Source organism: Acinetobacter sp. ANC 4204, assembly GCF_002135205.1.
Classification (GTDB): domain Bacteria; phylum Pseudomonadota; class Gammaproteobacteria; order Pseudomonadales; family Moraxellaceae; genus Acinetobacter.
Map to the genome: position 1 here is coordinate 170,681 of NZ_NEFZ01000004.1, position 57,671 is coordinate 228,351.

At 41.6% G+C, this 57,671-nt stretch carries 48 protein-coding genes and 1 pseudogene; 18 read left to right on the forward strand and 31 right to left on the reverse strand.

Annotated features, from left to right (window positions below; genetic code table 11):
- Positions 1-19 precede the first annotated feature (19 nt).
- The 3 genes from dusB to B9T36_RS10060 form a co-directional block, all read right to left on the reverse strand.
- Positions 20-1,045, reverse strand: coding sequence for a tRNA dihydrouridine synthase DusB (gene dusB, locus B9T36_RS10055; protein ID WP_086209352.1), 1,026 nt, complete (start codon positions 1,043-1,045; stop codon positions 20-22).
- A gap of 284 nt (positions 1,046-1,329) precedes the next feature.
- The gene (locus B9T36_RS19330) at positions 1,330-1,464 is read right to left on the reverse strand and encodes a hypothetical protein (protein ID WP_265733400.1); all 135 of its coding nucleotides are present in this window, start codon (positions 1,462-1,464) and stop codon (positions 1,330-1,332) included.
- Positions 1,457-2,317, reverse strand: a complete 861-nt coding sequence (locus B9T36_RS10060; RefSeq protein ID WP_086209353.1) for a DMT family transporter — start codon at positions 2,315-2,317, stop codon at positions 1,457-1,459. The genes B9T36_RS19330 and B9T36_RS10060 overlap by 8 nt, the downstream gene beginning before the upstream one ends.
- 126 nt (positions 2,318-2,443) lie before the next feature.
- On the opposite strand from B9T36_RS10060, the gene B9T36_RS10065 reads away from it, so the two are divergent.
- From B9T36_RS10065 to B9T36_RS10080, 4 genes are all read left to right on the forward strand, one after another.
- Complete coding sequence (locus B9T36_RS10065) at positions 2,444-3,838, forward strand: PLP-dependent aminotransferase family protein (protein WP_086209354.1); 1,395 nt, start codon at positions 2,444-2,446, stop codon at positions 3,836-3,838.
- 217 nt (positions 3,839-4,055) lie between these two features.
- Entirely contained in the window at positions 4,056-5,261 is a 1,206-nt protein-coding gene (locus B9T36_RS10070) for a DUF1615 family protein (RefSeq protein ID WP_086209355.1), read from the forward strand.
- On the forward strand, positions 5,228-5,884 hold the full coding sequence (locus B9T36_RS10075; RefSeq protein WP_086209356.1) for an HAD-IB family hydrolase: 657 nt from the start codon (positions 5,228-5,230) through the stop codon (positions 5,882-5,884). The genes B9T36_RS10070 and B9T36_RS10075 overlap by 34 nt, the downstream gene beginning before the upstream one ends.
- 160 nt (positions 5,885-6,044) lie before the next feature.
- The gene (locus B9T36_RS10080; protein WP_086209357.1) at positions 6,045-6,245 is read left to right on the forward strand and encodes a hypothetical protein; all 201 of its coding nucleotides are present in this window, start codon (positions 6,045-6,047) and stop codon (positions 6,243-6,245) included.
- 37 nt (positions 6,246-6,282) lie between these two features.
- Here B9T36_RS10080 and B9T36_RS10085 read toward each other — a convergent pair whose 3' ends face one another.
- Together B9T36_RS10085 and B9T36_RS10090 are read right to left on the reverse strand one after the other, a co-directional pair.
- Positions 6,283-7,377, reverse strand: a complete 1,095-nt coding sequence (locus tag B9T36_RS10085) for a fatty acid desaturase family protein (RefSeq protein WP_086209358.1) — start codon at positions 7,375-7,377, stop codon at positions 6,283-6,285.
- Positions 7,378-7,391: 14 nt separating this feature from the next.
- Complete coding sequence (locus tag B9T36_RS10090; protein WP_086209359.1) at positions 7,392-8,459, reverse strand: ferredoxin reductase; 1,068 nt, start codon at positions 8,457-8,459, stop codon at positions 7,392-7,394.
- 140 nt (positions 8,460-8,599) lie between these two features.
- Between B9T36_RS10090 and fabR the strand changes: the two genes are divergently transcribed.
- Positions 8,600-9,295, forward strand: a complete 696-nt coding sequence (fabR, locus tag B9T36_RS10095) for an HTH-type transcriptional repressor FabR (RefSeq protein WP_086209360.1) — start codon at positions 8,600-8,602, stop codon at positions 9,293-9,295.
- Positions 9,296-9,326: 31 nt separating this feature from the next.
- Here the strand turns inward: fabR and B9T36_RS10100 are convergent, their stop codons facing one another.
- The 8 genes from B9T36_RS10100 to B9T36_RS10135 form a co-directional block, all read right to left on the reverse strand.
- Positions 9,327-10,142, reverse strand: a complete 816-nt coding sequence (locus B9T36_RS10100) for an alpha/beta fold hydrolase (protein ID WP_086209361.1) — start codon at positions 10,140-10,142, stop codon at positions 9,327-9,329.
- Between the two features lie 144 nt (positions 10,143-10,286).
- Positions 10,287-10,553, reverse strand: coding sequence for a PAAR domain-containing protein (locus tag B9T36_RS10105; RefSeq protein ID WP_086209362.1), 267 nt, complete (start codon positions 10,551-10,553; stop codon positions 10,287-10,289).
- 158 nt (positions 10,554-10,711) lie between these two features.
- A complete protein-coding gene (rapA, locus tag B9T36_RS10110) occupies positions 10,712-13,549 on the reverse strand; it encodes an RNA polymerase-associated protein RapA (protein ID WP_086209363.1) in 2,838 nt (945 codons plus the stop codon).
- A gap of 137 nt (positions 13,550-13,686) precedes the next feature.
- Positions 13,687-14,373 carry an RluA family pseudouridine synthase gene (locus tag B9T36_RS10115; protein WP_228147000.1) on the reverse strand — a complete coding sequence of 229 codons (687 nt, stop codon included), beginning with the start codon at positions 14,371-14,373 and terminating at the stop codon, positions 13,687-13,689.
- A 131-nt stretch (positions 14,374-14,504) separates the two neighbouring features.
- The gene (locus B9T36_RS10120) at positions 14,505-15,620 is read right to left on the reverse strand and encodes an ABC transporter permease (protein ID WP_086209595.1); all 1,116 of its coding nucleotides are present in this window, start codon (positions 15,618-15,620) and stop codon (positions 14,505-14,507) included.
- A 19-nt stretch (positions 15,621-15,639) separates the two neighbouring features.
- A complete protein-coding gene (locus B9T36_RS10125) occupies positions 15,640-16,770 on the reverse strand; it encodes an ABC transporter permease (RefSeq protein WP_086209365.1) in 1,131 nt (376 codons plus the stop codon).
- Positions 16,771-16,795: 25 nt separating this feature from the next.
- Positions 16,796-18,706 (reverse strand): ATP-binding cassette domain-containing protein, encoded by a 1,911-nt coding sequence (locus tag B9T36_RS10130; protein ID WP_086209366.1) that lies wholly within the window; start codon positions 18,704-18,706, stop codon positions 16,796-16,798.
- Positions 18,707-18,710: 4 nt separating this feature from the next.
- Positions 18,711-19,727, reverse strand: coding sequence for an HlyD family efflux transporter periplasmic adaptor subunit (locus tag B9T36_RS10135; RefSeq protein WP_086209367.1), 1,017 nt, complete (start codon positions 19,725-19,727; stop codon positions 18,711-18,713).
- Between the two features lie 116 nt (positions 19,728-19,843).
- Between B9T36_RS10135 and B9T36_RS10140 the strand changes: the two genes are divergently transcribed.
- Positions 19,844-20,479, forward strand: a complete 636-nt coding sequence (locus tag B9T36_RS10140; protein ID WP_086209368.1) for a TetR/AcrR family transcriptional regulator — start codon at positions 19,844-19,846, stop codon at positions 20,477-20,479.
- Here the strand turns inward: B9T36_RS10140 and B9T36_RS10145 are convergent.
- Positions 20,470-22,224, reverse strand: a complete 1,755-nt coding sequence (locus B9T36_RS10145) for an amidohydrolase (protein WP_086209369.1) — start codon at positions 22,222-22,224, stop codon at positions 20,470-20,472. The genes B9T36_RS10140 and B9T36_RS10145 overlap by 10 nt on opposite strands.
- A 153-nt stretch (positions 22,225-22,377) precedes the next feature.
- Positions 22,378-23,262, reverse strand: a complete 885-nt coding sequence (locus B9T36_RS10150) for a LysR family transcriptional regulator (protein WP_086209596.1) — start codon at positions 23,260-23,262, stop codon at positions 22,378-22,380.
- A 108-nt stretch (positions 23,263-23,370) separates the two neighbouring features.
- Here B9T36_RS10150 and B9T36_RS10155 point away from each other — a divergent pair, with 108 nt between their 5' ends.
- A complete protein-coding gene (locus B9T36_RS10155; protein ID WP_086209370.1) occupies positions 23,371-23,946 on the forward strand; it encodes a chromate transporter in 576 nt (191 codons plus the stop codon).
- Positions 23,943-24,458: a chromate transporter gene (locus tag B9T36_RS10160; RefSeq protein ID WP_086209371.1), complete on the forward strand. Its 516-nt coding sequence runs from the start codon at positions 23,943-23,945 to the stop codon at positions 24,456-24,458. Before B9T36_RS10155 ends, B9T36_RS10160 begins: the two co-directional genes overlap by 4 nt.
- A 146-nt stretch (positions 24,459-24,604) precedes the next feature.
- Here B9T36_RS10160 and B9T36_RS10165 read toward each other — a convergent pair whose 3' ends face one another.
- Genes B9T36_RS10165 through B9T36_RS10180 form a run of 4 tightly spaced genes read right to left on the reverse strand, consistent with a single transcriptional unit; the run spans position 24,605 to position 33,453 of the window.
- Positions 24,605-26,002 (reverse strand): efflux transporter outer membrane subunit, encoded by a 1,398-nt coding sequence (locus B9T36_RS10165; RefSeq protein ID WP_086209372.1) that lies wholly within the window; start codon positions 26,000-26,002, stop codon positions 24,605-24,607.
- Positions 26,003-26,023: 21 nt separating this feature from the next.
- Entirely contained in the window at positions 26,024-29,131 is a 3,108-nt protein-coding gene (locus B9T36_RS10170; RefSeq protein ID WP_086209373.1) for an efflux RND transporter permease subunit, read from the reverse strand.
- Positions 29,128-32,241, reverse strand: a complete 3,114-nt coding sequence (locus B9T36_RS10175; protein WP_086209374.1) for a multidrug efflux RND transporter permease subunit — start codon at positions 32,239-32,241, stop codon at positions 29,128-29,130. Before B9T36_RS10175 ends, B9T36_RS10170 begins: the two co-directional genes overlap by 4 nt.
- Before the next feature lie 3 nt (positions 32,242-32,244).
- Complete coding sequence (locus B9T36_RS10180) at positions 32,245-33,453, reverse strand: efflux RND transporter periplasmic adaptor subunit (protein ID WP_086209375.1); 1,209 nt, start codon at positions 33,451-33,453, stop codon at positions 32,245-32,247.
- A 296-nt stretch (positions 33,454-33,749) separates the two neighbouring features.
- On the opposite strand from B9T36_RS10180, the gene B9T36_RS10185 reads away from it, so the two are divergent.
- From B9T36_RS10185 to B9T36_RS10195, 3 genes are all read left to right on the forward strand, one after another.
- A complete protein-coding gene (locus B9T36_RS10185; RefSeq protein ID WP_086209376.1) occupies positions 33,750-34,265 on the forward strand; it encodes a sigma-70 family RNA polymerase sigma factor in 516 nt (171 codons plus the stop codon).
- Between the two features lie 20 nt (positions 34,266-34,285).
- Positions 34,286-35,242 carry a FecR family protein gene (locus tag B9T36_RS10190; RefSeq protein ID WP_086209377.1) on the forward strand — a complete coding sequence of 319 codons (957 nt, stop codon included), beginning with the start codon at positions 34,286-34,288 and terminating at the stop codon, positions 35,240-35,242.
- Positions 35,243-35,308: 66 nt separating this feature from the next.
- Positions 35,309-37,816: a TonB-dependent siderophore receptor gene (locus B9T36_RS10195; protein WP_086209378.1), complete on the forward strand. Its 2,508-nt coding sequence runs from the start codon at positions 35,309-35,311 to the stop codon at positions 37,814-37,816.
- Positions 37,817-37,957: 141 nt separating this feature from the next.
- Here the strand turns inward: B9T36_RS10195 and B9T36_RS10200 are convergent, their stop codons facing one another.
- Positions 37,958-38,548, reverse strand: a complete 591-nt coding sequence (locus B9T36_RS10200) for a GNAT family N-acetyltransferase (RefSeq protein ID WP_086209379.1) — start codon at positions 38,546-38,548, stop codon at positions 37,958-37,960.
- A gap of 46 nt (positions 38,549-38,594) precedes the next feature.
- The gene (locus B9T36_RS10205) at positions 38,595-39,239 is read right to left on the reverse strand and encodes an FMN-binding negative transcriptional regulator (RefSeq protein WP_086209380.1); all 645 of its coding nucleotides are present in this window, start codon (positions 39,237-39,239) and stop codon (positions 38,595-38,597) included.
- 109 nt (positions 39,240-39,348) lie between these two features.
- Here B9T36_RS10205 and B9T36_RS10210 point away from each other — a divergent pair, with 109 nt between their 5' ends.
- Together B9T36_RS10210 and yddG are read left to right on the forward strand one after the other, a co-directional pair.
- Positions 39,349-40,857: a PLP-dependent aminotransferase family protein gene (locus tag B9T36_RS10210; RefSeq protein WP_086209381.1), complete on the forward strand. Its 1,509-nt coding sequence runs from the start codon at positions 39,349-39,351 to the stop codon at positions 40,855-40,857.
- A gap of 151 nt (positions 40,858-41,008) precedes the next feature.
- A complete protein-coding gene (gene yddG / locus B9T36_RS10215; RefSeq protein ID WP_086209382.1) occupies positions 41,009-41,893 on the forward strand; it encodes an aromatic amino acid DMT transporter YddG in 885 nt (294 codons plus the stop codon).
- A 135-nt stretch (positions 41,894-42,028) separates the two neighbouring features.
- On the opposite strand, the pseudogene B9T36_RS18960 reads toward yddG, so the two are convergent.
- From B9T36_RS18960 to B9T36_RS10260, 10 genes and pseudogenes are all read right to left on the reverse strand, one after another.
- A pseudogene (locus B9T36_RS18960) lies at positions 42,029-42,178 on the reverse strand (secretion protein HlyD); the annotation flags it as partial.
- 192 nt (positions 42,179-42,370) lie between these two features.
- Positions 42,371-43,546 carry a cysteine desulfurase family protein gene (locus B9T36_RS10220; protein WP_086209383.1) on the reverse strand — a complete coding sequence of 392 codons (1,176 nt, stop codon included), beginning with the start codon at positions 43,544-43,546 and terminating at the stop codon, positions 42,371-42,373.
- 184 nt (positions 43,547-43,730) lie between these two features.
- Positions 43,731-44,519: an amino acid ABC transporter ATP-binding protein gene (locus B9T36_RS10225; RefSeq protein WP_086209384.1), complete on the reverse strand. Its 789-nt coding sequence runs from the start codon at positions 44,517-44,519 to the stop codon at positions 43,731-43,733.
- Positions 44,509-45,426, reverse strand: a complete 918-nt coding sequence (locus B9T36_RS10230; protein ID WP_086209385.1) for an amino acid ABC transporter permease — start codon at positions 45,424-45,426, stop codon at positions 44,509-44,511. The genes B9T36_RS10225 and B9T36_RS10230 overlap by 11 nt, the downstream gene beginning before the upstream one ends.
- A complete protein-coding gene (locus tag B9T36_RS10235; protein ID WP_086209386.1) occupies positions 45,423-45,971 on the reverse strand; it encodes a GNAT family N-acetyltransferase in 549 nt (182 codons plus the stop codon). The genes B9T36_RS10230 and B9T36_RS10235 overlap by 4 nt, the downstream gene beginning before the upstream one ends.
- A 9-nt stretch (positions 45,972-45,980) precedes the next feature.
- Positions 45,981-46,949, reverse strand: coding sequence for an ABC transporter substrate-binding protein (locus tag B9T36_RS10240; protein WP_086209387.1), 969 nt, complete (start codon positions 46,947-46,949; stop codon positions 45,981-45,983).
- Between the two features lies 1 nt (position 46,950).
- A complete protein-coding gene (locus tag B9T36_RS10245; RefSeq protein WP_086209388.1) occupies positions 46,951-47,952 on the reverse strand; it encodes an ABC transporter substrate-binding protein in 1,002 nt (333 codons plus the stop codon).
- Positions 47,939-49,282 (reverse strand): LLM class flavin-dependent oxidoreductase, encoded by a 1,344-nt coding sequence (locus B9T36_RS10250; protein ID WP_086209389.1) that lies wholly within the window; start codon positions 49,280-49,282, stop codon positions 47,939-47,941. The genes B9T36_RS10245 and B9T36_RS10250 overlap by 14 nt, the downstream gene beginning before the upstream one ends.
- Position 49,283: 1 nt before the next feature.
- Positions 49,284-50,435 carry an amidohydrolase gene (locus B9T36_RS10255; RefSeq protein WP_086209390.1) on the reverse strand — a complete coding sequence of 384 codons (1,152 nt, stop codon included), beginning with the start codon at positions 50,433-50,435 and terminating at the stop codon, positions 49,284-49,286.
- 13 nt (positions 50,436-50,448) lie between these two features.
- Positions 50,449-51,453 (reverse strand): MsnO8 family LLM class oxidoreductase, encoded by a 1,005-nt coding sequence (locus tag B9T36_RS10260; protein WP_086209391.1) that lies wholly within the window; start codon positions 51,451-51,453, stop codon positions 50,449-50,451.
- Between the two features lie 313 nt (positions 51,454-51,766).
- Between B9T36_RS10260 and B9T36_RS10265 the strand changes: the two genes are divergently transcribed.
- The 5 genes from B9T36_RS10265 to B9T36_RS10285 all read left to right on the forward strand — a co-directional run bounded on the left by B9T36_RS10265 (position 51,767) and on the right by B9T36_RS10285 (position 57,516).
- The gene (locus tag B9T36_RS10265) at positions 51,767-54,304 is read left to right on the forward strand and encodes a TonB-dependent receptor plug domain-containing protein (protein ID WP_086209392.1); all 2,538 of its coding nucleotides are present in this window, start codon (positions 51,767-51,769) and stop codon (positions 54,302-54,304) included.
- A 137-nt stretch (positions 54,305-54,441) separates the two neighbouring features.
- Complete coding sequence (locus B9T36_RS10270; RefSeq protein ID WP_086209393.1) at positions 54,442-55,062, forward strand: glutathione S-transferase family protein; 621 nt, start codon at positions 54,442-54,444, stop codon at positions 55,060-55,062.
- A 448-nt stretch (positions 55,063-55,510) separates the two neighbouring features.
- Positions 55,511-56,344, forward strand: a complete 834-nt coding sequence (locus B9T36_RS10275) for an energy transducer TonB (protein ID WP_086209394.1) — start codon at positions 55,511-55,513, stop codon at positions 56,342-56,344.
- 31 nt (positions 56,345-56,375) lie between these two features.
- On the forward strand, positions 56,376-57,110 hold the full coding sequence (locus B9T36_RS10280) for a MotA/TolQ/ExbB proton channel family protein (protein WP_086209395.1): 735 nt from the start codon (positions 56,376-56,378) through the stop codon (positions 57,108-57,110).
- 1 nt (position 57,111) lies between these two features.
- Positions 57,112-57,516 carry an ExbD/TolR family protein gene (locus B9T36_RS10285; RefSeq protein WP_086209396.1) on the forward strand — a complete coding sequence of 135 codons (405 nt, stop codon included), beginning with the start codon at positions 57,112-57,114 and terminating at the stop codon, positions 57,514-57,516.
- Positions 57,517-57,671: the final 155 nt, after the last annotated feature.

A 57,671-nucleotide genomic window follows, 5' to 3' on the forward strand; every position in this document is an offset into this window, starting at 1 on the left:
TCCAATAATGGAGCTTTTTTTATTTGGTTTCCAATAGGTTAACTTGTTCCACCTGCACATCACTCATTGTTTCACCATGCGCAAGCAACTGATCAAAGTAGTCTGCAACCACTTTAAATTGCTCAGTTGTGCTTTCAACTTTATACATGTTTTGGCGGAACTCATTACTTGAGCGTAAGCCTTTGGTGTACCAAGCAATATGTTTACGTGCAATTCGACAGCCAGAGTATTCACCATAAAAACTATACAATTCAGAAAGATGCCCCTGCAACACCTCTTTAACTTCCTGAATATTAGGTGCAGCCAAATGCTCCCCTGTGTCCAAATAATGTGCTATTTCACGGAAGATCCATGGACGCCCTTGCGCTGCACGACCAATCATAATCGCATCTGCGCCAGTATAATCAAGTACATATTTAGCCTTTTCAGGACTATCAATATCTCCGTTGGCAATGACTGGGATTGACAATATTTGTTTGACTTCTTTAATCAGACTGTAACGTGCGGTGTTCAAATACATATCTTCCCGAGTACGACCATGCAGTGCTAATGCTGCAATACCCGCCTCTTCTGCACGCTTCGCCACCCGTAAAATATTTTCATGGCCATTTAAAAAACCTAAACGCGTTTTGAGTGTCACAGGAACATCAACCGCAGCAACAACTTCATCTAAAATACGAGCCACCAAGTCTTCATCTTTTAAAAGTGCAGAGCCTGCCAATTTATTACAGACCTTTTTTGCAGGGCAACCCATATTAATATCTACTATTTGCGCACCATTTGAAACTTGATAGCGCGCGGCTTCAGCAAGCTCTTTGGGATCTGATCCTGCAATTTGTGCAGAAATCGGTGCTAGTTCACCATCAAAATTGGCACGGTATAAACTCTTCTTACTCATGCGAAGTGTCTGATCTGAGGTCATCATTTCGCTGACCGCATGCCCTGCACCAAAATATTTGCATAATGTGCGGAATGGACGATCAGTAACACCTGCCATCGGTGCAACAATCAAATTATTTGAAAGTTGGTATGGGCCAATATACATATAGATTCATCATATTTTCGACCGAAACAGTATACTGCATCTATTCTTTCGGCTCATCTTTTATGATGTGGTCTTCTTTTATGGAAGAAACGGTTTCTTTTGCTATTGAAGTACTAAGGGTTCGTAATCTAAATAATAGTAGAATCAGTTATATCTATTAAAAAATAGACTCTGTCGCACAAGGTCAGCTCTCCCCAAAGAGTCGAATACCACTATTTATAAAAAAGATTTACGAACCATTCGTAAAAATAATTAAGCAACTAACGCCTGAAATGCTTGTAACCCTACCCCTCTAAATCCTGAATCTCAATACATGTCCAAAGCTTTAAAGGAGTTTTATGATCCACGCTTAAACCCAAAACAAAACCCTCACCATGTTGAAAGTCGACTGCTGAGGATAAAAATTTTCCTTTAGGCATAATTTTTTGCCCCAACAGCACAAAGTACAGCAGCCAAAGTTACAACTAACATCGTCCAACTTACTGTTTCGTGTAACAACCATCCTGCCAATGCAAGCCCAATAAAAGGCTGAAATAATTGCAGTTGCCCCACAGCTGCAATTCCACCCTGTGCCAATCCACGATACCAAAAGACAAAACCTAACAACATGCTAAAAAATGAAACATATCCCAATGCAATCCATGCAGATGTACTAATAGCATGAAAAGATGCTGGCATCGTAAATAGTGTTAAAAATAACATCGGCGGCAAAGATAAAACCAAAGACCAACTTATTACTTGCCAACCGCCTAAATTTCGAGATAATTTCGCACCTTCTGCATAACCCAATCCACACAGAATAATTGCTATAAGCATGAGAATATCCCCCTTCCAAGAAACTCCCATATCCCCAGTAGCCGCATAACCTGCGACAAAAGATGCTCCAGCAAGTGCAAATAACCAAAAATATGGTTTGGGACGCTCCCCACCACGTATAACAGCAAATATTGCGGTACAAATAGGTAAAAGACCTAAAAAAACAATTGAATGTGCAGATGTAACAGACTGTAGTGCAAAAGCTGTTAACAATGGAAAACCTATCACTACACCTATTGCAGTGACCACAAGTGAAGGAATCTCCTTTTTCTGTGGATGTGGCTGACGGAATAATAGGAGTAAGGCTAACCCAAATACTCCTGCAATTGTGGCACGGGCACTGGTCAAAAAAATCGGTGTAAAGTCTGCAATCGCTACGCGTGTTGCAGGTAGAGATCCAGCAAAAATTACAACACCAATCAATCCATTGATCCAACCATTTTTCAGTACTTTCATTTAACAGGTCTCAAATATTCAACCACTCAAATTGAACATGAATCCCTCTTTTTAAACCAGAAACAATTCAGTACAATTATTAGAAACTGTTATGTATATAAATCCAATACAGCTTAGAGTGAAGTCATGCGAAGCCATACCCGTATTAATGCAGTCATGCAAGAAATTAAGCTAAAAATTACTTCTCGTACTTATTTACCAGGTCATCGACTCCCTTCTGTCCGGCTCCAAGCTCGAACAATGCATGTGTCAATTTCTACCGTTGTTGAGGCTTATGAACGTTTAATTGCGGAAGGCATGATTATTTCCAAAGCTGGTTCTGGCTTTTATGTCTCAGGACCAATCGCTCCCCTTTCGTTGACTCAAATTGAACCTCAGCTTGATCGGGAGGTCGATCCCTTATGGGTCTCTAGACAAGCTCTTGAAACAGGCGTTAATGTTTTAAAACCAGGATGTGGGTGGCTCCCGCCAGACTGGTTATATGAAACAGGGGTGAGACGTGCACTTCGGACTATGGCAAAAGCAGATTCACTAGAGTTAGTCGAATACGCAACACCACTGGGGCACCCAGAATTAAGACAATTTATTTCTCGTCGCTTAAGTTCAGTTAAAATTGATGCATGTTCCAATCAAATCATGCTCACGGAATCAGGGACTCAAGCAATTGATTTAATATGCCGGCTGTTATTAGAAGCAGGCGATACCGTTATTGTCGATGACCCATGTTATTTTAACTTTCATGCTCTGCTAAAAGCCCATCGTATTAAAATTATCAGTGTGCCTTACACCCCCATAGGCCCTGATCTAAAAGTGTTTGAATCCATTCTAGAAGAACACTCCCCGCGACTGTATATTACAAATTCAGGTATTCATAACCCTACAGGTGCAGTGCTTTCCCCAGTAATCGCTCATCGTTTGTTAAAGCTAATTGATCAGACTAATTTAGTCATTGTTGAAGATGACATCTTCGCAGACTTCGAACAAAGTCCCGCTCCTCGTTTAGCCTCTTTTGATGGGCTAAATCGCGTCATACACATCAGTAGTTTTTCCAAAACAATTTCTGCATCTATACGTTGTGGCTACATCGCAGCTAAAGAATCTTGGATTGAAAATTTGATAGATTTAAAAATTGCCACTTCTTTTGGGGGAGGAAGGCTGGCTGCTGACATGGCGCTAATTGCATTAAAAGACAGCGGTTATCGAAAACATATGGAAAACATTCGCGCACGATTAGCGTATGAAATGCTGCAAGTAGCTACCAAACTTGAAGCATTGAAAATTCAGCCATGGATCATGCCACAATCAGGTATGTTTTTATGGTGTAAACTTCCCGATGGTTTGGATGCAGCCGTTATTGCTAGAGAATGTTTAAAAGATGGGGTGGTATTAGCCCCTGGAAATGCATTTAGCCAATCATTGAGTGCTCAAAACTTTTTAAGATTTAATGTTGCCCAATCTAGGGATGAACACATTTTTTCGACTTTAAAGAAAGTTCTTGCACAGTATTCTGTTGAGTTATAAATAAAACGAGAAAACCTAATCTCTTTATTTCCAACATATAACAAAGAACAGTCTTAATCCTTATTTTGGCTATAGACCTCACATGACAACCATACTCAATCAAATGATTTGACAGTTATCATCAACCAATATACATATAAAATTCATCACTTTTTCGACCAACATAGTATACTGCATCTGCTGTTCTAGCTTGTCTTTTATCATGTGTTCTCTATTTATGAATAAAAAGCTGTTTCTTTCTTCTGGTTTAAAAACATTAAGTGTCTTGGCCATATCTATAGGCTTAACCGCCTGTGGTGATCGCTCATGGTGGACAGATGATGAGCCAAAGCTCAATGCCGAGCAAATTGCCCGTATCATTCCAGGACGTGTCAATGATCGAAGCTCATGGGCAAAAGATATCTACGAAATTTCAGAACAATTAGGTATTCCTCAAAACAAAGAGAATATGTGTTCAATTATTGCTGTAGTCGATCAAGAGTCGAATTTTGTGGCTGACCCAGAGGTCTATGGTCTAGGTGAGAAAGCAGTAAAAGAAGTTCAAGAACGCTTGGATGAAAAATTTAAAGATAAACTGGGTGATGCCATTGGTGGCACCATTGCAGGCTATTTTCAGCAGGTACTAAAAGAACAGCCAAGCCCTGAAGATAACTATTTAAGCCAAATGCGTCGTGTCAAAACAGAACGTCAGTTGGATGAGCTTTACCGTGAAATTTTTGACTATATGTCTAATCATTATCACGTCAGTGCATTGACTGGAGCTGCTAAACTTGTAGGGCAAGACGTTGGTGAAAAAATGAACCCCGTTACAACCCTTGGATCAATGCAAGTACACATTGGCTATGCTAAAGAACATAAACGCGAAGGTGGCAGTATGGCTGACTTGCGTACAGACCTTTATAGCCAGTATGGGGGGCTTTACTATGGTATCCATCGACTCATGATGTATCCTGCTGACTATGACAAACCCCTTTATCGCTTTGCTGACTATAACTCAGGCATGTACTCTAGCCGAAATGCTGCGTTCCAAAGCATGCTAAATGACTTAACTGAAGCAGAACTTGATTTAGATGGTGACTTATTGCTTTATGGCAAAGATGGCTCCCCTAAGTCGGCAAAAAGTCAGTCTGAACGTGAATTGATTACGGTGTTTGCTCAACATAACATTTTGGTTACACCGCGTCAGATTCGCTCAGATTTAAAGAAAGAAAAAGAGAAAAAGTTTGAAGATACTGCAACTTATCGCGCAGTGACCAAACTTTATCAAGAGGTCACAAAAAAGGAACCTTTCTATGCCATGATGCCTGAAGTCGTGATTTCTGGTCCAAAGTTGAGTCGTGATTACAATACAAATTGGTTTGCAACCCGTGTCAATGGACGTTACCAATCATGCATGCAACGCTCAAAGCGCATAAAAATTTAGCTTTATTTGACTTTGATGGCACCCTGTATGGAAAAGACAGTTTTACAGGGTTCATTTTCTATGTGCATTCAAAGCGACATATTGCTTTACAAGGGCTAAAAGTCCTCCCCTATATTCAAAGCTATTATTTAGGTTTCTATCCTGCACATCAAATGCGCCCGAAACTTTTTCAGGCCATGTTTAAACAGGCCGAAATTAAGGAAATTGATATGCATGCAAAGCTCTATGCAGAGCGCCTCATTCAAGGTCTTAATCCTGCGTTGTATAGCCAACTTAAACAACACCAAAACTTAGGCGATGATGTTGTCTTAGTCTCCGCTTCAATTGATATTTATTTAAAATATGTGTGTGAAATACTCTCGATTGATTTGATCTGCACGCAGGTAGAACAAAATCAACAGCGTTATACGGGACGCTATCTAACTCCTGATTGTAGCTGTGAGCAAAAGGCTGTCCGTATCCAAGAAAAATATGAGCTTGATCGCTACCATGCTGTTTATGCTTATGGCAACAGTGTTGAAGATATGCAAATGTTGTCCTTAGCCGATTTCACTTATTTTGCAGGAACAGATGCACAGCTTCCTGACCTCTCTAATCACCCCAATCATCGGCAAATTAGTTAATTATTAAGGCATGCTTAATATTTAACCATATTAAAATTTTAAATATATTTATTATTAAAATTCAGCCATCTTTATTTACCAAAAAATATATTTATGATAAATTTTTACGAATAAAAATATTTTTGAAAACCATCCCACTTTATTATAAAAAGGCATCAATATGGATCAGTTTTCTCCACCAAAGTATGTCAAGGGTCTTTCTATCAAATTTGGTGAGAGCCCTTTTGTGCTATTGGCGCAGTTTGCTTTTAATGCATCTAAACAAAAATGGTTAAAACATGAAATTGAGCATGTACTCCACATCGCAAAACAAGGTGATTACGATCATTTAGTAAAAACCTTACGTCAATTTAGTAAATAGCATAAAAAAGCCACTTCATATGAAGTGGCTTTTAAACTTACTTTTTAAAAGGAAATGCGTATTTAACAATACGTTTTATCACACTGCCATATTGTTTTACCAAGCTGGCATTATTGTAATTTAAACCATATTTTTCACATACTGCTTGTACTTTTGGTGCCATTTTACGGTAGCGACGTGCAGGAACATCAGGATACAAATGGTGTTCAATTTGGTGACTTAAATGTCCAGTCAAAATATGGAACGCTTCTGATCCAGTTAAATTTGATGATCCACGAATTTGACGCATATACCAGTGACCACGACTTTCATTTTCCAGTACTTTTTTCGGGAAAACTTCGACATCCTTAGTAAAGTGCCCACAGAAAATGACACTAAAAGTCCAAATATTACGGATGCCATTTGCTACCATATTCCCCGCAAATACAGGCAGTGCAGCAGGACCTGCAATCAGTGGGAAAAATACATAGTCTTTAAACAGTTGCTTACCAATCTTACGTTGCATCGGTTTCCATTCAGCTAAAGTTTGCGCTTTACTCTTACGACCTTTGAAATATTTACCCAACTCCAAATTTTGAATCGCAACTCCCCATTGGAACAATAAGCAAAATGGAATGCTGTAAAGGGGTTGTAATAAAAAGCCAGGTTTCCAACGCTGTTCGGGGAATAAGCGAAGCAGTCCATAACCAATATCATCATCCATTCCTTTAATATTGGTATAGGTATGATGCTTATAATTATGGGTTTGACGCCAATTATCTGATGTGCCTACGATATCCCATTCATAGTTTGGACCATTAAATTTAGGGTCATTCATCCAGTCATATTGACCATGCATTACGTTATGGCCCAACTCCATGTTTTCCATAATTTTGGAAAAACCAAGTAGCCCCGTACCTAGAACCCATGCTGGCGGAAACCACCCAGCAAATAAACAGGCGCGGCCTGCAATTGATGAGTAACGCACTGCTGCATACACACGACGAATATATTGCGCATCTTTTTCACCAATATCATCGAGCACTTCTTGTTTAATGGCATCAAGCTCACGTGCAAGCTCGTCCAACTCAAATGAAGTCAACTCACGATTCTTTGGATTTTTAAAGTATTCAACTTTTACTGGCATATTCATTGTATTTATTCCCCTTATAAATCAACAATAAGATCAGTTTGTGCTGTATTCACACAGATTTTAAGAAAATTTCCAGGCTCAGAGTTTTGCGTACCATTAACCAAACTTTGAGTTGAACCTTCTACTTTATTACATGCACATTTATTACAAATTCCCATACGGCAACCATGTTGCGGTTTGACATTTTGCTGTTCTAAACTAGCAAGAATAGATTGTCCTTTTGGAATACTTAAAATCTTCTTCGACTTGGTTAATGTGATATTGACAAAACCGACTTCATCATTTGTAAACTGGCTCATGCTAAATGCTTCGGTTTTTAGGATTTTCGCTTCACCGAAAAGTGCATCAACCGTAGCAACAAAACCAGAAGGACCACATGCATAAACCGTGGCCTGATCAATCTGAGTCAATCCAGTTAAGTGATCCGCATTTAAGCGCTGATCTGCATCTGGTTCTTGGGTGTAGAAAATACTGAACTGAAAACTTGGATATTGTGTAGCCAATTGTTCAAAATAAGTCTTGAATGCTGCATCTTCATGCTGTTTCACCCAATACATCAAATGTACAGGCTGTGTTTTAAGTTGAGTAGTATGATCCAAACGTTTAAGTAAGCTCAACATGGGTGTAATACCACTACCAGCAGCCAACAGGATCAATTCAGGATCATTTACAGTCAACTTCATGTCACCATAAGGCTGGCCAAACTCTAAAATATCGCCAATTTGAGTCTGTTCACACAGCCAATGACTCACTTTACCTTGATCCACTTTTTTCACGCTAAGCAACACATGCTGAGCATCTAGTTGAGTCAAACTGTAAGTTCGTTCGTAACGAATGCCCTGTACATCAACATAAACGGGATGATGCTGTCCCGCTTGGCCCATTTGAAAATGACGGTTAATTTGGATCGTCAAACTCACCATGTCATGTGCTGCTTCTTCTTTTTTCACCACTTTGCCTAATGCTTGGTGGATTGACCATAGTGGGTTAATTTTCTGGAGCCAAAAGTTTGCTGTATGTCTATCTACAACACTCTCAGCGAATTCAGTTAAAGGAGATTTTGTTCTTTCAAGGATATGCATAGTAAACGACCACGCCATAGATTTTGAATTATTATACACATGTATATATATTTGTATATATATTCCAATTGTTTCGTTTCGTTTCACAATGCCGACCAGTGGGGCTATAATAAAAGTCTTGATTTAATTGCTTGATAAATATGACACCGACCACCATTCAAACTCATACAACCAACACCGAGCATGAAGCTTCAAAACCCCATGCACCAGTGCTTGCACGTAGTGTCGGTCGAAAAGCAACAATCACAAAAGACGAACTATTCCAAGCTGCTTTAAATTTAATTGGTCCTGAAAAAAGTATTGCATCTCTAAGTTTGCGTGAAGTTGCACGTGAAGCAGGCATTGCACCGAACAGTTTCTATCGTCACTTTAAGGACACGGACGAACTTGCAATTGAGTTAATTGAGCGTGCAGGTGTTGTACTACGTCAGATTTTGCATGAAGCACGCATTAAGGCGATTCGCCAAGAAAGTATTATTCGTAGTTCTGTTGAAGTATTTATTGAACAGCTAGATGCTGACGATGGCAATTTGAGTCTGTTATTACGTGAAGGTTATACAGGTTCCACTTCGTACAAAAGTGCAGTAGAGCGACAGTTAAACTATTTCCAGCAAGAACTTAAAGACGACTTAATTCGTTTAGAACGTTTAAACAACAGTAAACTCTTCCACCCTGAATTAGTCGCAATGGCAATCACCCAATTGGTATTCAATATGGGCGCCAAAGTGATTGATATGCCAAGTGTAGAGCGCAAGCAAATGGCTGAACAAACCATGATCATGATCCGCATGATTTTAGAAGGTTCACGTCATCTTGACGAAGCCATGATTCGTTGATGGCTTAACGCGAACATTCTTTACTCAGGGTTTAGTTAACTTGGCCTTGTTTTTCAATCAATTGCTGTACAAAATCTGCAGTCTGTTCAGGTTTCTCAAGTGGAAACATGTGGCTACCTTCTAGCACACTATAGTTGATGCCATAGGTTTTTTTCATCCCTTGTGGCAAACCCTGCTTATAAAAATGACTATTTTTTGCAGTAATAAGATGTATTGGCATGTTAGGTGCTTTGCGTGGGGTACGCCACCACCATGCAGGGACTGTTCTAAAAATTTTGGCTTCAGTCTGTTTAGGAACAGCAAGTGTCACGCCACTTCGTATTGGATCAACTTTCAAACCGCACTCAATAAAATCAGCAAAACACTGTTCATCAAAGTCCTTAAAAATACGATTAGGTCTTAGTGTTTGACTGGCTTGTTCAAGGCTTTCCCAATGATCTCGACGCTTAACGGTGACTGCCGCTGGGGTCAATTTATCAACCGACTTTGAACCCAGTTTTTGCAAAACTTCAAATAAAAATGCTTTAGGCCCAATCACAAATGGTGGGTCCATGATAATCACTTGCGAAAACAGCTGTGGTTTTTTATAGGCCGCCATCAAAGTGAGTAAGGAACCAAAAGAATGCCCTAAACCAATCACTTGTTGCTGGGGGAACTGCTGTTCTATATCTAAAATGACTTGATCCACCAACGCTTCCCAACGATATTCCACAGGATAGTGCGGATCTAGACCAATCATCGGAATGGCTTTAACATTAAAATCGTTGCTTAAAAAACGGAATAACTTTTGATAACTAGCAGATGGAATACCATTTGCATGGGTAAAGTGTAAGGCAGGTTTGCTCATATCTCTTTAAATCTATTTTTTCATACCGTGTTTACCATAGTCATTTTTGAAAATGAACGGAATGGCAAGACATGAAACATACGTCCCAACATTTGAGCATTTATGCCAGTTTCATGACTAGCAATAGAAGCATTCTAAATGACATCACTTGGCTGAAACTGTTAAGTTCTGATTACCTAGAAAAGTAGCGCCACAGTTAGTTTTGTCTCCTGCAATCACCACAGCACGCCCCAAGACTGTTGTGCTCTGGTCTGTTGCAATCGCAGAAACCACCATTCGGCACTTCGGACAAAAGTGTTTCATTCCATTTAAGTGCACAGCGATACCATTAATTACGAAACTGTTTTCGCACTCAATGACTACACCACCATGTGTTGTTTTTGAACCCATTGTGATTAAAGCTTTAGGCATAATTTATTATTCGATAAGTTAGAGTTTTAATGTTGAAAATTCTAGCATAAGCAAGCGCTTAAAATTTCAATAGATTACTTTTCAAATACAACGTAGACATCCCTTTTTGAAGTTCATTAAAAAAGCACCCGAAGGTGCTTTTCATACAGCAATTGCGATTATGGTTTAACCACAACCATCACTTGAATGGCTTCTGGTGTGACCGATAGACCATCGAGTAAACCAAGACCTTCTTTTTGCAATTTTTGTAGACGCAAAATTTCATCTTCACGAATACTCGGATTAAACTGCTTTAAATAAGTCAGACGGTCAATTTCGTATTGCCACTTACTACCGTAGACTTCTTTCGCTTGTTGCACAAAATTCGGTAAAGCCGAACGTGCAAGCTCTAATGCTTGCACATAACGCTGTTCAATCACCTCACGGCGTGCTTTCACGACTTGACGACAGCTATTGCCATCCAAATGATGCAAATACGGTTTTAAAATTTCAGGCGCAATTTTCTGCGACAGGTCTTGACCTTTTTCACTCAGCAAGACACGAACCAATTGTTGCGGTAAGCTTGAAGGTAAATTCAATGCTTTCGGTGCCACCACATCGACCTTAAACCAAACTTCTAACAGCACCGAACCTTGCGGTAAAGCAGCTGACTTCAACACTGCAACGTTAGTACTACCAAAACCTTGAGTGTTGATCATTTCCATCACACTTTCAGTAAATGGATGCTCAAGGGTTAAATACTGAGCATCTTCACGTACCTGAGCCTGATCACGATAGAAAGTCGCTGTCATACCTTCTTCGTCCAAGGTTAAACCTTGAACTTGCATTTGATCGGTTGGTTTAATGATCACAGTACCATTGCTTTGCTCGTCAAAATCAATATTTGTCGACGCCATAAAGCGCTTCATAAACATTGGCAAAGTGGTATTGTCATCATATTCTTCAAGCGCTTGCACGATTTCTTGCGCCACAATTGGACGGCATGAGTTGTATTCAAGCAAACGGTCACGACCTGATTGTAACTCAGCCTCTAATGCTTCGCGTTGTACGCTGACCGCTTCGAGTAAGTCATCAAACTGCTGACCTTTATCTGCCAGCAAGCAATCTTTCAATTCAACAATAAAGTTTTCTTGTAAAGTTTGCGCAGTTGGAGAGATATTACTGAAAATATTTAATGCTTCGTTATACCAACGGAACATGCGTTCTTGCGCTGTGCCAATTAGATATGGCACATGAATTTGAATCCGGTTTTCTTGACCAATACGATCCAAACGACCAATACGTTGTTCAAGTACATCTGGGTTTGCAGGCAAATCAAATAAAATCAGATCTGATGCAAACTGGAAGTTACGACCTTCAGAACCAATTTCAGAGCACAGTAAAATTTGTGCACCATAAGACTCTTCGGCAAAGTAAGCCGAGGCTTGGTCACGCTCAAGTAAACTCATGCCTTCATGGAACATCGCGGTACGAATACCTGCATGTAAGCGGAGTACATTTTCAAGTGCTTCAACCACTGGACCACTACGTGCAATCAGCAACACTTTTTTGTGTTTTAAGTCTGTACGTAGTTTTTCCATGAGCCACATGACACGTGGGTCAGCTTCCATCCAAGCACCGTCAAGTTGTGCTTCTTCTGGCCACATTTGTTCACGTAATTTACCGTCTTTAGACCAGTTTTCTGGGGCAGGCAAAGGTGCAGGCTGACAGTCACGACCTGGGAAGCCTTGAATAGCTTCACGGGTGTTGCGGAACAAAATACGCCCTGTACCATGACGGTCTAAAAGCTCATGAATGGCACGGAAGCGTTGTTCAGGTGCATCTTCAATGCGGTGCCCCAACAAACCTTCAAGCGCTGTCAAATGCCCTTCTTCAAGTGGCATATCTGACATGAGCACTTCAGCAATTTTTGCAGTTTGCTGATACTGGGTTTCTTCATCCAAGAACCGATCTAAAGAGCTAAAACGCTGTGGGTCAAGTAAACGTAAACGCGCAAAATGGCTTTCTACACCTAGCTGTTCTGGGGTTGCAGTTAACAGCAAAACACCCGGTGTTTTTTCTGCTAACTCTTCGATCAAGTCATAACGGTCATTGCCACCGTCTTCCTCATTCCACATCAAGTGATGTGCCTCATCGACCACCAACAGATCAAAACCAGCTTCTAGGGCTTGTTCACGTAAGTCATCATGGTCAATCATTAAATCAATTGAGGCAATGATGCATTGTTCTGTTAAAAATGGATTGAGATCAGGGTCATGCTCTTTGATTGAAGCCGTACGGGTTAAATCAAATAACGAGAAGTTCAAATTGAAACGGCGGCGCATTTCAATCATCCACTGATATTGCAGTGAATCGGGTACCAAAATTAGGATGCGTTCTGAACGGCCCGTTTTAAGCTGTTGATGGATGATCAACCCAGCTTCAATGGTTTTCCCTAAGCCGACTTCATCGGCTAAAAGAACACGGGGAGCAAAACGCTGACCCACTTCGTGTGCAATATATAACTGGTGTGGAATCAGGCCGACACGTGAACCAACCATGCCACGTAAAGGACTCGACTTCATATTGGCTTGCATCAACATCGCTTCAATACGTAAGTCGTACCATTCTTTATAGTCAATTTGACTTGCCAATAAGCGATCAAGCGGTTTAGACAACTGAATTTGAGCGCCAATGCGAGTTTCATTCAGCGATTTACGCTCTTCTGTGCCATCTTCTAAACGACGTACAACGTTATAACGCACAACGCCGTGACGGTCTTCTTGAGACTCAACGATCCACTTCGTCCCTTCTTGATCTTGCAGCTCATCGTTCACGTTGAAGATGATACGGGATAAAGGTGCATTATTTCGTGCATAAACACGCGTTTCATCACTTTTAGGGAATAAGATGCTGACAGATCGCTCATCTACATCAATAAGAACTCCTAGACCTAGTTCCGTTTCAGTATCTGATAACCAACGTTGACCAATAGCAAACTGCTGCAATTTTTCCACCTTTATCTACAAGTATAGGACTGCAAATTTAATGCTCAAACACTGTTTGATATTTGAGCAAAATTATACACCTTTAAGCAATATATTTTGACATAAAGCTCACTAAAAAAGTGAGCAAATTTGATGATTCCAATGACTTAAAACGGTACTGGACAAATAAATTCGACACGTTCATCCGTTTGAGGATGGTGAAAGCTCAGACGCTCTGCATGTAAACACAATCTTGGCATGATTACTTGCTGCTCAGGAGAAGCATAAAGCGTATCTCCAACGATAGGATGACCTAAAAACTGCATGTGTACACGAAGTTGATGTGAGCGTCCTGTAATTGGGGTGAGTGCTACACGGGTCACGGACTGGCCCTGTATTTCAAAATGCTCTAAGGCCTTCCACTCCGTCACAGCAGGCTTGTTATGGCTGGGCTCTGCAATATGTAACGGTGGACGTGCAGGATCATAAATAACAGGTACATCAACAATACCCTGCCCCTCTAAATAACCAGCCACAATCGCTTGATAGGTTTTATCGGTTTGACGTTCTTGAAACTGACGAGAAATGGATTTTTGTCCCCAACGACTGAGAGCACAAACCAAGATACCAGAAGTATCACGGTCAAGACGGTGGATCAGTAGGGTTTTTGGTTCAAGTCTGACTAAACGATTGATCATGCAATCTTGTAAGTCTTCTGTCTTCCCCGGAACGGTGAGTATACCTGCAGGCTTATGGATGACCATGAAGTCTTCATCTCGATGAATCAGGTGTTCGGTTAGAAAATTACTCAAGGTTCCATTCCAAGCTGATCGCGAAAACAAGCGGGCAATAATAAAAAGCTTAAGCTAGAAATACAATGCAAAAATCGTTTTTTTTGATGCTTAGGCAACATTGAATGCGTTATTTAACGACAAACACATGAACTTCCTCGTATCACATAAAATATGTATCACCCATATTTCCGCTATGACAAACGATTTTTAAATAACCATGCAGCCAAAGGCAAGGTGATCACCGCCAAAATCAGCATCGGCAAAAAGTCCCATTTCACCTGACTAAAGCCTGCACCTTCTAAATATACCCGTTGTACCAAGTCAATACCGAAACGAAGCGGATTGGCATAAGTCAGCCAATTCAACACATTTGGCATATTTTGAACTGGCGTTAATAGACCTGATAAAAGCGTCAAAGGCATAATCAGAAAAAAAGTATACAGCATGGCTTGTTGCATATTCAGCGCAATCGCCGAAATAGACAACCCAACACCAACGACTGCAATATTAAAAGCAAACAATCCAAAATAAATCAGCAACAATGAGCCATTCATCGGGATCTGAAACCAAAACAGGATGATCGCTAAAATAATCGAAGATTGAATCACACCAATCAGTATGGGTGGAATTGCCTTACCAATCATAATCTGCGTCGGTGTGTAAGGCGTCACCAAGAGCTGATCGAACGTTCCCTGCTCCCGCTCCCGCGCCACAGATAAAGCGGAAAGTAAAAGCGTCTGCATCATACTTAATGTTGCAATCAAAGATGGCATCATGCCCCATCTGGACTCTAAATTTGGGTTATACCATGTGCGTGACTGAACGGTAACTGCAGACGTTGAACCCAACCGCTCTTGATTGACCTGAGTCACTATACTGCTGATATAAGAGCCCGCCATGCCTGCCGTAGACGAGTTCCTACCATCCAAGACCACTTGAATTGACGAAGATTCATTATTATTGAGCTTATCCTCAAAATCTGCGGGAATCGTAATCACTGCAAGTGCTGAACGGTCATTAATGACCTGTTGAATCTGGGCGGTATTCTGCAAATCTGCTGTGCGTTTAAATACACCCGAACCATCCAAATGCGATAGTATTTGCTGCGAAGCCTGACTATGACTTTGGTCCAGCACAGCATAATCTACATGATTGACATCATAACTGGCAGCATAACCAAAGAGCAGAGCTTGCAGAAATATAGGAATAATCAATGTTATCCGATTGGCAGGATCAACCAAAATAGTCAAAAATTCTTTTTTGGTTAGCACCACAAGATAATAAAACCAGCGCTGAAATGTCGCCATGAATTGTTGCATGATGTTCTTACCTCAGACGCTTTTTCAATGTACGCGCTGTAATCACAGTGAGCACGACAATATAAATCAACAAAATGCCACATTCTTTGAGCCATAAAGACCAGTCATCTCCACCTAAAAATAAGGTTTTGACCAATGTCATATAATGTGTTGCAGGCAATACATTGCTAATAATCTGCACCACTAAAGGCAGATTTCGTGTATCAAACACAAAACCTGACAGCATCATGGCAGGCATGAAACTCGCTAAAAGTGCCATTTGACTGGCTTGGAACTGACTTTGAGATACCCCTGAAATCATTAACCCTAGTAATAAAGACACCATTAAATATAAAAATGATGCACTGATCACCGATAAAAGTGATGCGCGAATAGGAACTTCAAATAAGTAATGTGCCGCCAACAGACAGACCACAATATCGACCATACCAATCACGATATAAGGGGCTAACTTGGATAAAACAATTTCCAAAGGGCGAATGGGCGTTACAAACATTGCTTCTAAAGTGCCACGTTCTCGCTCACGTGCAATCAGTAACCCCGTTAAAAATGCACCGACCAAAGTCAAAATCAACACAATCAAACCAGGCACTAAAAACCAGGTACTATTGCCCGACTCATTGAACCACATACGCTGATCTACACTGATTACACCTGTAGTTGAACTGCTGTTGGTACGGTCAGCTTGTATTGAACTCACCGTATTTAAGGCACTGGCTATATAGCCCTGTAGTGAAGACGCTATACTGGTGGAACGACCATTATTGATAATCTGCACCGTAGCCGAACCATTGGCATATTGCGCTGCAAAATCACTGGGCACATTGAGAATGGCATCAATATCATCATTCCCCATTGCCGCTTGCGCTTGTGCAAAACTTGGATAATGGATCACCGTGATATATTTCGAGCCGTTTAAACCACTGAGGACTTGGCTGCTTTGTGGTGTCGGATTTTGATCGACCACACCGACACGACCATTGGTCAAGTCAAAAGACAGGCCGTATCCAAAAAGCAATATCAAAATAATGGGTAAAATAAAACCGATCGCCATGCTACTTTTATCACGCAATAACTGCTTCGTCTCCTTGCGTGTCAGTGCAATGAGCCTTGTCCAAAATGCTGAGCGATGACTCATACAGCTCTCCTCATTTGATCTCGTCTCATACGCTCGCCTCTTTTACTTGCTGACTCGCACGAGATTGCTCCACAATGGCAATAAAAGCACTGTTCATATCATTGACACCTTCGCCATGCACCATACTTCGAATGTCTTTGGGTGTACCAAGTGCCAACATTTTCCCTGCATCCTGAATCGCGATACGATCGCAATATTCTGCTTCTTCCATAAAATGTGTGGTGATAATAATAGTAATGCCTTGATTGGCGAGCTCACCAATGGTGTACCAGAACGCACGTCGCGCCAATGGGTCGATACCACTAGTCGGTTCATCTAAAAACACAATTTCAGGCTGATGTAACAGTGCTGCTGCCATCGACAAACGCTGTTTAAAGCCATTTGGTAAATCACCACTTTTAGCATGTGGCTTGAGTTCAAACTGATGTAATGCCTGATCAATTTGTTGCTTTAGATGTTTGCCTGATAATCCATACGCACCGCCAAAAAACTTTAAGTTATCCAAAACACTTAAGTTGCCATATAGGGCGAATTTCTGAGATACATAACCAATTTTGGCTCTCGCTTGTGCACGTGCTGTACGCAGATTCATCCCTGCTACTTCGAGTACACCACTACTGGCAGGAAGCAGACCACACAGCATACGAAACGTCGTGGTTTTGCCTGCACCATTTGGCCCGAGCAATCCGAAAATTTCCCCGCGTGATACATCAAACGAGGTACTGGCCACGGCGGTAAAATCACCAAATGTACGCACAAGATCCTGAACCACAATGACAGGTGCTTCTGCGTTACTATCTAAATCTGCGTTGCTGTCTAAACGCACTTTCGTATTCGGGACTTTTTCAGCATTGATCGGCTTGGTCTGAACGATATTCGCATTAATGCTCTGCTCATTGCTTTGGGCATAGCTTTGATCTGTGTTTAATCCTGTTATCGCCAGATCGTTATTCTCAGCCACACCTGAGTCTACGGCGTTTTTTTCTACATGCTTTGCTTCATGCAAAAGCAACATAAATGCATCTTCAAGTTCTGCTGCTCTCGCTTCTGCAACAACACCTTGTGGCAGTTGATCAGGCGGAAGAATCGGATGTTTAGTTCGGGTAATAAAACGTACCACATCGCCTTTAGGCACTGCATCTGCAATGTATTTGTGATTATCCAATAGATGTGCTTGTAACACCCTCGCCTTCATCCCTTGACTCGGTTTCACTTGCCATGTTTGACCTTTGGCATAGTCTGTCAGTGCTTCAGGTGAACCCTGTTTGAGGACTTGCCCCTCCAACATGACATACACATCATGACAACGTTCCGCTTCATCCATATACGCTGTGCTGATGATGACACTCAAGTTCTCATCTTTCACTAACTGTTCAATGATGATCCACAAATCACGGCGTGATAGCGGGTCAACCCCAACACTGGGTTCATCGAGCAGTAATAACTCTGGTGAACGAACTAAAGTACAAGCCAAGCCCAACTTTTGCTTCATCCCTCCAGATAACTTCCCCGCAGGTCGCTCTGAAAATCGTGCTAAATCGGTAATTTTAAGCAAGCGATCAAAGCGTTCTTTACGTACATCCGCAGGTACACCATGTAGGTCGGCATATAAATCTAAATTTTCTTGAATGCTTAAATCTTCATATAAACCAAATTTCTGAGGCATATAGCTGATACGATCTTGTACAGACTGAGGGTCTTTGGCCACATCAATCCCAAGAACTTCCAAGTTTCCAGCAGTAGGCTCATACAAACCTGCAATCAATCTCAGCAATGTGGTTTTCCCCGCGCCATCAGGCCCAACCAAAGCAGCCAATTGTCCTGCCTTGATTTGCATATTCAGTCCTTGCAGCGCGTACACATCTTCAGCGCCTTTTTGCTCAGCTTTGAAAACTTGCTTTAAATCCTGAGCGATCATCACGCAATCTGAAGACATCGACTTACTCGCTTGTTTTTGCTTTGGAAGATTTATCAATATTGACCGTCACAGGTTGTCCCATTTTCAACTGATCATTCGGATCATTGACATAAATACGAACTTCATAGACCAACGTGGTACGAATGTCCTCGGTCTGAACGGTTTTCGGGGTAAATTCAGCAACAGAGGAGATATAACCAATTTTTCCAGTGATTGGCTGATCTGGTTGTGAATCACGCAGAATGGTGGCCGTTGACCCCATTTTGATTTGTCCAAGCTCTGTCTCACTGGCATAGACGCGTACCCATTTTGGATCAGTTAAAGCAATGGTATAAACCGATTTGCTAGATGTCGTCATATCGCCCACCTCTTGTAAGCGTGCCCGTACAACACCATCCACAGGTGAGCGTAATTCACTTTGTGCAATTTGATATTTGATCAAATCCAAACTCGCTTTAGTCGAATCATATTGTGCTTTTGCCGCTTCGCGATCTTCTTTGCGTACCCCTTTTAACAGCAACTGCAAATTGGCTTCACTTTCACGCAAAGCTGCTTCGGCTGTTTTCATAGTGCTTTTAGCTGCATCAACTTCTTGCTTACTCACTGCTTGGCCTAGCGAACTATTGTTTAACACCGCTAGACGTTGGTATTGTTTATCGGCATTTTCGAGTTGTGCTTTAGCTGATCCAACTTGTGCCTTTGCTTGAGCAATCTCTTCAGGTCGATTGCCCGCGGCTTGCTCATTTAAAGTTTGCTGTTGAACCTGCAATTGCGCATCCGCTTGTTGGGCTTGGATACTTAAAGATTCTGTATTTAAATGCGCTAGCACTTGGCCTTTTTTGACACGATCACCTTCCTGAACAGTCATATTTTCAATGCGTCCTGCGGTTTCAAAAGCAAGAGAGACTTGTCGAATATCAACATTGCCATACAACACGATGTGCTGCGCATCGTCCTTATCTCGATTCAACCACCAATATGCGACTGCCGATCCAAGCAAGACCAATCCAATCAGCACCGCAACGTGACTCTTTTTCATGCACACCAGACCTTTGCTTATTTTTAATACAAGTTTAAATTTAAATTAAATTTAAACTACAATAATTAAGTAAAAAAAGATATACTCCTCTCATAATTTTTTACGCAGAGTAAACAATGTCTAGAGCTGGACGTAGCGATGGTGACTTAACCAAGTCGAAAATTTTGGATGCAGCAGGTCGTTTAATTGCTCAGAATGGTTTTGCAAAAACCACCAGCAAAGCGATTGCGAAGCTTGCCGAAGTCGATTTGGCTGCCATTAACTATCACTTCGACGGTCGTGATGGTCTATATCGTGCCGTATTAGCCGAAGCACATACGCATTATATTGATGAAGAAAAGCTGTTGGCTTTATTAAACAGCTCCCGCACCCCAACTGAAAAACTAGAAGTTTTTTTTGAAACCCTGATCAGCAAATTGGTTGAAACGGATGTGTGGCACAGCAAAGTATTTATTCGTGAACTTTTTTCGCCCACCACACATTTATACGATTTTATGCAAACTGAGGGCGCAAGAAAATTTCTATTAATCAAAAAGATCATTAGCCAAGTCTCAGGTATTGATGAAAACCACCCTGCATTATTAGCCTGCGTTTTGAGCACAGTTGCACCGTGCATGATGCTGATTATCGCTGATTCAAACTTACCTGGGCCACTTAAAAATGTTTCGAAAGTTGAACCTGCGCTTTTGGTCAAACATCTCATGACCTTTTCAGTCGCAGGTTTAGCCGCCGCTAAACAACTTTATCGTTGATAAACCAACTGTCCTTGCTTATAAGTTGCAAGGACTTTGATGTCTTTGATTTTAGACGGTTCAATAGTGATTGGATTGGCGCTTAAAATAACAAAGTCACCGTATTTCCCTGTACTTAAAGTGCCTTTAATATCTTCTTCAAAATACTGATATGCAGCCCAGTCTGTCATCGTTTTAAGTCCGATATACGGGCTGACTTTCTGCGCCTCACCCAAAACTTTGCCTGTTCGCGTAGTGCGATTAACCGTTGCATCCAGTACTATCATGCTTTTCGGTGGGATGACAGGAGCATCATGATGCTCTGTGAAAATCATGCCTTTTCTTAAAGCTGAACCTGTCGGTGAAATATGTTCAGCACGCTTTTCACCTAATGTTTGTGCCACATGCCAATCCCCCCAGTAGTAGGTATGCAAAGAAAAAAATGAGGGAATTAGGTGAAGCTGTTTCGCCCGATCCAGTTGATCTTCACGCATGGTTTGCGCATGAATAATCACATCACGTCGCTTTGAAGCATCATATTTCTTTTGCGCATTAGCAATCACATTGAGGTATTGATCAATCGCGGCATCACCATTGGCATGTGCCAAAATAGGCCATTGTTTCTCGAAAGCCAAATCAATCATTTGCTGAACTGTTTTTTGTTCTGGAAATGCAGGATAACCACGATAGTTTTTATCTTTCCCTTCAGGTGGAACCACATAAGGTTCGGTTAACCATGCTGTTTTACCTTGGGGTGAACCATCTAAGCTAATTTTCACGCCACCAATTCTAAAGTGATTCACATAATTTTTACTTACTCCTTTTTCAAGCATATATGCCTGTTCAGAACTAATATCAGGATAAGAGACAACATCAATCGCTAATTTGTTTTGATTGGCCAAACTACGCCAAAGCTCTGAAGTGCCACGATCAGCTCGTCCCTCTTGTACCGTGGTATAGCCATTTGCCATATAGGTCTGTACTGCAGTCAACGCCATCTGTTGCATGATTTCAGGCGGTACCGTTTTAAAAGCTTTCATCATCGCTTCAATGACTACACTTTCTTCTAATACACCATTCGGAATATTGGTCCCCACTACGCGTCGAATCACCCCACCACTAGGATTGCTACTTTTTTCATTAATGCCTAACAATTCGAGTGCTTTGTGATTTACAGAAGCCAAATGTCCAGACTGATGCAAAATCAGCACAGGTTGAGTCGTTGAAATCTGATCTAAGTCCGAGGCTGTTGGATGGGCTTTCTCTTGTAGCTGGGCGTCATCATAACCATTGCCAATCATCCAACCAGAAGTGGCTTTTATAAACTGTGGATTTTGCTTTGCCCACGCCTTCATTTCTTGAACCAATGTGGCAATACTCACCACCTTGCCATCTGGTGGCGGATATAAATTAGCCACGGTTTGCTGCATACCGACAGAGTTTAAATGGCTATGTGCATCAATAATGCCTGGGATGACTGTCTTGTGATTCAAATTCAGACGTTTCGCATGTGGCGCAAGCTTTTCAGCCGTGGACAATGCGCCTGTATAACGGATCTTTCCATCTTGAATTAACATGGCATCGACATAGCTGGGCTGCATGCCTTGCATGGTTAAAATGGGGCCACCATAGACCAACAAGGCATTTTTCATTTGTTGTTGTGTATTTGAAACCGTGCTAGACGGACTGGATGTACAACCGCTTGTCAACAACACAGAGGAAGAAAGCACAGTTGTGAGTGCAAAGGAAACTTTATTAAAAAACATGGGCTAAACACCTAATATCACTAAATATTATATTTTTACTCTGTACGAGCATTCCTTATATCTATAAAACTTGGATACATCACATCATTACTCTACCTTAGCACTTTAGGTCAGCGCTTGTAAGGTAGAATAAAGTGCTAGATATACAACAGATTATTGTAATAATTTTAAAATGTGCTGCAAACGGATGTGATCTATATTTTCTTTATACACCGCATAAATCGGTGCAATACACGGATTATTGGCCTTGAGCGCTTTATAAACAATCTGCTTATTCCAAAAGTCACGGATGGCTTCAGGCACGATGGATAAGCCAATTCCGGCAGCAATCAAATTTAAACTTGAAGTTAAACGTGGTGCTTCTTGTACGATTTTTGGACTAAAACCTGCTTGATAACAACTGGCCAAAATATTATCGAATAGATCTTGCCCAGCTAAACGTCGGTATAGCACAAAATCATGCGGTTCAAGATCCAGCAAATGAATCGGTTCGGCTTGCTCAGCCAAAGGATGATTGTTGGGTAGAGCCACAATGAGCGGCTCATCCAGTACATGCAAACTGGTTAAACCGAGGCCAATAGGTGCAGGTTTTCGTAAGAACACAATGTCATTTTTTTCATTGCTAATGGAATCAATCAGCGAGCTACTGCCATCTTCTTCCAAATGAATTGAAACACGTGGAAAAGTTTCCCGAAAGTTACGCAGCAACGCTGGTAAAAATGGATGTAAGCCAACCGAGTTGGTAAAGCCAATATTAATCTGACCTTCGACCCCCAAAGAAATATCCTGCACACGTTTGGGAATTAACTGTGCATGCGCCAATATCGCAAGGGCTTCTTTGTACAAAACCTTACCTGCTTCTGTGACCTCAACACCACGCGGCAAACGCTTTAATAGCTGCGCATTCAGTTCTTCTTCCAAGCTTTTGATAATCCGTGTCAACGGTGGTTGTTGCATATTCAAACGAACAGCGGCATGCGAAATATTACTTTCTTCTACCACTGCAACAAATGCTCTGAGTTTATGGATATCAATCATGTCTGCCCCATCAAACATACTTTTTCAGTATATATAACGTCAAAAATAGCATTTTTCAACATATCTCTACAGGTTCATACTGAGCTCATTCAACAAAAGGTGAAAGACATGAACACTGAAGTGCTCCCTGCTGAACAAATAACCCACCCGACTTCTCGGGAACTATTTGCAGGCTTTATGAAGCTGGGACTCATGGGCTTTGGTGGTGTATTGCCACTTGCACACCAAATGGTTGTAGAAGACCAAAAATGGCTCAACACGGAAGAGTTCACACACTTATTGGGTGTCTGTCAAATCCTCCCTGGTGGAAACATCATCAATATGGCTGTTGCGATTGGCTATGAATTTCAGGGAGTTAAAGGTGCGATTAGTGCCGTTCTCGGATTAATTTTTGCACCGACGGTGATTGTGATTTTGCTGTATGAACTCTATGCACAATTTCAAAGTATCCCCGTGATTCAGCACATGATTCAGGGGCTGGCAGCAGCGGCAGCAGGTTTACTGTTTGCCATGGGTTTAAAAATGTTGAAACCGATTCTGAAAAGCTACCTCACAATCTTTACTATCGCGCTAACCATCGTCTTTATGTTGATCATTAAAATTCCACTGGCACTGACTTTACTGATTTTAGTAGGCATCAATGTCGCGGTCTTAAGCTTGAAAAAAAGAGGAAAAAACGCATGATTTTACTCACCTTAGCCATCGTTTTTACCCAGCTTTCTATATTGGCCTTTGGTGGCGGCAATGCCATTTTGCCTGAGATGCAACATCAGGTGGTTGAAGTGCATCGCTGGCTTACTGCTACAGAGTTCAGCACCATGTTTGCCATGGCTCAAGCGGCTCCTGGCCCCAATATGATGATTGTACCTTTGGTCGGCTGGCATGTGGCTGGGCCTGCTGGATTGTTCGTGACTTCACTGGCGAAGTTTGGGCCCTCTTCTGTACTGACTGTATTTGCACTCAAATTTTGGAATCAGTTTAAGGATCACCCGCTACGTAGCATGTTTGAAAAGGCATTGAAACCCATTACCGTCGGCTTGGTTTTGGTTAGTGCCTATATTATTGCCGCTGCATCTGCTCAGAACTGGTTACTCATCGCAATCGTTATCGTCGCTACTGGTTTAAGCTTAGTTAAAAAACTTCATCCACTATGGGTCATGCTCTTTGGGGCAGTATCAGGCGCACTGTTTTTATAAACAGTCTGTTCATTATAAACAGTATCCAATTACACATGCTTTCTGTTTCACCGTTACTTTCAAATAAATAGCTTAAGCCTTGCATCTGAAAACCAAGATGCAAGGCTTTGCCATTTGAGTCAATAAACATGTGAAAAAATCAAGGGTTAGGAAATATTTCCACCCAATGCAGTGATTAATTGCGCTGTATTCATTAATTGGATTTGTTGCAACTCTAATGTGCTCTGTTCAGCTTGTAGCCTTAAATTCTGCGCCGTGACCACTTCCAAATAACTCACTAAACCTGCGTTATAACGTCGCATCACCACTTGTTCATTTTCTTTGCTCAGTTGTAGCAACTGAGCTTGTTCCAATTGTTGTTGCTTCAAACTTGAAGTCTGCATTAAGGCATCATCGACTTCCTTCCAGCCCGTAAGTACAGCTTGCTTATAGGCTGCTAATTTTTCGTCATAGCTTGCCTGCGCTTGAGCAATTTCAGCTTGACGTTTTCCACCATCAAAAATAACCGAAGCCGCTTCTAATCCCGTAGACCATAAGTATGCAGGGGCTTGGAACAATTGGCCCAACACTTGACTATTTAAACTCGCATTAAGACTAATACTAAGATCTGGTAACCAAGCCGTTTGCGCTAAACCCAACTGCGCATGTGTGCTCGCAAGCTCCCGCTCTGCACGAATCACGTCGGGACGTTGCATGAGTAAACGACTGGGTAGCTGCGCAGGTACAGCAGGAATACTCAAACGTTGCTGACGTTTTGCCAATTGAAACTGAGCCACACTTTTACCCTGTAAGACTGACAGCACATTTTCCTGTAAATTGCGTTCACGCTGCGTTTCGATTTGCTGTATTTGCACTTGTTTCAACTGCGTTTCTGCCTGTATCACATCTGCCCGCGCAATCATCCCTGCTGTATATTGATTTTTTAAAATTTGCACCGAACGTAGGTAACTTTTTTGGGTTTGCTGTAATACATCAAGCTGCGCATCCAAAACACGAATGTTCCAATAAGCCTCAGTCGCCAATAACTGCTGATTTAACTTGACTGCGGCTAAGTCAGCCTGCACCGCTTCTAAATTTGCCTGTTGTTCCTCTATCGCTTTTGCTACACGTCCCCACACATCGGGAATCCAACTGGCCTGAACCCCTGTACTAAACTGGCTATTTGGAGAAACATGCTTTGCACCATTACGGTTGGCAGCGCCTTCTAAGCTTAGATTGACAGAACGACTGGCTTTTTGCTGCTCAAGTAAAGCATTGGCTTGTCTATAGCGTGCTTCGGCCTGTTTTAGATTTAAGTTTTCTGCATTTAACTGTTGCAACAGTTGACTTAAAATAGAGTCTTGATAAATGTCCCACCATGCAACTGCCTTACCTTTTAACTTTGCAGTTTCTGTCCAATTAAGCATCGCATATTTGTATTGATCAGCCACTTGAATTATCGGTGTTTTATATTCAGGAGGACGTACGACCGCCGTAGAACTACATGCTGTCAACAACAATACACAACTTAGGCTGAAGACATTTTTATAAACCAAACCTGACATTCTATTTTCCTATTTCTTTATCTATTTGCCTAAGCTTTGCAGCACAAATTTACGTTTAAATCTTGAACAAGATTCAGCCCATTTTTCAAAGAGCAAATACAAAACAGGCGTTGTATACAAAGTTAAAAGCTGTCCAAGCGCCAAACCACCCACAATGACCACACCCAAAGGTTGACGTAACTCTGCCCCTTCACCCCAACTACAAGCCAGTGGAATCGCACCTAATAATGCTGCGGTATTGGTCATTAAGATCGGACGAAAACGTAGAGCCGCAGCAGACAACACAGCTTGATATGCTGACTTTCCTGCACGCCGTTCATATAAAGTAAAATCAATCAATAAAATGGCATTTTTCACCACGATACCAATAAGTAAAAACATGCCCAATAATGCAATCAGGGTAAACTCAAAGTTAAATATCCATAAGGTCAACAGTGCACCCAAAGCCACAGCAGGTATAGTCGATAAAATCGTTAATGGATGCACCACACTTTCATAGGTCACCCCAAGCACGATATAAATCAGCACAATCACCGCAAGAATCAGTAAGGGGGTGCTTAATCCCGCTTGTAAACTTTCTGCCTCGACATCTTTATCTGTGGTCATAAAAACGTTGTTTGGCAACATCACTTCAGTGAGGACAGATCGGATCGCGGCATCAGCCTGTTCATAGCTATAGCCCTGTTTCACCACATAACCAATACCCATCGCGGCGTATTGATTACGTCGATACACCCGATCATTGGTAATTCCATAAGACCATGTCGCAAAGTTACGCAGTGGCACAGCCTGTCCATCTTTATTGGGAACCTGTACATTGGCTAAGGATTCAGGATGTTCCGTGAAGTGTTTATCTACTTCCATGACCACATGAAACTGTTGGGTCTGATCATAAATGGTTGAAATCTGGCGCTGTGAAAATGAATTATTCAATACACTCGAAATGCTTTCAATATCAACGCCCAAACGACGTGCTGCTTCACGGTCTACATCTAGGGTGACATGCTGTGCACCTTCATCCCCCATGGTTTCGACTTCCTCAAGTTCAGGCAGTTTTTGCATGGCCTGTGCAACTTTCGGCACCCATTGGCGTAGCTGTGCAACCTCATCTGACTGTAGTAACAGCATATAATCTTGACCACTGCCACTTGAAAAAGGATCATCCAGTTCTAACTCCTGTTCCACACGCGCTGAGAAAATTGCCCCAGCCTGCCACGGCGCATTTTGTTTCATGCGCTCGACAATGGCATGTGAACTTTGCCCCTCACGTTCCGATTTGGGTTTTAAACTCACCATGAAAAAGGAATTGGTGGTTCCACCTGCTCCCCCTGAAGTTCCAACCACATCTTTTACAGCAGGATCACTCAACAAGCTTTGGCTAAAGGCTGCAATTTTGGGTTGCATAATTTGAAAAGAAAACCCGTCATCACCACGAATAAAAGCCTCAACTCGTCCTGTATCTTGCTCAGGCAATACTCGTTTAGGGAGGTGCTGATAGACATAGAATGAGGCCCCAATCGCACCTAGCCAAAATAAAATCACGACATAGCCATGTGCTAGCATCCATTTTAAAGATATTAAATAAGCATGATTGAACTGCTGCATGCAACGATGGCTAAATTGATATAAAAGCTGATGTTGGTCGCTCTCTAACGGTTTTAAACAACGTGCAGATAAGCTTGGTGTTAACACCAAGGACACAAAAACGGATAACACTACAATAAAAACTAAGGTCAGTGAAAACTCACGGAACAGCCGCTCAATCACACCGCCCATAAACAGCACTGAAATGAAAATCACTACCAATGCCAAATTCATGGCCACTAAAGTCAGCCCCACCTCCTGAATCCCTTTAATGGCGGCCTGTACAGGAGAGTCTCCCTGCTCAATATGACGCTCAATATTTTCCAGCACCACAATCGCATCATCCACCACCAATCCAATAGCGACAATCACCGCCATAATGGAGAGGTTATTGAGCGAAAAACCTGCCAAATACACTAAACTACACGCCCCGACCAAAGTCACCAGCATGGCAATACTTGGTACAAGGGCGCTTTGTACACGCCCTAACATTAAAGCAACGACAATAATCACCAACAGCATGGAAAACAACAGCGTATCTCGGGCTTCCGCTAAGCCTGCGCGAATGATTTCAGAACCATCCATCACCGTAGTCAATTGTGCGTCTGCGGGTATGAGTGATTTTAGTTCAGGCAGTTTTTCTTTGATTTGATCAATGGTCGCAACAGTATTGGCATTGGGTTGACGGCTGATTTTGATAATCACCGCGGGTTTACCATTATGAAAACCACTGACATAGCGGTTTTCAACAGAATCTTGCACCTCAGCCACATCTTTTAAACGCACAATTGCTTGAGCATTACGATGAATCACCAAGTTGGCAAAATCTTGCGCTTGTTTTAAATCATTCGACAGTGCAACTTGCCAACGAAGTTGATCGCTTTCAACCACACCTAAAGCTTGTACCGTATTACTTTTTTCAATTGCGGTACGGACTTGTTCCAATGAAACACCCTGTGCAATGAGTGCATTCGGATTTAAGGTGATCCGCACCGCAGGCATAGACGCGCCATCAATTTCAACCTCACCAACTCCACTTATCTGCGCAAGATTGGGCTGGAGTTGATTGCTGGCAATTTCATATAATTTACCCGCAGATAAATGCTCTGAACTGAATGCCAAATAAAAAATTGGGCTTTGGCTGGGATTAACCTTGAAATATTCAGGTGGGCTAGGCATCCCTGATGGAAGTTGCGACATTGCAGCATTAATCGCAGCCTGTACTTCTCTCGCGTCTTCATTAATGTCCGTATCTAAGTCAAAGTGCAAAGTGACTTGCGTTGCGTTTTGACTACTGGAAGAGTTAATTGCTTTTACCCCAGAAACGCCCATCATGGCCCGTTCTAAAGGTGTTGCAACGGTTGCCGACATACTTTCAGGACTTGCTCCAGGTAAACTGGCCCGCACCACAATGGTCGGAATATCTGCCTGAGGTAAGGACGCCACGGGTAAGCGGAAATACGCCAATACACCAAGCAACACAATTGCAATGCCCAATAACACACTGGCAACAGGACGATGAACCAAAGCAGAGAGCAGTTTCAAGACTCGCTCCTTGTTTCATCAAATTCAGCGAAAGGCAGCTTTGGTTTTTGAAAAGCATGCTGTAAACGGTCAAAAAACAAATAGACCACAGGCGTGGTAAATAAGGTCAGCACCTGACTTAAAATCAAACCACCAACCATGACAATCCCCAGAGGCTGGCGTAATTCAGCCCCTGAACCAGATGCCAACATGAGTGGAATTGCACCGACCAATGCCGCCAATGTCGTCATTAAAATGGGGCGGAATCGCATCAACGCTGCCTGATAAATCGCTTGCTGAGGTGAAAGACCCTCTTGGCGCTGCGCTGCCAAAGCAAAGTCCACCATCATGATGCCGTTTTTCTTCACCAAACCGATCAATAAAATAATGCCGATTAAAGCAATCATATCGAGTGGTCGACCTACCATAAACAGCGCCAGTAAAGCACCAATTGCAGCAGACGGTAAGGTTGAAAGAATGGTGATGGGATGAATAAAACTCTCATACAGCATCCCAAGCACGATATACATGGTCACAATCGCTGCAATCACCAACCAAAAGGTATGCTGTTGCGAGTTTTCAAATGCAGCAGCCGCCCCTTGTAGCTGAAGCTTAACTTCAGCAGGTAAATTGAGCTGCTGTTCCACACGTTGAATGGCTTGGATGGCATCTCCCAAAGCGACGCCTGTTGCAAGGTTGAAAGAGATACCGTTGGCAGGAAATTGAGCTTGCTGCTGTAAAATAATTGGGACACGTTTTTGCACAATACTGGCCACAGAACTGAGTAAAATCGGCTCTCCGCTGGCATTATGGATATAGCTTTGTTCTAAAGCTTGTATACCTTGAGTTAATTCTGGCGCCAGCTCGAGCACAATGCGGTACTGATTCGACTGGGTATATAAAGTTGCAATTTGTCGCTGTGCAAATAGATTTTGCAAAGCCAAACTAATGTCTTCTACTGTTAAGCCGAATCTCGCTGCTGCATCTCGATTGACATCAATATACGCCTGTAAACCTTGCCCAGCATTTTCACTGCTCACTTCTGCAAACTCAGGTTGTTGGCGTAAAGCATCTACCAAGACAGGTGTCCATAGCGCTAAATCTGTGTTTTTTGCTGCTGTCAAACTGAGCTGATATTGAGTTCGACTAATTTTATCTTCAATACTTAACTCCTGCACAGGTTGCATCCAAGCTTGAATACCCTGAACATGAACCAACTCTTCACGCAGACGTGCCATCACTTGATCTGCACCCGCTCGTTCTGCATGGGACTTTAAGTTAATAAGAATTCGGCCATTACTGAGTTTCGGGTTATTGGCATCAATACCAATAAATGAAGACAGGCTTTCAACAGCGGGATCTTTTAAAATTTTAGCCGCTAGTGCTTGCTGGCGCTCACTCATGGCTTGAAATGAAATATCGTCTGGGGCTTCGGTCACTACTTGGATAACGCCACTGTCCTGCACAGGGAAAAAGCCTTTCGGAATCATCCAATACAAGAACCCTGCGAATAACACTGTACTGAGCATAACTGTCAGTGTCAGGGTTTGATGCCGAAATACCCATTGCAAAGCTTTTCCATACTGCTGAATAATGCCATCTAGACTCCATCTATTCGCTGAAGTTTGATGCTCTGCTTCTTTTAGTGAAGCTTTGCCTTTGAGCAAATAAGCACACATCATTGGCGTTAAGGTTAAAGAGACCACTAGAGAAATCGCAATTGCAGCCGCCAAAGTCACTGCAAACTCATGGAATAATTGACCTACTACATCGCCCATAAACAACAGTGGAATGAGAACTGCAATCAATGAAATGGTTAAAGAAATGAGCGTAAAACCAATTTCCTTCGACCCTTTGAATGCCGCTTGCATCAGGCTTTCACCCGCTTCACGATGTCGTGCAATATTTTCCAACATCACAATCGCATCATCCACTACAAAGCCTGTAGCAATGGTCAGCGCCATTAAAGTCAGGTTGTTGACTGAAAAACCTAAAAAATACATCAGTACAAACGTACCAATGATTGAAAGTGGAACGGCAATACTCGGAATAATGGTGGCAGATAAATTTCTCAAAAAGAGAAAAGTCACCATGACGACTAAACAGACTGCAAAAACCAATTCCTTTTGTACATCGTGGATTGAACTACGAATACTCTCGGTACGATCGGTCAGTACACGAATTTTGACGTTTTCGGGCAGGTTCTTTTGCAGCTCAGGCAACAACTGCTTAATCTGATCGGCCACTTGAATCACGTTGGCATTCGGTTGGCGCTGTACATTCACCAAAATGGCGGCTTGACTGTCTGCCCATGCCGCCATATAGCGGTCTTCACTGCCTTCAATCACCTGTGCCACATCTTTTAATCGAATTGGGGCACCGTTATTCCAGCGTAAAATAAGGCTTTCATAGTCTCCAATTGAACGAATTTGATCATTGGCATCCAGCATCGTACTGCGATATGGCCCATCAAAACTGCCTTTGGGTTGACTGGCATTGGCGGCATTAATTGCCGTGCGGACATCTTCGGCACTTATTTTATAAGCGGCAAGTGCAGCAGGATTCATTTGCACCCGTATTGCTGGTCGTTGCCCACCAGCAAGGCTCACCATACCCACACCCGTCAGTTGTGACAGCTTTTGTGCCACCCGAGTATCCACCATGTCATAAACCGTGGTGAGGGGTAAAGTTTCTGAACTAATTGCTAAGGTAATGACAGGCACATCGGCCGGATTGACCTTTCGATATACAGGTGGTGTTGGCAAATCACTTGGCAATTTACTGCTGGCAGTGCTGAGTGCAGATTGTACTTCTTGCTCTACTACACCCAGTTCAGCACTTAACTCAAACTGTAAGGTAATGACAGATGCCCCGACAGAACTCTGCGAAGACATTTGTTTTAAGCCCGCAATTTTGCCCATTTCCCGTTCAAGCGGTGCGGTGATAGTCCGTTGTACCGTGTCAGGGTTTGCCCCAGGCTGAAAGGTATAGACCTGAATAATGGGATAGTCGACCTGTGGTAGGGCTGATACGGGTAAAAGTCGCCAAACCAATAGTCCACTAAACAGCAATGCCAACATCAACAACGTGGTTGCGACTGGACGGACAATAAAGAACTTTGAAATATTCATGTCTTATCCAACAGCAGGTTTTGATGTGGCCATCGCTTGAGGTTGATCCGAGACAATTTGAACTTCTTTGCCTTCTGCAAGACGATCAATCCCTTCTAAAACCACCTGCTCCGTTCCGTTTAAGCCTGTTAAAACTTGAATCTGACCGTTAGAACTTAAACCCAAAGTGAGCATACGAATTTCTGCTTTTTTCTTCGGATTAACGATATACACATAAGTCCCTTTGGCCCCATGTTGCACGGCGTCACTTGGAATGCTGACAGCGTTTCGAATAGTGTGTGCATTTAAACGAACATTGACAAACTGATTGGGAAATAAGACATCATCACGATTATCAAAAATGGCTTTAATCTTTAATGTGCCAGTATTGGCATCAATCTGGTTATCCAACGCCTGTACATGACCAACCGCAAGCTGCTTTTGTTCTGCTTTATCCCATGCCTTGACTGGGACTTGATGTCCCTGTTTCATGTTGTTACGCAAATGAGCCAAATCATGTTCAGCCACTGAAAACTGTACATAAATAGGATGAACTTGAGTGATGCTGACCAAACCTGTCGTGTCATTGGCCTGTATTAAATTACCTGCATCTTTCTGCTGAAAACCAACTCGACCATTAATCGGCGAATAAATTTTGGTATAAGACAATTGTAATTTGGCTGCATCAACCTCAGCTTGATTGGCCTGTATTTGCCCTTTCAACTGATTGACTAAAGCTTGCTGTTGCTCTACTTGTTGTTTAGCAATTGAGTCTTGCTTAAAAAGCAGTTGATAACGTGCTAACTCCGTTCCTGCATTTCGGAGTTGCGCTAAGTTTTGCTGTTGTGTGCCTTCTGCCTGTGCCAAAGCCACTTGAAATGGTGCAGGGTCAACTTGAGCAAGAAGTTGTCCTTTTTGAACCGTCTGACCTTCTTTAAAATAAATCTGCTTGAGAACACCAGAAACCTGAGTTTGCACATTCACTGTATGGGTCGGAACAACTGTACCGATGGCTTTAATTTCCACCTGCAAGTCTTGTCGCTGTACAGACACGATACGTACAGGCACAGGTTTATCCCATTGACTATATTCTTCGCTAGGCTGCGACATAGTATTTTTCCAATACAGCCCTCCCATGCCTAACAACAAAATGACAATAATCAATCCAATATAATATGTTCGACGATGAAGAAAATGCTTTGCTGGGTCGTTATTGTTCAATGGCTCACTCATTACATTTCCTATTCATTACAAAAAATTCTCGCCCAACACGTACTGTTCAAAACGATAAGACCCATACAATTTTTTAAAATTTGATCAAATTAAGTATTTAAAAAATTGACACTTCTTATTACAAATCACGCATATCTATTTATAAGACGGATGAAAACCTAAAAAAGCTCACAACAAATGTTGCGTTTTGTAATTGCATTTAATAATGATTATCATTAATATTCAACCATTCATTTACTTATTCCACTTTTACTGCTGAGATTCAGGATATTTTTCTAGGGTCATGAGTTGAAAATATGAACTTAAATGTCCAAAAAAAAATGTGGTTTAGCCAGATATACAGCACACACCAAACCACGCTGTTGTCATGGTTTAAACATAAATTGCAACATCATCATCAGTCTGAAGACCTGAGTCAGGAGGTGTTTTATCGTGCACTTAAAAGTGAATACTGTTTTGAAAAAATTAAAGAGCCTCAAGCATGGCTCATGGGTATTGCAAAACATGTGATTATTGATCACTGGCGACATCAACATGTTGAAAGGTTGTATTTAGATGCTTTGGCTCAGTTACCTGAAAACTACTACCCTTCGGCTGAGCATGAGGTGTGCATTCGAGAAACGCTTTATCAAGTACATCGCATGCTTGAGAAGCTACCGACGCGTACAGCACAGGTCTTTCTAATGTCCCAGTTAGATGGTCTCACCTATCGGGTGATTAGTGAGAAATTGAATATTTCTGAAGCAACGGTAAAAAGAGATATGAAACAGGCTTTTTTAGCTTGTATAAGTCTTTATAATCCTGTTGATTAATTCATCTTATTATAACACTTATGCCACAGCACTCTTCTTTACCTAATCATATCCTAGATGAAGCAGCCGATTGGCTAGTACTGATTCATTCTGGAGAGGTAACCGAGGAACAACGAGAGCAATTTGAGCAGTGGAAGTCAAAAAATAAAGAACATGCTTTGGCTATTTCACAGATTGAACGTTTTACACAAGGATTGTCTGATTTACCCAATTCTTTCCAACCAGATACCTTAGTTAAGTCTAAACATACATTTAGCACCTCTTTAAAGCACAATATGCTGTTTGGATTATCAGGGTTCTGCATTATTGGCTTAAGTCTTTATTGTATCCCTTGGGCAAAGCTACAAGCTGATTACCATAGCCAAGTGGGTGAAATTAAAACTGTGCCTTTAGCGGATGGCACAGAATTGATTTTAGCCAGTAATAGTTATGTCAATATCGACTTTTCAAAACAAACCAGACAAGTTGAATTGGTTGAAGGTGAGATTTATATTCAGACGGCAAAAGATCCGAAGCATCGCCCATTTATAGTCACGACCAAAGATGGAAAGATTGAAGCCTTAGGTACACAGTTTACAGTTCGCCAAGAAGACGAATATCGCACTAAAGTCAAAGTTTATGAACATGCGGTAGCCTTATATCCTGCCAAAACAGATACACGCAAACTTTTACAACAAGGCCAACGTACCAGTTTTGATGCCGATACAATTTCAGCCATCAATCCACTGAAAAATGAGCAACCGTATTGGACGCAACATCTACTGGTTGTGGAGCAATGGCCACTTAAAAAAGTACTAGATGAATTGTACCGTTATCAAAATGGAACCTATTTTCTCGCTCCTGAGCTTGAAAATGTGCATGTTTCAGGCGTATTTTCATTAAAAAACCCAAAACAAAGCCTAGAGAACTTGGCCTATACCCATCAGCTTGAGCTGGATTATTACAGTTCATATCTATTAAAAATAAAAAAAAGATAAAAATATGACCCTTTTTTTGAGCTGACTCGACTTATACAGAAATACACTCCTAGTCGAGAACACCGCATGAAGGATTATCAGGCAAAAAGTAGATTAGCAATGGCTATTCGGGCAGTTTTATGGGGCATGCCACTAATGGCAGGAAGCCTTACCACTACTGCTATTTATGCTGCCACAACTTATCCTGTGAATATTACAAAACTCCCTTTGGATCAGGCATTGAAGCAACTCGCAATCCAAACGGGTACCACGATCAGCTATGACGCAAAGACACTCTCAAATTTGCAAGCCAAAGCACTAAAAGGTAATTATGCAGTAGATGAGGCTCTGGCTGTATTATTACAGCCTTATGCTTTGGTTGCAGTAAAAGTAAATCATGGTGGTTACAGCATTCAAGCGAAACAACGAGTTCAAGCTGAAACACGAGATGTTCAACTCGAAGCTATTCATAGCCAAGCCAATAAAAATGCTCAAAGTAGTCAGGCGACGAATCCAGATGGATCAGCTCAACTTGCAACTATTTCCCTTAAAGCAGATCAAGGCAATAATTTAACAACCGAAGGTTCTGGCCTTTATACAGCCAAAGCAACCACTGCATCTACAGGTTTAGCACTATCACTAAAAGAAACGCCACAATTAGTGAGTGTCATTACCCGCCAACAAATGGAAGATCAAAACCTGACGCAACTGACCGATGTTGTTTCACAAGCCGCAGGTTTAACCATTAGCCAAAATGGTAATATCGGCAGTGATAACTCACCTATTTATGCACGCGGTCAAACAGTTGATAACTATTTGCTTGATGGCGTAAAGCTGATGAGTTCATATACCAGTATCTTTCAAAGCCAAGACACTGCTTTATTTGACCGTGTTGAAGTGGTCCGTGGCGCCAATGGTTTAATGACGGGTGCAGGCTCTGCCAGTGCCAGTATTAATATGGTGCGGAAAAAACCTTTGCAAGATTTCAAAGCTTCCGTCAGCACCAGTGCAGGTTCTTGGGACACCTATCGTACCGATATTGATGTCTCTACACCATTAAACCAAGCAGGCACGATCCGTGGACGTACTGTTCTAGCCTACCAAACGGGCGATTCTTATATTGACCGTTATAGTGAGGAACGTAAAATTGCCTATGGAGTGGTTGAAGCAGACCTTACAGAAAAAACCAAAGCCAGTTTAGGGGTCAGCTACCAACAAATAGATATTTCAGGCATTGCTCGTGGTGGTTTACCTTCATTTTATACCGATGGTAGTCTCATCAACTGGTCACGTTCAGATTCAAATGCTGCAAGTTGGAGTAGTTCTGACCGAACAACAACTGCATATTTTGCAGATATTGAGCACCAATTTAACGAACGTTGGAAACTGAAAGGCACTGCATCTCGAACAATTACCGCTTCTGATGAAATTGTCGGTTATGGGTACTCACGCTCAGGAATTAATAAAGAAACAGGGGCTGGTACTTTACTTTATGGATCTCATTGGGACTATGAACCAACTCAGGACTTATTTAACTTAACCTTAAATGGTTCATTTGACTTACTCAACCAAACCCATGATGTGGTTTTAGGTACAACCTATGCCAGAAGTAAAAATAAACGCCCAACCTATTCGGGTTGGAGTGTAAATACTTTAGATAATATTTTCGAGTGGGATGGAAATACACCTACACGCCCTGAAATGCCAATTGGCGGCTGGTACAGCAATGATGAGAAAAGCCTATCTGTATTTGGTGCAGTACGTCTAAAACTAGCAGATCCCCTAGCTGTGATTTTAGGAACACGTGTTGAAAATTGGCAACGTACAGATAATGAGTACACGTACTCAAGTCAAACTCTGGATGCTTCAAAACGCGAAGAAAAAGGTAAAGTCATTCCTTATGTGGGCATTACTTATGATTTCACAGAGCAATGGACAGGTTATGCAAGTTATACCAATATTTTCTTACCACAAGACAAGAAATCAGTCTCAGGTGGCTATGTTGATCCACTGGTAGGAAATAGTACGGAACTCGGTATTAAGGGTGAATTCTTTGATAACCAATTAAACATTGGTGCCGCACTCTATCAAACCCAAGAAGATAATAAAGCCATTGCTTTAGATGAACCAGATTCAGATGGCAATACGGTTTACCGTACCGAATCTGGCACAAAAAGTCGTGGTTTTGAAATAGAAGGCACAGGCAAGTTAACAGATACATGGCAAGTTTCTGCAAGTTTTTCACGAAATATCTCTCAGGACAAAGATGGTAATAATTTAAATACCAACATTCCAAATAATACCGCTAAATTATTTAGCACTTATACTCTGCCTTATTTCAATGAAGCATTAACTGTTGGTGGTGGACTACGCTGGCAAAGTGAGATTTATCAAGATAATGGGCCAAACGGTACTCGTTTCACACAAGACAGCTATGCATTGGTTGACTTGATGGCGCGTTATAAGATCAATGAAAACCTACTGCTGAACTTCAATTTAAATAACTTATTTAATGAAAAATATCATCTATCAACCACCAACAGCTATTATGGTGCACCTACCAACTTTAGAGTAGGTCTGAAATACGACTGGTAAACTTAAATCTAAGAAATAAGTTTATATCAATCTTTCACTGATCATTGAGTTGTATATCTGCGGCATTATTTTTGTATGAAAGTAATGCCGCTTTTTTATGTATTATTTTTCTCTCATGAAACGCGTCAGCTAGACAAAACGTTATCTCTTGTTCAAAAGTGCCTTCAAATGTTGTTGTACTGCAGGCCATTCAGTTTTTAAAATACTGTACACATACGTATCTCTTAAAATATCGTTTTGTACAATTTGATGACTTCTAAGCACCCCATCTAATTTTGCCCCCAAACGCTCAATTGCCGTCCGACTTTTAAAATTAAAAGAGGATGTACGGAACTCAACCGCAATACAATTCAAAATATCAAATGCATGCGTAAGCAACAGATTTTTACACTCCGTATTGACATAACTGCGCTGCGCGGACTGGCTATACCATGTTGAGCCAATTTCAACACGGCGGTGCTCGGCTTCTATATTCATAAAAGTCGTCATCCCTAACAGCCTCCCACTGTCTCGTTCTTCCACCGTAAATGGCAACATACTCCCCAACTGCTGTAAATCTAGGCGGCGTTGAATTTCAGCAGTCATCTGCTCAGGTGAAGGAATGCGGGTATACCATAGTTTCCATAGCTCGCCATCACGCACTGCATCACACAGTGCTGGTGCATGTTCCAACTTAAGCGGTTTTAATGTAATTCGTTCACCCTGTAAAACTACAGGTTTGAAGCACTGCATGGCTCACTCCTTATATTTCAATTATTTAACTCAGCTCAAAATATTGTTATATGGACGTATTTTTTGCTGCTGCAATCAGATGCATCGCGTCTGCAATCTCAACCTGCCCGGTTTCTTTCAGTGCATTTGCCACACCTAGAACATCTCGCTGATCTTTGTTTTGCCCAAGTTTCAATTTGCCCTGCAAACGCGTAATTTCAATTTCAATCCCTACAATTGCTTTTAACATGGGTTCAAGATAATCCTTAGGTGCATCCGACATTTTCCATGGCTCTGGCTGTGTTGCTTCATGAGTTCGTGTCAAACGTGCCACCACACCACGCACATAACGCTCATCATCTCGAATAGTTACTCGACCATAAGCATGTACCACTCGATAGTTCCATGTCGGCACTTGCTGATGATGCTCTTGTTTGCTGGGATACCACTGCGGTGAGATATAAGCATCTCCCGCTCGAAAGACCACCATCACTTCATCCCCATTATTCACATCCTGCCAAACAAGATTATGTCGAGAAACATGAGCATGTAACATCCCAAGTTCAGTATGATCGACTTGTAACTCAAAAGGTAAATGGTTTGCATCTAAACCACTTCGTCCATGGGTAAACAAAATACCCAATGGATAATTCTGTATGAGCTGATGTAGCTCTTCAACTTGGGTTACTTCAAATTCTGCAGGGATATACACAGCTTTGCCTCCTTGAGCTCATTATTGCTGTATTTGTTGTTGTAAATTCTCTGGTTTAATTGGATTATTCAAAAGTACCAGTATGTATTACTTTGAGTAGACCAGAATTATGGCAAGAATGGCAAAAGTCGTAGAACTTCCCTCTATCACAAAGCTTAATAAAATACAGGGAAAAATAGCCGCCCAACTCATTCAAGCCTTACGACAAGCAGTACAAAATGGCGATTTACAAGCGGGCGACCCTTTACCCTCGTCACGTGAATTGGCGATCACATTAAGTGTCTCACGGGGCACCATAATTGAAGTATATGATCAGCTCTTGGCTGAGGGCGTTTTAGAAGCACGTGCGCGTCAAGGCACTTTTGTTTCAGATAACTTGGCACGTTCAAAGCGTCAGCAAACTCAAGAGCGGAGAAATACTGATCCTACTCACGTTCAGCTAACACCCGCAGCTCAGGCCTATGCTGAAGTATTGAAAGAATTTAAACCGCTTCCTCATCTTCCTTTTGCAGTCTCTGTACCTGTTGGACGCACCCAACCAAATGATATTTGGAGAAAATTTGGCAATCGCTACCGCGCACGGGGCGTCGCAGCACCCTCTGGGTATGATGACCCACAAGGTGTATTTTCCTTACGTGTTGCGATTGCCGACTATGTACGACGCTCTCGTTCTGTACACTGTGAAGCTGAACAAATAGTCATTACTAGTGGCATCCAACAGGCACTCTATATCTGTAGTCAGATTCTATTTAAAGCACAAGATCAAGTCTGGGTCGAAGACCCTGCTTATCGAGGGACAACTGCCCTATTAGAAAACTCAATACAACCCTTACATATTGTTCGTGTGCCCGTAGATGAAGAAGGAATTCAAGTCGATACAGGTATAAACCTCGCGCCAAATGCCCGTGCAGCCTTTGTCACCCCATCTCACCAATATCCAATTGGGATGCCCATGAGTTTAGCCAGAAGAACCGCATTACTCGCTTGGGCCAAACAGAAAAGCGCTTGGATTATTGAGGATGATTATGACAGTGAACTGCGCTACAGTGGCCAGCCTTTTCCAGCCTTGCAAGGGTTAGCACCTGAACAAGTCATCTATTTAGGGACATTTAGCAAAGTACTGTTTCCATCACTGCGACTCGGCTATGCCGTACTGCCCAAAGCTTTGGTGTCCCCTTTTTGTGGATTACGTGTTCTGATCGACCGTCATCCTCCCTCTGCTGATCAGCATGTTCTGGCTGCCTTTATTCAAGAAGGTTATTTAGAACGTCACATTCGACGGATTCGCAATGTCTATGCTGAGAACCGTCGATATTTGATTGGCATGATTGAGCGTTATATTCCAAAACACTTAGGTTATTTACAAGCTGGAGATCAAGGTATGCATATGGTGCTATGGCTTGCAGATTACATGGATGATCGGGAAATCGCTCAAGCGGTACTAGATGCTGGTATTGCAATTAAAGCGGTTTCCCCGACCTTTTCGTTGGAACGTAAACGCTCTGGATTAGTGCTTGGTTTAGGAGATTTTGATCAGGATCAGATAAAAATAGCTATCCAAACTGTAGCAATTATTTTGAAATCTCATGCCAAACCGAACCAAATTGAAAGAAGTTAAATTAATATTTATTTCACGTGATATATCATTATATTGCGTATAATACACATGAAATGGCATTCGGAGATAAAGCTACATTGTCGATAAAATGAAGCACTGTCCCCTAAACAAAACTGCTCCATTCAGCGAATAGGTAAAAGATACAAACGAAATGAATTCAAAAAAAGCAACATTGATTGGTCTAGGTGCGATTTTATTATGGAGTTTAATTGTTGCCCTGATTAAAGAAGTAAGCCATGCTTTTGGCGCTGTTGGTCGAGCCGCTCTTATTTATTCATTGGCTTCTGTTTTTTTGCTGCTCTCCTTTGGTTGGACTCGGTTAAAAGAATTTCCTCTTCCCTATCTAGTTTGGGGCAGTTTGCTGTTTGTCTCTTATGAAATTTGCCTTGCCCTGTCCATTGGTTACTCAACCAGTAGTCGACAAGCCATTGAAGTTGGTATGGTGAACTACCTGTGGCCGACCTTTACCATTATCTTTGCGATTGTATTTAATAAACAAAAAGCCAATTTTCTCATCGTACCCGGCTTTTTTATCTCGCTAATAGGAATTTGTTGGGTATTAGGCGGTGATCAAGGATTAAGCCTTGAGGGCATGCTAAGCAATGTTCAAAATAACCCTCTAAGTTATGGCTTAGCATTACTCGGCACCGTACTTTGGGCGTCTTATTGCACCATCACCGCAAAAATGGCAAATGGTAAAAATGGGGTGACGCTCTTTTTCATTTTAGTTTCAATTGTGCTGTGGGTTAAATGGTTGTTGTTAGGTGAAGGCACTTTGAATTTTGAACTGCAACCCACCATTTATTTAGTCCTTGCAGCCTTTGCGATGGGTATGGGCTATGGTGCATGGAATATTGGTATATTGCATGGCAATGTCACCCTATTGGCTGCTGCGTCGTATTTTATTCCTGTATTTTCCGCTGTAGTTTCCGCTGTCATTTTAAGTACGCATTTAACTTTCAGTTTTTGGCAAGGTGCTTTGATGGTCTGTCTCGGCGCTTTATTGTGTTGGGTTTCAACCAAAACCAAAGCTTAAATGATTCAAAACAGAGTCTATTTCAGGAAAATTTTCAGCTCTAACGCTTATCCTTAAAACCCGTAACTTAATAAAAAAGCCAACGTATGCAATATCATCGTTGGCTTTAATTACTTTAAACCAGTTGGGTGGATATTAGCGTTCACGCAGTGCTTCTTTGGCTTTGTTAAACGGTTTAATTAAATAGTCCAGCACCGTCTTGTGCCCTGTTTTAATATCTACGACTGCCACCATACCTGGTGTAATGTTAAATTGTTTACCCTGCTTATTCATCAATTTATTGGAGCCTGCGTTTTACACTCATCTTAGTATTCCATAAATATTCCTCAGATTGGTCATATTACAATCTGTAGAAAACCAAAATAATTGAGTAAACAACGAATACACTCATTCATACTCAAGAATTGAGACGATGCCTCTTTATATTAGGGGTATTTTACCCCCCTATCGTTTGCAACTCATCAAAACTTCGATGATTTAAACAGCTGATAATTGAACACAGAAATCTTTAGAATTTATAGCAAATTGGACTTTATATAATATTGTTTCTATATGCTCATCTGTCGTATAGGCTCCAAAGCTAAAGCGCACCGTATGTGCAGCCAGTTCCTCATTCAGTCCTAAAGCATTTAATACATGAGACTGAGTTGCATGATGTGAATTACAGGCCGATCCACTCGAAACCGCAGCAACCTGTTTAACCGCCGAAAGAATAGAATTTGCCTGCTCACATAAAAAACTGACATTCAAATAATTGGCAACATGTTTGTTCGGATGACCATTAAGTTTCACAGGAGTTAAAGCCTGTAAACTCGTTAAAAATTGATTCCTTAATTTTTGAATACGTTGTTGTTCTTCAACTAAGTTTATTTTAGCCAGTCTACAGGCTTCCCCCATCCCAACAATTTGATGTGTCGCTAAAGTTCCTGAACGCAAACCCTGTTCATGCCCACCGCCATGAATTTGAGTCTTGATTTGTTTTTGAATGCCTTGACGCACATAGAGCGCACCAATGCCTTTGGGGCCATATATTTTGTGGGCGGATAGGCTGAGTAAATCAATATGCATCTCATGAACATCAATCTCTGTCTTTCCTACAGCTTGTGCCGCATCAACATGAAATAAAATTTGATGCTGATGCGCCAATAGTCCAATGGCTTGAATATCGGTTAATGTACCAATTTCGTTATTGACCATCATCAGCGAAATTAAAACCGTATTGGGTTGAATAGCATGTTCTACCTGTTCTGGGTGAATCACGCCTGTACCTAATTCAGGTTGTAAATAAGTCACCTGAAAACCGAGACTTTCTAGCTCTGCACAGGTATCTAAAACGGCCTTATGCTCTATTTTGCTGGTAATAATGTGTTTATTTTGATTTTTATAACAATCTAAAGTACCTTTGATCGCGAGGTTATTTGACTCTGTTGCACCAGAAGTCCAAATAATTTCTTGCGGATTGGCACGAATTAAATCAGCCACATGCTGCCTAGATGTGGCGATATGTTTTGCAGCATCCCAACCATAATGATGCGATTGTGAAGCAGGATTTCCAAAATCACCTTCTACAGACAAACATCGAATCATTGCTTGAGAGATTTCAGGGAGAATAGGTGTTGTTGCTGCATAATCCAAATAAATTAATCTGCTCATTTTAATCACTATTAAAAATAAATTTAGAATGATTATAAAGGATGAAATTTATTCTATTTATATGGATTTAATCATACCTTATCAACAATATTAAGCTTATAAAAAAATCGTCAGCTCTAGCATTCACTAACGATTTTAATATAGAAAATTACCTGATTTATATTTTAAAAAATAAGATTTAAAATTATAAAACCCGAGATAAGAAGTTTTGAGTACGCTCTTCTTTGGGATGCTCCAGAACCTGTTGAACGCTACCTTGTTCAACTATTCTCCCCTGATCCATAAACACCACATGGTCGGCAACTTCTCGTGCAAAAGCAATTTCATGCGTTACAATTACCATGGTTTTACCTAATTTCGCCAAGCTTTTGATTACATTCAAGACTTCTCCTACCAACTCAGGGTCCAAGGCGGACGTTGGCTCATCAAATAAGATCACTTTGGGGTCTAATGCTAAAGCTCTGGCAATCGCAACACGCTGCTGCTGACCACCAGAAAGTTGTTTGGGCCATGCTTCAACCTTATCTCTTAGCCCCACTAAACCCAATAATTGATTGGCTTTTAAAATGGCTTGATCTTTGCTGAGTTTTTTATGCGCTAGAGGTGCTTCAATAATATTTTTCAAAACATTTAAATGTGGAAACAAATTAAAATTCTGAAAAACATAACCCACCGATTTACGCTGTTTTAAAATATCTCGCTCTTTTAATTCATAAAGTTTATCGCCTTTTTTCCGATAGCCGATAAACTCATCATCAATTTGAATAAAACCTGCATCTACACGTTCTAAATGATTTATCGTTCGTAATAACGTTGATTTACCTGACCCTGAAGGACCAATAATTACCGTGACAGAGCCAGCTGGAATATCAAGGCTAATATCGTGTAATGCCGCATGTCCTGCATAGTTTTTAAATACATGGCTCACTTGAATATGACCATTTGCAGGAGATGTTGCTTGATTAATGATCATAACTAGCTCCTATACGCGGTTGAGTCGTGTGTGGCTGCGTTTTCTTGAAAAAAGCAAAACTATTAATGGCTGATTTCCGCTCGCCTTTTGCCAATATTTTTTCGATATACCATTGGACGATGGAAAAAACACTGGTGACGATGACATACCAAACGGCAGCAACCATCAACAATGGAATCACTTCTTGGTTACGGTTATAGATCATTTGTACGGTGTAAAAGAGCTCAGGCATTGCTAAAACATACACAATTGATGTGCCTTTAGATAAACCGACACATTCGTTGATAATCGCTGGAATGATACTGCGAATAGATTGCGGTAAAATAATACGTGTTGTACGACGCCACCATGACAAACCCAACGCTGCTGCTGCTTCAAATTGACCATGATCGACCGACAAAATCCCACCACGGATGACTTCCGCGGTATAAGCGCTTTGTACAATCACCAAACCGACTAAAGCCGTTGAAAATTGATCCAATGCATTGATGGTTTTAAACTGGGCAAAGACCGTGTCGGTAAACGGTACACCGACATTAATATATTCATATAAATAAGAAAAGTTATAGAGAATAATCAATACCAACAGCAGTGGTAATGATCTGAACATCCAGATATACACCCATGCCAATGAGCGAATTAACCATGAGGAAGACAGTCTCATCATGGCTACAATGGTGCCCAAAATTAAACTAAACACGATTGACCAAAAGGTCAGTTTCAGAGTCATCAACAAACCCTGAAGAATCGCAGGGTCAAAGAACCACTGTCTAAAAACAGGCCATCCCCAGTTTTTGTTGGAAAAAATCGACTCAGCAACCACTGCAATAATTAATACTGAAAATGCGACTCCAATGTAGCGCAGTGGATGACGTGCTGGAACGATTTTATAATGCTCTAGACTCATGCGACCTCCTTTTGCAGTAACGTCTTTCTAAAAGGAAGCCCACCATGTAAAGGTGCTCCAATATAACGATCAAAATTAAAATCTGGAGTGAGTTCAAACTGCGGTTCATAGCCTAGACTCAAATACAATTTCACGGCTGGAATTTGTTTAAACCCTGTGGTAAGAAAAATCTTGCTATACCCCGCAGCAAGCGCACTTCGTTCCAGCTCTTTGACTATTTTTGCAGCCAGCCCTTGTTTACGTAAGTTTTGATGTGACCAAATCCGTTTCAGCTCTGCGGTTTCTGCGTCATAGCGTTTATAGGCACCCATTGCAATCACTTCATCATCACGTTTCAGTACCACAAACAATCCATGTGGCGGTAAAAAATCTTCCGCCCCTTCATAGCGTTCCCGATGTGTGGCTTTTTTACGTTCATCAATGACTTGAGCATCTTGACGTGAAAAAAAATCACCATAAATTTCTTCATATTCAGCAAATAACTGATCCAGTAAAGGCTGTGCTTCAGGCACATCAACAGGCATTTGGATAAATTTTTCTTGCATAATGACCTCTTATTTATCCTGAATCAGTGGGTTAATCACTGATTGTGGAATTCCTTCATTTTGTAAATTCCAACGTGATAGGGCTTGGGTATATGTCCCATTCGTAATGACCCCGTTTATAGATGATTGAACAGTATTCACTAAGCCTGTACCCTTTTTCACAGCAACAGCAACCGACCACGTCCCATCTAATGCGCCCACAGCCTTAATATTGGCACCATTGGCTTGTTGCCATACACCCATTACATTGGGAATGAGGTAGGCATCGACACGGCCAGATTGCAATGCCAAAGCCGCAGCTGCACCATCTTCCAAATAAATGGGCTGTGCTGGGTTCAACCCTTTTTGTCGATTGTTTTCAATCCAATTCAACAGTAGCCGTTCTTGATTGGTGCCAGAACCAACCACAATTTTGAGTCCAGCAATATCATCAGGCATTCTAATTGCTTGGATTTTGCTGTCTTTGGTCACATAAAAAGCCAACATATCCTGACGATAGGTTGCAAAATCGTATTTCTGCTTACGTTGTTCTGTGACCGCAATATTACTGAATACAGCATCGAATTTTCCCGATGCCAAACCAAGTGGCCAGTTTTCCCACGAGGTTGGAATCACTCGGAGCTTGAGACCTAAACTGTCGGCAATTAACTGTGCAATATCAATTTCACTACCTATACGGGTCTGGTTATCTTCGGCCAGAACATGGAGGGGTGGAAAACTGTTGGTTCCCACAGCAACAGTAAAATAACCCTCATTTACAAACTTAAAACCTTGAGGCAATTGAGCAATTGCCTCTAGATTTTTAGTCGTATGAATAGCCACCGTGTTATTTCTTAAAGTCTGTTGCTCTTTTTCTGAAAAAGCAGTTTTCAAATGATTTTCTTGCACATGAGTTGCTGTCTCATTGTTATAGCAACCCATCACACTTAAAGTCACCAGTGTCAGACCAAAAGCCACCGCTGTCTGGGCGTTATACATTTTAGTCTCCCAGCCCTGGCGGGTTAATGACAGAATGTTGAATCGCTTCTGCCTGTGCTCCCCACCGTTTTAAGACTTTTTGATATTCTCCCGTTTGAATTACCCCGTTTAAAGCCGTCTGTACCGCATCAACCAAACCACTGCCTTTTTTGAGCGTGACACCCAATTCGGCAGATCGTGTTCCTCCCCCAAGTGCTGTCCCTGCCAAACGGATTTTTGCACCATTTGCCGCTTGCCATGCATAGGCAACATTAGGACCAAATAAAGCATCAACTCGCCCAGACTGGAGCGCCAAACTTGCAGATGCACCATCATCGTAATAAAGAGCCCGCCCCGGTGGCAGCCCTTTCTTTTTATTGTCCTCAATCCAGTCCAGCAGTACTTTTTCCTGATTGGTACCAGAACCAACAATCACTTTTAAACCAGAAATATCATCAGGACCTTTGATCGTTTTAACTTTACTTTTCTCTGCAACGTAAAAAGCCAATACGTCTTGGCGATAAGTCGCAAAATCAAATTTCTCTTTACGTTCTTTGGTCACGGTGACATTGGCAATGGCAGCATCATATTTGCCACTAATCACCCCGAGTGGCCAGTCCTCCCAAGACGTTCGAACTAATTTCAGCTTTAAACCCAAACTGTCTGCAATCAAACGGGCAATATCAATTTCAGTACCAATATAGGTTTGATTATCAGGCCCCAATACACTTAAAGGTGGCGCTCCTGAAATAGCAGCAACGGTAAAATAACCCGTATTTACAAACTTAAAATCTTTTGGAATTTTTTGACTGGCTTCCGCATTGTGAGCAACATGAATCGGTGTCATATTCTCTTTCAACTTTGCAAGCTCACGGCTATAAAAATCGGTTTTATCGGTCGCTTTTGCAGACTCGGCTGTTGATCTAGCCGTTTGTGTAGATGCCTGTTCTTTACCACATCCAACCAGAGAAATGCCTAGAAACAGTGCCAAAGCAATTGTCAAAGGTGTTTTATTCAACCGCATGAATCTGTTCCTTTTCTGATGATTCAAATTGATTTTCTGGTCGCTTTAAACCAAAACTAGAGCGTAAAGTAGTGCCTGGATATTCGGTACGATATAGCCCGCGCTGTTGTAGCAATGGCACAACTTTTTCGATGAAGGTATCTAAAGTTTTAGGGGTTGCACCCGCAATAATGAAGCCATCTGTCGCCTCTTCTTTTACCCAGAGTTCTAACTGATCTGCGACTTCTTCTACCGTTCCAGCAAAAGGTGGACGTGGTGTGGCAGATTGAAGTGCGACCTGACGTAGGGTTAAATTCTCTGCTTTGGCTTTGCGTTTAATTTCATCAGTACCACTTTTGAAGCTGTTTTCACCCAGTGTGCCTAGTTCTGGAAATGGTGCATCCAGTTCATACTGAGAAAAATCATGGTGTTCAAAGAAGCGCCCCAAATAATTCAGTGCGTCCTCTATCGTCACCAAAGCAGCAGTTTCAAGATATTGACGCTCTACGTCCTCAGCAGAATCTCCAATCAAGACTCCAATGCCTTGGAAAATCAGCAAATCATCTGCGTCACGACCATTCTTAATCACTTGTTGTTTCACATCTAAGTAAAATGCTTGTGCTTCTTCCAAAGAGGCTTGATGGGTAAAAATCGCATCGGCATGTTTCGCGGCTAATGCACGACCTGCACCTGATGCCCCTGCTTGGAATAGAATCGGGCGGTCTTGTGGCGAACGCTCTACATTGAGTGGCCCTGCCACTTCAAAATGTTTACCTTTATGATTCAAGGTATGTAATTTACTGCGTTCAAAGAATTGCCCTGTTCCTTTATTGCGAACGAAAGCACCCTCACCCCACGAGTCCCAAAGCCCTTTGGCCACTTGCAAATATTCATCTGCAATTTCATAACGTTGACTGTGCTCAGGATGCTGTTTGCGGGTATGATTTTTTGCAGTACCTTCAAGTGGTGTCGTTACGACATTCCATCCCGCACGTCCGCCACTTAAATGATCCAGACTGGCAAACTGACGCGCAATGGTAAACGGCTCGCTATACGAGGTCGACACCGTACCCACCAAACCAATATTTTGCGTCACACTGGCTAGGGCTGAAAGCAACGTAATCGGTTCAAAACGATTCAGAAAATGAGGAATTGATTTTTCATTGATATATAGACCATCAGCCACAAAGACAAAATCAAACTTTGCCTGTTCTGCCTGAAGCGCTACATTTTTGGCAAATTCAAAATTAATACTGGCATCGACCACCGCTTCAGGATGGCGCCATGCAGACATATTTCCGTTTGCACCGTGTAAGATAGTTCCAAGGCGAATTTGTTTGTTATTACTCATGTTAGACCTCTGCGTTTTTATGAATAGACTCAAGTGCTTGTGTTGCTAAGGCAGCAAAGTACTGAGCAGCTGGATAAATTAAGGATTCATTGGGTTGATATTGTGGGTGATGCAAACCGAAGTGACTGGCACTGCCGATACTGACAAATGCACCGGGGATCTGTTCTAAATAGGCGCCAAAATCTTCACCGATCAAATAAAGCGGCGCCTCTTGCACCTCATAACCTTGCGCATGTGCAACGCTTTGACTCAGTTCAGCCCATGTTGCAGTGTTGATTAATGCAGCGGGGCCATTGTCCCAATCCACAGCAATCTCAACTGAATGAGCAAGTGCAATACCTTGTGCAATTTGTTTAAGTTTTTGTTCAACGGCTAGGCGAACCTCTGGAGAATGGGTTCGTACCGTGCCCTCCAAGTGCGCTTCTTCTGGCAAGATGTTCCAACTGGTGCCTGCATGCACTTGGGTGATACTGATCACACAGGTATCCAAATTATTTATGCTGCGACTGGCAATGGTTTGCGCTGCACTAATCAACTGTGCTGCGACAACGATTGGATCTTTGGTTTCATGCGGACGCCCTGCATGACCGCCCTTGCCTTTAATCACAATTTTGAAGCGGTCAACGTTGGCATAAAATCCACCAGCACGTGTCGCAAAAGTGCCTAGAGGCAACTCAGGGACATTATGAAAACCGAAAATGGCGGATACATCTTCCAAGGCGCCACTATTGATTACCTCATAAGCACCACTATAGGTTTCTTCAGCGGGCTGAAAAATAACGCGTACCGTACCTTTTAGTTCAGACACTTGCGCTTTAAGTAAAATCGCAGCGCCTAAAATGGTTGAGCTATGTAAATCATGTCCGCAGGCATGCATGACCCCATCGTGAGTCGAACGAAAGTCTTGTTCGATTTCTTCATGAATGGGTAAAGCGTCGATGTCTGCTCGAATAGCGACAATTGGATGACCCGTGCCAATATCCGCAATCAGTCCCGTTTTTAAACCCCAAGTTGAGGTTTCAATGCCATATTCAGACAACCATTGTTTTAACTTATCGGTGGTTCGAAACTCTTGCCCAGATAATTCTGGATGACGATGTAATTCATGTCTCCAACGGAGCAACTGCTGTTCCAGTAATGATCTATTTGGCATCAATTTCCCCAACTCAGGCTGCAAGCACAGCATGCTGTGCCAGTAAAGTTAGAGATTTCAGACGTGTTGCATGATCCAACAGTGGCGATTCCACAATAAATTCATGGATACCAAATTGTTGATGCAAAGCATGTAATTGCTGATGAACATCATCGACCGTCCCTTTGATAATATTCAGTTGCTCTTTTTTAAGGCTTTTAATTGCAGATTGAGCTTGTCTCGAAAACTCTTGCCCGCTTTGTTCATTCGGTATCTTTACGCGTTGACCATTCTCAAGCTCCAACGTCCAAACAGATAGTCCTGCTGCCAGTTCTTCCGCTTGATCGCGGCTATCTGCCACAATAATTTGTGCAGCAACAATCGCCTTTTTCCCAGAGGAGTAGCTTGAGTAAGTTTGCAAAGCATCTTGAAGCAAGTTGGCATCGCCATTCAAATGCGCAGCAAATACGAAATTCCAGCCTAAATCTGCTGCAAGTCGAGCACTTTCAATGCTCGCACCCAATAAAAACTTTTCTGCAAGTTGCTGAGGTGCTGGTGTTGCAGCAACCTGATCAGGCTGATTTCGATCTAACTTTGCATGTAAATAATGATCTAATGCTTGTAACTGCGCCTTAAAGTCGCCCTTTTGTGTCTGATCTAAACCCAGCTGTAATGCTTGAGTTGAAACAGGAAAACCACCAGGTGCTTTGCCTACACCTAAGTCCACGCGGTTATGCGCAAGACTGGCCAAAACATTAAAATTTTCCGCAACTTTATAAGGACTGTAGTGCTGCAACATCACCCCACCCGAGCCAATTCGAATACTTTTAGTCTGTGCCAACAACCATGCAATCAAGATTTCAGGTGATGGACTAGATAACAAAGCCGTGGAATGGTGCTCAGCAACCCAATAACGATAGAAACCTAACGCTTCTGCTGTTTGAGCAATTTGCAATGCATTTTTAAATGACTGTTCCGCACTGATGCCTTCAGCTTTTGGGCATTTATCCAGTATGCTTAATTTATAACTCAGCCCCATTTTCTATTTTCCAGAAGATTTAAAGTTGGAACCTATTAAACAAATTTACGGTTTGAAAATTAAATATTAAATAAACTTAAAGTTATATAAAAAAGAGCAAAAACTAATTTTAAATAGAAAATAATCTATTATAAAAAATAATGAATTACTTATTTAAAAACACAAAAAAAACTTTTAATTAAAAATGATATTAAAATGACTATTTAATATTTAACAATAAAAAAACAGTCTATATATTGACTCACAGAATACACACATTCTTTCGTTTATTGATTCAAACAAAGCCATCCAAATCACATCAGTGGAAAACATAATGCTGCAATTCAAGTTAAAACAGCCTCTGCCTGAAAAGCCGGGTTTTAAAATATCCCCTCTCTATCAATCCATTTTTTTTGCATTAACTTGCGGAGTGACAGGTTCGCTCTATGCAGAAGATATTCAGCAAAAAGATGTGACACCTGTTGAAAAAGAAGATGTTCAACAACTCGAAAGTGTGGTGGTGGTAGGTAACCGTGGTGGTATTCGTACCATCACTGAAAGCCCTGCACCCGTGGACATCATTAGTGGTGAACAACTCGTTAAACAAGGTAACACCCTTGCTTTAAGAGATATTTTGGCAAAAGTGATTCCCTCTTTTAGTGTGGCTACCGTACCTAGCCAACCCGATGGTTATGGGGCTGTTGCACGTTCTGCGGGTTTACGTGGCTTGGGTGGTGGGCATACACTCGTGCTGGTCAACGGTAAACGTCGCCATGTCGGTGCTTTGGCCATTAACAAATACGGTTTTGGCGAGGGCTACCAAGCAGCGGACTTAGATCTGATTCCAATTGGTGCTATTGCACGAGTTGAAGTTTTACGTGATGGAGCAGCCGCTCAATATGGCTCCGATGCGATTGCAGGGGTAATCAATATTGTGCTCAAATCAGCAGATCATGGTGGCAATATTAGTGCCACCTATGGTGGTCGCGAGCATTATTCAGGCACTGACCGCAATGGAGAAACCTTCCAACTGAATGCCAACGTTGGTGCATCATTGGGTCAAGACGGATTTATTAATTTTGGTTTTGACCTAAAAAATCAGGATGCTACCACCCGTGCAGGGGCCGTTTCGGGCAACATTTATTCAAAAGTAAATGGTCAAGATGACCCGCGTGAAGCAACTGTAGATCGTAATTTAAATAAATTAGGTCTGCCATCAGTTGAACAGTTTAATGTTTCTGCAAATGCTGAGCTTCCTCTAAGCGATGCAGCCACGTTATATAGTTACACCACCGCGGGCTGGCGTGATGCCTCGACTGGTGCATCTTACCGTCGTCCAAATTCCAGATCAGGCATTGTTGAAATCTTTCCAAATGGTACAACCCCCGATGTCATTTTAAGTGAAACGGATGTGCAAACCGTTTGGGGACTAAAAGGAGATAACGTGCTCGGTTGGGCATGGGATGTGAGTAGTTCTTATGGTAAAAATACACAAGACCACTCCACTGAAAATAACTTAAATCCATCTCTTGGGCCGTCTAGCCCAACATCATTTGGCTTACAAAAATACGATGCCTATCAATGGGTCAGCAATCTTGATTTTAAAAAGACCTTTGATATTGGAATTGGTGCAACGCCACTAAATGTTGCTTGGGGACTAGACTATCGTAAAGAAGGTTGGTCTTCTAAAGCCACCGACCCTTTAGCCTATAAAAATGGCGGTTATATTATTCCTACAGGTGATAATGCGGGTTTAACTGCGACTGTGGGAACTTTTGGTGCTCGTGTACTGTTACCTGAAGATGAAGCCGATATTAGCCGTAGTAACACCGCCGCCTATTTAGACTTAGGTTTAGATGTGACTGACAACTGGTTTGTGGGTTTAGCGGGTCGTTTTGAGCATTATGATGACAGTTCAGGCGATACATTTAATGGTAAAATTAACAGCCGTTATGAGTTCAATCCTCAACTGGCGATACGTGGGACAGCCAGTACAGGCTTCATTGCACCCTCGTTATACCAACAAGGTTTTGCCAGTACGGGTATTGTCAGTACAGTAAATAACGGTGTTCGCTCCGATGTCTACAGTAAGTCGGTACGTACCGACTCTGCGCTGGGTCAAGCTCTCGGTGCAGAAGCACTCGATCCAACCAAATCGACCAACTTTTCACTAGGCCTAACCTATAGCCCATTTAAAAACTTTAATCTTGCAGTCGATGCTTATCGTATAGAGCTGAAAGATCGTATTGCGTCTACGGCAGGTCTTACAGGAACGGGCATCAATAACATCTTGGCAGCAAACGGTTTTTCCAACGTCAACTATGTCACCTATTATGCCAACTTATTTGATACAGAAACCAATGGTGTCGATGTTGTTGCAGACTACACCCAACAACTAGAGAAATATGGTCGTATCCGCTGGAGCTTAGGTTTCAACTGGAATGAAACAGATATTACAGCCATCGCGGATAATCCAAGTCAATTGGACGGTATCAATATTGATCGTATCACCCGTCGTACCAAGGGCATGATTACCGATGCAGATCCGAAAACCAAATTCACGTTGGCTGCAAATTGGCAATACGCAAAACTGGATTTAAATACTCGCCTATCACGCTATGGTAGTTACATTGCACGCAGTGAAACAGCAGCTACAGATCAAACTTTTGGTGCCAAATGGATTGTGGATCTAGATGCCACATATAACTTTACGGACAGTCTATCCTTTACTTTAGGTGCAGACAATTTGTTCAACACTTACCCTGAAAAATCGAACATTGTTGATGGCTTAGGTGAGAATTACTATGCACAGCTTTCACCTTTTGGACTCTATGGTGGTTATTACTACGGACGTGTTAATTACCGCTTCTAAAATCATTTAAATCTAAATACTTTGGTGAAATTACAATATCGCTCATGTCTTTTGACTGTTCAGAATGACGATTGCTTAAATGCTAGATTCCACCAAAGTAACGCACTTTTACATTCTAAAATTTCTGAGAAAAATATATGAGCATCACTATTTGGGGTAGACCTAACTCTTTAAATGTCCACAAAGTACTGTGGCTAACAGCCGAACTTGGACTTGAGTTTGAACACATTCCTGCAGGTCAGCAGTATGGCCTGACGGATACAGCTGAATTTTTAACGCTCAATCCCAATGGCCTGATTCCTGTCATTCAAGACGGTGACACAGTTCTGTGGGAGTCCAACACTATTTTACGTTATCTAACTGAAGTATATGGAAAAAATTTATTATGGATTGAAGATCCACGCTTACGCTTTAGCGCAGAGAAATGGATTGACTGGTACACCACCACCGTCCTGCCTGTGTTTGGGATTGTATTTTTTAATTTGGTTCGTCAAGCACCAGACAAAAGAGATTTAGCCGCGGTTAAGGTCGCAGCAGAAAAACTAGAAAAAATACTGGATGTTGCCAATACTGAGCTGGCTGAACAGCCCTATTTGTCTGGCTCTCATTTTGGTGTTGCCGATATTCCTTTGGCCTTAGCACTTAATCACTGGTTCAATTTAGATGTTGAACGTCAGCATGATCATACACACTTAAAAGCATGGATTGAACGTATTAGAGCACGTGAGCACTTTTTAAAAGTGGCTAATATTCTTTAGTTAAGCATTATTGCTCTATTTTTAAAAATTTTAGCTTTAAATAGAATAAGGCTGTTCTATATGGACAGTCTTATTTCATTTAAATAGATTTATTTAGTAAATATATTTAAATGAAATCCAAAAATAGACATTACGTAATTTCAACTTTATAAGTAGATATCATCAATACAAAATAGATTATATTTAATTGTTATAAGAAATAAAAAAATCTATCTTTTATCATTTTTTATAAAAATACTAATCTAAAAAAATTCTTTCTATATTTTTCAAAAATCAATCATTATGCTTTCAATGTTTTATTTAACCAAATTAATTCACTCACCTGTGAATTAATAAAAAACTTAAAATTGAAAGAATATTTTATTATTCAAATTAAACCAATTTAATTGGTGAAATAAAAAATATTCTGCAATGAAAATTAAATCTTATTGAATGGTGCCTTACTGATATGAGTGAAGTCAGTCGAAGTCCTTATAAAAAGGCAATTTTGTTTGAACAACTTCAAAATGTTCAGTCCAATGTATTTCCAGCTGCAGATCCATTTGTTGCCCATTTGGCAAGTCCGATCGCAGCAGAAAAACCCGTTCAAACCCATAAGATCTTTTGGGCAATTGGTGCTGTTCTAGCATTGCATTACAGCATTTTTTATCTTGCAGAGCATCTTCCAACACCGCCGTTAGTGGTGAAAAAGCCTGAACCAATCGCGGTTGTAATTGAAAAACCCAAGGAAGAGCCACCTAAGGTGATTGAACCCAAACTTAAACAGGAAATACAAAAACCGATTATTCCTCCTGTTTCAGCAAAGCCTCAACCTGTACAAAACCCTGTGGTTGAAAAATCCATTCAGAAGCCTGTCGAGCAGAAGCCAATTGAGCAACCTAGACCAGTCGCTAAATCAACGCCTCAAGCTGTACCACAGGCTGAACCTACAGAAAATGTCGCACCGACCCAAAAAGTCGCTGAAGCTGTGAGTAAGCCTGCTCAAGAAAACTTGCCCGTCACGGCAGCCAAAGGTTATGCCGGTTATTTGAGTAATCCTGCCCCTGAATACCCAGAAGTGGCATTAGACCGAGGTTGGGAAGGCGTTGTGATGTTACGTGTGAAAGTCTCACCCACAGGCAGTCCTTTAGAAATCAACCTGAAAAATAGCAGCGGTAAAAAAGCATTGGATGATGCTGCTGTCAAAACTGTGAAGCGTTGGAAATTCTCGCCTGCAATGCGTGGCAATACCCCGATAGAAGGCTGGGTCGATGTTCCGATTCACTTCAAATTACCCAATTAAACTGTAAAATTTTATCTTAGGAAAATTCGATATGTCTGATATTAATACGATTATTCATGATGCAACCATTTGGCTATTGATCGGTTTTTCGATCGTAACGTGGGTGTTGATTGTGGTGAAAGCCATACAAACCTCAAAAGCCACCAAAGAAAGTAAACGCTTTGTCGACAGTTTTTGGTCAGCCCAAAACTTGGCAGAGGCGATTAACCAATCTGAAAATGCACAGGGACCTACAGCACGTATTGCTCAAACTGGTTTTAAAACTTTGACTGATGCCAATGAAAAAACTCATCAAGACTTACAACAAACGTGGAGCCGTCAGGATTTATTAGAACGACACTTACGCAAGCAAATTCTTGCTGAACGTCGCCAACTGGAGAAAGGCTCGGCTGTTCTTGCATCCATTGGTAATAATGCCCCATTTATTGGTTTATTTGGCACCGTGTTTGGGATTATCCACGCCTTACAAGCGATTGCTCAATCAGGCAGTGCCAGCATGGATGTAGTCGCAGGTCCAATTGGTCAGGCATTAGTTGCAACAGGTATTGGTATTGCTGTGGCTGTACCTGCTGTACTTGCCTATAACTATTTTGTTCGTAAAGTAAAAGGCATTGGTGCAGATTTAGATGACTTTGCAACAGACTTTGTCAGCCTCACTCAAAAAGTAGGTTTCCAACTTCCAACCAAAACTCAAAGTACCCATGTTGCGGCAAAACCAGTGACGGCACATCAACTGTCATCTCAAGAAAAGGAGGCTTTGGCTTAATATGGCTATTTCAACCTCTCAAGATGACGATGTCGTCAGTGACATTAACATTACCCCACTGGTCGACGTAATGTTGGTGTTATTGATCGTGTTTATCGTCACGGCGCCTTTATTAACCAATAGTGTGAAGGTCAACTTACCCAAAGCTGCACCAACACAATCTACAGATCAAAACAAAGCGCTGGTGATTAGCGTAAAACCTGATGGTGCAATCTTTTTGGATAAAGACCCAGTCAAACTCGAAAATTTTGAGCAAGAAATCACACAGCGTAAAAATACCAATGCGAAGTTAGCATTAAACTTAAATGCCGATGAAACTGTCCCTTATGGTACGGTGGCTAAACTCTTAGCCAGCATAGAGCGTGTTGGTGTGGAAAAATTATCGGTGATTACTGAACCAAAATAGTGGATTACTCACTGAAACCCAAGACATCTTCAATATTTCGATCTGTATTGATCCCAATGTTGTAGGTGTCTTTTTTATTGAACCTAAAAATTCGGGGTTACAACACTACTCTATCCTTCGCCATTTGCCATGGTAACAACATAAACAGATCACGA

Excerpts from the sequence above, each read along its gene's own strand:
- B9T36_RS10145 (WP_086209369.1), bottom strand. The coding sequence starts at position 22,224 with ATGTTTTTTAATAAAGTTTCCTTTGCACTCACAACTGTGCTTTCTTCC.
- B9T36_RS10200 (WP_086209379.1), bottom strand. The coding sequence starts at position 38,548 with ATGCAGTGCTTCAAACCTGTAGTTTTACAGGGTGAACGAATTACATTA.
- fabR (WP_086209360.1), top strand. The coding sequence starts at position 8,600 with ATGACACCGACCACCATTCAAACTCATACAACCAACACCGAGCATGAA.
- B9T36_RS10100 (WP_086209361.1), bottom strand. The coding sequence starts at position 10,142 with ATGAGCAAACCTGCCTTACACTTTACCCATGCAAATGGTATTCCATCT.
- B9T36_RS10275 (WP_086209394.1), top strand. The coding sequence starts at position 55,511 with ATGAGTGAAGTCAGTCGAAGTCCTTATAAAAAGGCAATTTTGTTTGAA.
- B9T36_RS10165 (WP_086209372.1), bottom strand. The coding sequence starts at position 26,002 with ATGTCAGGTTTGGTTTATAAAAATGTCTTCAGCCTAAGTTGTGTATTG.
- B9T36_RS10180 (WP_086209375.1), bottom strand. The coding sequence starts at position 33,453 with ATGAGTGAGCCATTGAACAATAACGACCCAGCAAAGCATTTTCTTCAT.
- B9T36_RS10140 (WP_086209368.1), top strand. The coding sequence starts at position 19,844 with ATGTCTAGAGCTGGACGTAGCGATGGTGACTTAACCAAGTCGAAAATT.
- B9T36_RS10260 (WP_086209391.1), bottom strand. The coding sequence starts at position 51,453 with ATGGGGCTGAGTTATAAATTAAGCATACTGGATAAATGCCCAAAAGCT.
- B9T36_RS10160 (WP_086209371.1), top strand. The coding sequence starts at position 23,943 with ATGATTTTACTCACCTTAGCCATCGTTTTTACCCAGCTTTCTATATTG.
- B9T36_RS10105 (WP_086209362.1), bottom strand. The coding sequence starts at position 10,553 with ATGCCTAAAGCTTTAATCACAATGGGTTCAAAAACAACACATGGTGGT.
- dusB (WP_086209352.1), bottom strand. The coding sequence starts at position 1,045 with ATGTATATTGGCCCATACCAACTTTCAAATAATTTGATTGTTGCACCG.
- B9T36_RS10060 (WP_086209353.1), bottom strand. The coding sequence starts at position 2,317 with ATGAAAGTACTGAAAAATGGTTGGATCAATGGATTGATTGGTGTTGTA.
- B9T36_RS19330 (WP_265733400.1), bottom strand. The coding sequence starts at position 1,464 with ATGCCTAAAGGAAAATTTTTATCCTCAGCAGTCGACTTTCAACATGGT.
- B9T36_RS10230 (WP_086209385.1), bottom strand. The coding sequence starts at position 45,426 with ATGAGTCTAGAGCATTATAAAATCGTTCCAGCACGTCATCCACTGCGC.
- B9T36_RS10150 (WP_086209596.1), bottom strand. The coding sequence starts at position 23,262 with ATGATTGATATCCATAAACTCAGAGCATTTGTTGCAGTGGTAGAAGAA.
- B9T36_RS10220 (WP_086209383.1), bottom strand. The coding sequence starts at position 43,546 with ATGAGCAGATTAATTTATTTGGATTATGCAGCAACAACACCTATTCTC.
- B9T36_RS10270 (WP_086209393.1), top strand. The coding sequence starts at position 54,442 with ATGAGCATCACTATTTGGGGTAGACCTAACTCTTTAAATGTCCACAAA.
- B9T36_RS10085 (WP_086209358.1), bottom strand. The coding sequence starts at position 7,377 with ATGAATATGCCAGTAAAAGTTGAATACTTTAAAAATCCAAAGAATCGT.
- B9T36_RS10070 (WP_086209355.1), top strand. The coding sequence starts at position 4,056 with ATGAATAAAAAGCTGTTTCTTTCTTCTGGTTTAAAAACATTAAGTGTC.
- B9T36_RS10245 (WP_086209388.1), bottom strand. The coding sequence starts at position 47,952 with ATGCGGTTGAATAAAACACCTTTGACAATTGCTTTGGCACTGTTTCTA.
- B9T36_RS10065 (WP_086209354.1), top strand. The coding sequence starts at position 2,444 with ATGCGAAGCCATACCCGTATTAATGCAGTCATGCAAGAAATTAAGCTA.
- B9T36_RS10090 (WP_086209359.1), bottom strand. The coding sequence starts at position 8,459 with ATGCATATCCTTGAAAGAACAAAATCTCCTTTAACTGAATTCGCTGAG.
- B9T36_RS10265 (WP_086209392.1), top strand. The coding sequence starts at position 51,767 with ATGCTGCAATTCAAGTTAAAACAGCCTCTGCCTGAAAAGCCGGGTTTT.
- B9T36_RS10235 (WP_086209386.1), bottom strand. The coding sequence starts at position 45,971 with ATGCAAGAAAAATTTATCCAAATGCCTGTTGATGTGCCTGAAGCACAG.
- B9T36_RS10195 (WP_086209378.1), top strand. The coding sequence starts at position 35,309 with ATGAAGGATTATCAGGCAAAAAGTAGATTAGCAATGGCTATTCGGGCA.
- B9T36_RS10185 (WP_086209376.1), top strand. The coding sequence starts at position 33,750 with ATGAACTTAAATGTCCAAAAAAAAATGTGGTTTAGCCAGATATACAGC.
- B9T36_RS10120 (WP_086209595.1), bottom strand. The coding sequence starts at position 15,620 with ATGGCGACATTTCAGCGCTGGTTTTATTATCTTGTGGTGCTAACCAAA.
- B9T36_RS10255 (WP_086209390.1), bottom strand. The coding sequence starts at position 50,435 with ATGCCAAATAGATCATTACTGGAACAGCAGTTGCTCCGTTGGAGACAT.
- B9T36_RS10130 (WP_086209366.1), bottom strand. The coding sequence starts at position 18,706 with ATGTCTTCAGATTGCGTGATGATCGCTCAGGATTTAAAGCAAGTTTTC.
- yddG (WP_086209382.1), top strand. The coding sequence starts at position 41,009 with ATGAATTCAAAAAAAGCAACATTGATTGGTCTAGGTGCGATTTTATTA.
- B9T36_RS10080 (WP_086209357.1), top strand. The coding sequence starts at position 6,045 with ATGGATCAGTTTTCTCCACCAAAGTATGTCAAGGGTCTTTCTATCAAA.
- B9T36_RS10250 (WP_086209389.1), bottom strand. The coding sequence starts at position 49,282 with ATGAGTAATAACAAACAAATTCGCCTTGGAACTATCTTACACGGTGCA.
- B9T36_RS10155 (WP_086209370.1), top strand. The coding sequence starts at position 23,371 with ATGAACACTGAAGTGCTCCCTGCTGAACAAATAACCCACCCGACTTCT.
- B9T36_RS10210 (WP_086209381.1), top strand. The coding sequence starts at position 39,349 with ATGGCAAGAATGGCAAAAGTCGTAGAACTTCCCTCTATCACAAAGCTT.
- B9T36_RS10280 (WP_086209395.1), top strand. The coding sequence starts at position 56,376 with ATGTCTGATATTAATACGATTATTCATGATGCAACCATTTGGCTATTG.
- B9T36_RS10240 (WP_086209387.1), bottom strand. The coding sequence starts at position 46,949 with ATGTATAACGCCCAGACAGCGGTGGCTTTTGGTCTGACACTGGTGACT.
- B9T36_RS10190 (WP_086209377.1), top strand. The coding sequence starts at position 34,286 with ATGCCACAGCACTCTTCTTTACCTAATCATATCCTAGATGAAGCAGCC.
- B9T36_RS10285 (WP_086209396.1), top strand. The coding sequence starts at position 57,112 with ATGGCTATTTCAACCTCTCAAGATGACGATGTCGTCAGTGACATTAAC.
- B9T36_RS10225 (WP_086209384.1), bottom strand. The coding sequence starts at position 44,519 with ATGATCATTAATCAAGCAACATCTCCTGCAAATGGTCATATTCAAGTG.
- B9T36_RS10175 (WP_086209374.1), bottom strand. The coding sequence starts at position 32,241 with ATGAATATTTCAAAGTTCTTTATTGTCCGTCCAGTCGCAACCACGTTG.
- B9T36_RS10075 (WP_086209356.1), top strand. The coding sequence starts at position 5,228 with ATGCATGCAACGCTCAAAGCGCATAAAAATTTAGCTTTATTTGACTTT.
- B9T36_RS10135 (WP_086209367.1), bottom strand. The coding sequence starts at position 19,727 with ATGAAAAAGAGTCACGTTGCGGTGCTGATTGGATTGGTCTTGCTTGGA.
- B9T36_RS10125 (WP_086209365.1), bottom strand. The coding sequence starts at position 16,770 with ATGAGTCATCGCTCAGCATTTTGGACAAGGCTCATTGCACTGACACGC.